The organism is Streptomyces sp. NBC_00285, from assembly GCF_036174265.1.
Classification (GTDB): Bacteria; Actinomycetota; Actinomycetes; order Streptomycetales; family Streptomycetaceae; genus Streptomyces.
In genome coordinates this window covers 3,083,772-3,141,442 of sequence record NZ_CP108055.1, presented here as the reverse complement: position 1 = coordinate 3,141,442, position 57,671 = coordinate 3,083,772, and the positions used below count along the sequence as shown (strand labels likewise).

Annotated in this window: 45 protein-coding genes (2 of these 45 cut by a window edge); 20 read left to right on the top strand and 25 right to left on the bottom strand. The window is 69.8% G+C overall.

Translation table 11 applies throughout. From position 1 onward, the window contains the following. Positions 1-304, bottom strand: the beginning of a protein-coding gene (locus tag OHT57_RS14450; protein WP_443053446.1) for an RNA-guided endonuclease InsQ/TnpB family protein. The gene continues 929 nt to the left of window position 1, outside the view; the window shows 304 of its 1,233 coding nt (coding positions 1-304); its start codon is at positions 302-304; its stop codon lies beyond the left edge, outside the window. Positions 305-587: 283 nt separating this feature from the next. On the opposite strand from OHT57_RS14450, the gene OHT57_RS14445 reads away from it, so the two are divergent. Then, a complete protein-coding gene (locus OHT57_RS14445) occupies positions 588-767 on the top strand; it encodes a hypothetical protein (RefSeq protein WP_328746790.1) in 180 nt (59 codons plus the stop codon). Here the strand turns inward: OHT57_RS14445 and OHT57_RS14440 are convergent. Next, entirely contained in the window at positions 757-1,557 is an 801-nt protein-coding gene (locus OHT57_RS14440; protein ID WP_328746789.1) for a site-2 protease family protein, read from the bottom strand. The two genes, OHT57_RS14445 and OHT57_RS14440, sit on opposite strands and share 11 nt — an antisense overlap. Positions 1,558-2,103: 546 nt before the next feature. On the opposite strand from OHT57_RS14440, the gene OHT57_RS14435 reads away from it, so the two are divergent. Further along, entirely contained in the window at positions 2,104-5,436 is a 3,333-nt protein-coding gene (locus OHT57_RS14435) for an AfsR/SARP family transcriptional regulator (RefSeq protein WP_328746788.1), read from the top strand. A 19-nt stretch (positions 5,437-5,455) separates the two neighbouring features. On the opposite strand, the gene OHT57_RS14430 is transcribed toward OHT57_RS14435, so the two are convergent. The 6 genes from OHT57_RS14430 to OHT57_RS14405 form a co-directional block, all read right to left on the bottom strand. After that, positions 5,456-6,283: an ABC transporter permease gene (locus tag OHT57_RS14430; protein WP_328746787.1), complete on the bottom strand. Its 828-nt coding sequence runs from the start codon at positions 6,281-6,283 to the stop codon at positions 5,456-5,458. Further along, positions 6,280-7,305, bottom strand: coding sequence for an ATP-binding cassette domain-containing protein (locus OHT57_RS14425; RefSeq protein WP_328746786.1), 1,026 nt, complete (start codon positions 7,303-7,305; stop codon positions 6,280-6,282). The genes OHT57_RS14430 and OHT57_RS14425 overlap by 4 nt, the downstream gene beginning before the upstream one ends. A gap of 130 nt (positions 7,306-7,435) precedes the next feature. Continuing rightward, a complete protein-coding gene (locus OHT57_RS14420; RefSeq protein WP_328746785.1) occupies positions 7,436-8,656 on the bottom strand; it encodes an MFS transporter in 1,221 nt (406 codons plus the stop codon). A 104-nt stretch (positions 8,657-8,760) separates the two neighbouring features. Continuing rightward, positions 8,761-9,810 (bottom strand): endonuclease/exonuclease/phosphatase family protein, encoded by a 1,050-nt coding sequence (locus tag OHT57_RS14415; protein ID WP_328746784.1) that lies wholly within the window; start codon positions 9,808-9,810, stop codon positions 8,761-8,763. Between the two features lie 249 nt (positions 9,811-10,059). After that, the gene (locus tag OHT57_RS14410) at positions 10,060-10,692 is read right to left on the bottom strand and encodes a TetR/AcrR family transcriptional regulator (RefSeq protein ID WP_328746782.1); all 633 of its coding nucleotides are present in this window, start codon (positions 10,690-10,692) and stop codon (positions 10,060-10,062) included. Positions 10,693-10,803: 111 nt separating this feature from the next. Then, positions 10,804-12,390, bottom strand: coding sequence for an MFS transporter (locus OHT57_RS14405; RefSeq protein WP_328746781.1), 1,587 nt, complete (start codon positions 12,388-12,390; stop codon positions 10,804-10,806). A gap of 182 nt (positions 12,391-12,572) precedes the next feature. On the opposite strand from OHT57_RS14405, the gene panB reads away from it, so the two are divergent. Next, positions 12,573-13,439, top strand: a complete 867-nt coding sequence (gene panB / locus OHT57_RS14400; RefSeq protein WP_328746780.1) for a 3-methyl-2-oxobutanoate hydroxymethyltransferase — start codon at positions 12,573-12,575, stop codon at positions 13,437-13,439. A 224-nt stretch (positions 13,440-13,663) separates the two neighbouring features. Here the strand turns inward: panB and OHT57_RS14395 are convergent, their stop codons facing one another. Next, on the bottom strand, positions 13,664-15,700 hold the full coding sequence (locus OHT57_RS14395) for an NAD(+) synthase (RefSeq protein WP_328746779.1): 2,037 nt from the start codon (positions 15,698-15,700) through the stop codon (positions 13,664-13,666). Between the two features lie 162 nt (positions 15,701-15,862). Here OHT57_RS14395 and OHT57_RS14390 point away from each other — a divergent pair, with 162 nt between their 5' ends. Continuing rightward, positions 15,863-16,273 (top strand): hypothetical protein, encoded by a 411-nt coding sequence (locus tag OHT57_RS14390; RefSeq protein ID WP_328746778.1) that lies wholly within the window; start codon positions 15,863-15,865, stop codon positions 16,271-16,273. A gap of 402 nt (positions 16,274-16,675) precedes the next feature. On the opposite strand, the gene OHT57_RS14385 is transcribed toward OHT57_RS14390, so the two are convergent. The 4 genes from OHT57_RS14385 to OHT57_RS14370 form a co-directional block, all read right to left on the bottom strand. Continuing rightward, a complete protein-coding gene (locus OHT57_RS14385; protein ID WP_328746777.1) occupies positions 16,676-17,092 on the bottom strand; it encodes a hypothetical protein in 417 nt (138 codons plus the stop codon). Between the two features lie 212 nt (positions 17,093-17,304). Beyond that, positions 17,305-18,462: a hypothetical protein gene (locus OHT57_RS14380; RefSeq protein ID WP_328746776.1), complete on the bottom strand. Its 1,158-nt coding sequence runs from the start codon at positions 18,460-18,462 to the stop codon at positions 17,305-17,307. Positions 18,463-18,542: 80 nt separating this feature from the next. After that, on the bottom strand, positions 18,543-19,253 hold the full coding sequence (locus OHT57_RS14375; RefSeq protein WP_328746775.1) for an ABC transporter ATP-binding protein: 711 nt from the start codon (positions 19,251-19,253) through the stop codon (positions 18,543-18,545). A gap of 116 nt (positions 19,254-19,369) precedes the next feature. After that, positions 19,370-20,041: a hypothetical protein gene (locus tag OHT57_RS14370; protein WP_328746774.1), complete on the bottom strand. Its 672-nt coding sequence runs from the start codon at positions 20,039-20,041 to the stop codon at positions 19,370-19,372. Between the two features lie 329 nt (positions 20,042-20,370). Between OHT57_RS14370 and OHT57_RS14365 the strand changes: the two genes are divergently transcribed. Beyond that, complete coding sequence (locus OHT57_RS14365; protein WP_328753194.1) at positions 20,371-20,916, top strand: helix-turn-helix domain-containing protein; 546 nt, start codon at positions 20,371-20,373, stop codon at positions 20,914-20,916. 242 nt (positions 20,917-21,158) lie between these two features. Here OHT57_RS14365 and OHT57_RS14360 read toward each other — a convergent pair whose 3' ends face one another. The 3 genes from OHT57_RS14360 to OHT57_RS14350 all read right to left on the bottom strand — a co-directional run bounded on the left by OHT57_RS14360 (position 21,159) and on the right by OHT57_RS14350 (position 24,558). After that, complete coding sequence (locus tag OHT57_RS14360) at positions 21,159-23,105, bottom strand: S53 family peptidase (protein ID WP_328746773.1); 1,947 nt, start codon at positions 23,103-23,105, stop codon at positions 21,159-21,161. Between the two features lie 173 nt (positions 23,106-23,278). Then, positions 23,279-23,896, bottom strand: a complete 618-nt coding sequence (locus tag OHT57_RS14355; protein WP_328746772.1) for a DUF305 domain-containing protein — start codon at positions 23,894-23,896, stop codon at positions 23,279-23,281. Then, the gene (locus tag OHT57_RS14350; RefSeq protein ID WP_328746771.1) at positions 23,893-24,558 is read right to left on the bottom strand and encodes a DUF3105 domain-containing protein; all 666 of its coding nucleotides are present in this window, start codon (positions 24,556-24,558) and stop codon (positions 23,893-23,895) included. The genes OHT57_RS14355 and OHT57_RS14350 overlap by 4 nt, the downstream gene beginning before the upstream one ends. Before the next feature lie 340 nt (positions 24,559-24,898). On the opposite strand from OHT57_RS14350, the gene glnA reads away from it, so the two are divergent. Then, positions 24,899-26,260 (top strand): type I glutamate--ammonia ligase, encoded by a 1,362-nt coding sequence (gene glnA / locus OHT57_RS14345; RefSeq protein ID WP_328746770.1) that lies wholly within the window; start codon positions 24,899-24,901, stop codon positions 26,258-26,260. Between the two features lie 54 nt (positions 26,261-26,314). Here the strand turns inward: glnA and OHT57_RS14340 are convergent, their stop codons facing one another. Then, positions 26,315-26,749, bottom strand: a complete 435-nt coding sequence (locus tag OHT57_RS14340) for a VOC family protein (protein ID WP_328746769.1) — start codon at positions 26,747-26,749, stop codon at positions 26,315-26,317. A gap of 485 nt (positions 26,750-27,234) precedes the next feature. Between OHT57_RS14340 and OHT57_RS14335 the strand changes: the two genes are divergently transcribed. Further along, the gene (locus OHT57_RS14335) at positions 27,235-30,222 is read left to right on the top strand and encodes a bifunctional [glutamine synthetase] adenylyltransferase/[glutamine synthetase]-adenylyl-L-tyrosine phosphorylase (RefSeq protein WP_328746768.1); all 2,988 of its coding nucleotides are present in this window, start codon (positions 27,235-27,237) and stop codon (positions 30,220-30,222) included. Between the two features lie 61 nt (positions 30,223-30,283). On the opposite strand, the gene OHT57_RS14330 is transcribed toward OHT57_RS14335, so the two are convergent. Both OHT57_RS14330 and OHT57_RS14325 read right to left on the bottom strand, forming a co-directional pair. Next, positions 30,284-31,147: a phosphatase PAP2 family protein gene (locus OHT57_RS14330; protein ID WP_328746767.1), complete on the bottom strand. Its 864-nt coding sequence runs from the start codon at positions 31,145-31,147 to the stop codon at positions 30,284-30,286. A 131-nt stretch (positions 31,148-31,278) separates the two neighbouring features. Beyond that, positions 31,279-32,313, bottom strand: coding sequence for a LacI family DNA-binding transcriptional regulator (locus OHT57_RS14325; RefSeq protein WP_328746766.1), 1,035 nt, complete (start codon positions 32,311-32,313; stop codon positions 31,279-31,281). Between the two features lie 373 nt (positions 32,314-32,686). Between OHT57_RS14325 and OHT57_RS14320 the strand changes: the two genes are divergently transcribed. The 9 genes from OHT57_RS14320 (at position 32,687) to OHT57_RS14280 (ending at position 47,709) form a co-directional block, all read left to right on the top strand. Next, positions 32,687-33,955: an extracellular solute-binding protein gene (locus tag OHT57_RS14320; RefSeq protein ID WP_328746765.1), complete on the top strand. Its 1,269-nt coding sequence runs from the start codon at positions 32,687-32,689 to the stop codon at positions 33,953-33,955. A gap of 125 nt (positions 33,956-34,080) precedes the next feature. Continuing rightward, a complete protein-coding gene (locus OHT57_RS14315) occupies positions 34,081-35,085 on the top strand; it encodes a carbohydrate ABC transporter permease (protein WP_328746764.1) in 1,005 nt (334 codons plus the stop codon). Between the two features lie 13 nt (positions 35,086-35,098). After that, on the top strand, positions 35,099-36,004 hold the full coding sequence (locus tag OHT57_RS14310) for a sugar ABC transporter permease (RefSeq protein ID WP_328746763.1): 906 nt from the start codon (positions 35,099-35,101) through the stop codon (positions 36,002-36,004). A gap of 188 nt (positions 36,005-36,192) precedes the next feature. Beyond that, on the top strand, positions 36,193-37,854 hold the full coding sequence (locus OHT57_RS14305) for a glycoside hydrolase family 13 protein (protein WP_328746762.1): 1,662 nt from the start codon (positions 36,193-36,195) through the stop codon (positions 37,852-37,854). Positions 37,855-37,983: 129 nt separating this feature from the next. Beyond that, on the top strand, positions 37,984-38,550 hold the full coding sequence (locus tag OHT57_RS14300; protein WP_328746761.1) for a dihydrofolate reductase family protein: 567 nt from the start codon (positions 37,984-37,986) through the stop codon (positions 38,548-38,550). Between the two features lie 152 nt (positions 38,551-38,702). Next, on the top strand, positions 38,703-40,082 hold the full coding sequence (locus OHT57_RS14295) for an alpha-amylase (protein WP_328746760.1): 1,380 nt from the start codon (positions 38,703-38,705) through the stop codon (positions 40,080-40,082). Between the two features lie 143 nt (positions 40,083-40,225). After that, complete coding sequence (gene pulA, locus OHT57_RS14290) at positions 40,226-45,628, top strand: pullulanase-type alpha-1,6-glucosidase (RefSeq protein WP_328746759.1); 5,403 nt, start codon at positions 40,226-40,228, stop codon at positions 45,626-45,628. Between the two features lie 73 nt (positions 45,629-45,701). Further along, positions 45,702-47,321: a SpoIIE family protein phosphatase gene (locus OHT57_RS14285; protein ID WP_328746758.1), complete on the top strand. Its 1,620-nt coding sequence runs from the start codon at positions 45,702-45,704 to the stop codon at positions 47,319-47,321. Between the two features lie 28 nt (positions 47,322-47,349). Beyond that, the gene (locus tag OHT57_RS14280) at positions 47,350-47,709 is read left to right on the top strand and encodes a 5-carboxymethyl-2-hydroxymuconate Delta-isomerase (RefSeq protein WP_328746757.1); all 360 of its coding nucleotides are present in this window, start codon (positions 47,350-47,352) and stop codon (positions 47,707-47,709) included. A gap of 5 nt (positions 47,710-47,714) precedes the next feature. Here the strand turns inward: OHT57_RS14280 and OHT57_RS14275 are convergent, their stop codons facing one another. The 3 genes from OHT57_RS14275 to OHT57_RS14265 all read right to left on the bottom strand — a co-directional run bounded on the left by OHT57_RS14275 (position 47,715) and on the right by OHT57_RS14265 (position 50,970). Further along, on the bottom strand, positions 47,715-48,404 hold the full coding sequence (locus OHT57_RS14275) for a TetR/AcrR family transcriptional regulator (RefSeq protein ID WP_328746756.1): 690 nt from the start codon (positions 48,402-48,404) through the stop codon (positions 47,715-47,717). Positions 48,405-48,494: 90 nt separating this feature from the next. After that, a complete protein-coding gene (locus OHT57_RS14270; protein ID WP_328746755.1) occupies positions 48,495-50,420 on the bottom strand; it encodes a hypothetical protein in 1,926 nt (641 codons plus the stop codon). A gap of 49 nt (positions 50,421-50,469) precedes the next feature. Next, complete coding sequence (locus tag OHT57_RS14265; RefSeq protein ID WP_328746753.1) at positions 50,470-50,970, bottom strand: tetratricopeptide repeat protein; 501 nt, start codon at positions 50,968-50,970, stop codon at positions 50,470-50,472. A gap of 126 nt (positions 50,971-51,096) precedes the next feature. Between OHT57_RS14265 and OHT57_RS14260 the strand changes: the two genes are divergently transcribed. Next, the gene (locus tag OHT57_RS14260) at positions 51,097-51,516 is read left to right on the top strand and encodes a hypothetical protein (protein WP_328746752.1); all 420 of its coding nucleotides are present in this window, start codon (positions 51,097-51,099) and stop codon (positions 51,514-51,516) included. An 81-nt stretch (positions 51,517-51,597) separates the two neighbouring features. Here the strand turns inward: OHT57_RS14260 and OHT57_RS14255 are convergent, their stop codons facing one another. The 3 genes from OHT57_RS14255 to OHT57_RS14245 all read right to left on the bottom strand — a co-directional run bounded on the left by OHT57_RS14255 (position 51,598) and on the right by OHT57_RS14245 (position 55,276). Beyond that, positions 51,598-53,184 carry a DUF1996 domain-containing protein gene (locus OHT57_RS14255; protein ID WP_328746751.1) on the bottom strand — a complete coding sequence of 529 codons (1,587 nt, stop codon included), beginning with the start codon at positions 53,182-53,184 and terminating at the stop codon, positions 51,598-51,600. A gap of 182 nt (positions 53,185-53,366) precedes the next feature. Then, positions 53,367-54,020, bottom strand: a complete 654-nt coding sequence (locus tag OHT57_RS14250; RefSeq protein WP_328746750.1) for a response regulator transcription factor — start codon at positions 54,018-54,020, stop codon at positions 53,367-53,369. Then, complete coding sequence (locus OHT57_RS14245; protein ID WP_328746749.1) at positions 54,011-55,276, bottom strand: sensor histidine kinase; 1,266 nt, start codon at positions 55,274-55,276, stop codon at positions 54,011-54,013. The genes OHT57_RS14250 and OHT57_RS14245 overlap by 10 nt, the downstream gene beginning before the upstream one ends. Positions 55,277-55,596: 320 nt before the next feature. On the opposite strand from OHT57_RS14245, the gene glnII reads away from it, so the two are divergent. The 3 genes from glnII to OHT57_RS14230 all read left to right on the top strand — a co-directional run. Further along, entirely contained in the window at positions 55,597-56,625 is a 1,029-nt protein-coding gene (gene glnII, locus OHT57_RS14240; RefSeq protein WP_328746748.1) for a glutamine synthetase, read from the top strand. A gap of 371 nt (positions 56,626-56,996) precedes the next feature. Next, positions 56,997-57,572, top strand: coding sequence for a winged helix-turn-helix domain-containing protein (locus OHT57_RS14235; RefSeq protein ID WP_328746747.1), 576 nt, complete (start codon positions 56,997-56,999; stop codon positions 57,570-57,572). Between the two features lie 61 nt (positions 57,573-57,633). Then, positions 57,634-57,671 carry the 5' end (the start) of an SDR family oxidoreductase gene (locus OHT57_RS14230; protein WP_328746746.1) on the top strand. The gene runs 988 nt beyond the window's last position, so only the first 38 of its 1,026 coding nucleotides appear in the window; its start codon is at positions 57,634-57,636; the stop codon falls past the right edge of the window.

Sequence of the window (57,671 nt, the reverse complement as noted above, 5' to 3'; positions counted from 1 at the left end):
CGAAGTCGCGGATGATCTGCTGCTGAGGAACCGACGAGCCCTCCCGCAGCCACGCAGTGCGGGAGCGGGCCTCGGTCAGCATTTTGTCGAGTTGCGCGGGACCGCACGTCCGCTTGCCCTCGCCCTCGGGCCGGTGCTGGTTCCAAGCGTGCTCGGCCCTGGACTTGGCGACACACTCGTTCCACACCCACCGGCACCGGCTCCACTCGGCTTCCAGGGCCGTGCGGGCGGTGGACGATACCCGCAGACGGAACGTCCACCGGGCATGCGCGGCAGCCTGTGCGACCGCCCCCACTCCCGCCACGCCCCTCACCCCCTCCACACCCCCGGACCGGAAGGCCGCAGCCTGCCGACGTCTTGTGAGGAGACCGTATGTGCGACAACCGCACGCCCATCCCCTGATCGCACAATGAACACTCCAACCAGCGACTACCGGCACACGCGTTCGCACTCCCCGCTCCGCAACACCGGGATGCCATTCCTCCCCGGCGTAAACACCGGGGCATCCTGACAAGAAGAGAGGTGAGCCGATGGGGGACACTGGTCGCCGTAACGCAGCAGTGTCCCCCTGACAGGAGCCCGTGGAAATGCCCCGCCTCGCCCTCTACGCCCTCACCGTCTGCCTCCTCGCCGTCGCCGCGGCGGTCGTGTCCTTCGTCCAGGGCAGCTGGCTGGGCATCGTGTGGGTGCTGCTGGCGGGGCTGTCGTCCAACATGTGCTGGTACTACGCGAAGCGCGAGAAGATCCGCCGGTCGGTCACTGGCTGACCTGGCAGAACTGGCTCGTGTCCTCCCAGAACCGGTACAGGTTCTGACCGCAGTACGAGTCGAGGTCGCTGATCCCGAGGCTCTTGAGGATCGCGTCGATGATGTCGAAGAAGGCGCTGTTGACCGACGGCACCCACAGCAGCGCGAACACGAACAGCAGGCCGAACGGCGCGAAGGGCTCCACCTGGCGCTTGATGCCGTACGACAGCCAGGGCTCGATGACGCCGTAGCCGTCCAGGCCCGGCACCGGCAGGAAGTTCAGGAGCGCGGCCGAGACCTGGAGCAGCGCGAGGAACGCCAGGGCGTACCGGAAGTCGCGCGGTACGCCGTCGAGGGCGTCCAGCCAGAACGGGGCCGTGCACACGACGGCGAACAGGACGTTGGTCAGCGGGCCCGCCGCCGAGATCAGACTGTGCCGCCAGCGGCCCTGGATCCGGTTGCGTTCGATGAAGACCGCACCGCCGGGCAGACCGATGCCGCCCATGATCACGAAGATGACGGGGAGCACGATGCTGAGCAGGGCGTGGGTGTACTTCAGCGGGTTGAGGGTCAGGTAGCCCTTGGAACCGACTGTGATGTCGCCGCTGTGCAGGGCGGTACGCGCATGTGCGTACTCGTGCAGACACAGCGAGACGATCCATGCGGCCGTCACGAACAGGAAGACGGCGACACCCGGCTTCTCGGCGAAGCCGCTCCACGTGGCCCAGCCCGTCACCGCCGTCACGGCGACGATCCCGAGGAAGACGGGGCTGATCCGCCGTTCGCTGTGGCGGGTGGTGGCGGTGGTCATGGGGCTCCCTGGACTGGACATGCGCGCGGTGGGACTGCCCGACGGTACCGGGCACAGGTGAGAACGTCTCGCGGTGGGGCGGGGGTTCCGTGTGGACCGGGGGTGTTGGGTGCGGGTTCGGGTGCGGGTTGGTGGGGGCGGGCGTTTTTTGCGCAGTTCCCCGCGCCCCTATTACGCCTGAGGGTGCGTTGTGGGTCGGGGCCGGGGTGGGGGGTGTCCGTCCTCGGTCCGGCGGCTCGGCCTCTTGAGAAGTGCTCTGCAACGGACGCCGGCCGCTGCGGGCGGACACCCCCCACCCCGTCCCCTTCACGCCGTACGCGTCTGCACGCGCGTCCACCGTCCCCACCCAGGGGCGCGGGGAACTGCGCGACCAGCCACAACGCACCCGCAGCCGCCCGATCCCCGAACCCGGCACCCCCCTGGGCGCCCGGCCCGAGCCCAGCGCGGCTGTCCGCGGGGAACTGCGCGACCGGCCACGACGGGCCCGCAGCCGCCCGACACCCCGCTCCCTAAACCCCGTGACCGGCCCCGTCCTCACCAGAGACAATGGATCCCGTGCGCTATCGCATCCTCGGCACCACGCAGGCACTCCGTTCCGACGGCACGTCCGTCCCGGTCGGCGGGGCGCGGCTGCGTGCGCTGCTGACCGTTCTCGCGCTGCGGCCCGGCCGTACCGTCCCGGTGAGCGTTCTGGTGGGCGAGGTGTGGGACGGCGACCCGCCCGCCGACGCGACGGGCGCGGTGCAGGCGCTGGTGGGGCGGCTCAGGCGGGCGCTCGGGGCGGAGTCGGTGGCCTCGGTGGAGGGCGGGTACCGGCTGACCGCGATGCCGGACGACATCGACCTGCACCGCTTCCAGCGGCTGGCCGGTGACGGCACGCGGGCGCTGGCCGACGGCGACGCGGCGAAGGCGGCCGTGGCCCTGGACGACGCCCTCGCCCTGTGGCGCGGCCCGGCGCTCGCGGACCTGCCCGACCGTACGGCCGAGGCGGCCCGCGCCGAGGCCCTTCGCCTGGACGCCCTCCGGGCCCGGCACTCCGCCGCGCTCGCCCTCGGCCACGCCGACCGGGCCCTGCCCGAACTCACCGCCCTGTGCGACACCCACCCCCTGGACGAGCCTCTGCAGTCCCTGCGCCTGCGCGCCCTGCGCGACACGGGCCGTACCGCGGAGGCACTGGCGGCGTACGAGTCCGTACGGCAGTTGCTCGCGGACCGGCTCGGCGCGGACCCGGGGCCGGAACTGCGTTCCCTGCATGGGGAGTTGCTGCGCGCCCCGGCAGCCGCCCTCGCGGCCGACCCGGACGCCGGACCGCCCGCCTCCTCGTCGAGCCCGGGCACCCGCACCCCCTCCACATCCATCGCCCCCGCACCCCCCGGCAACCTCCGCGCCCGGCTGACCTCCTTCGTCGGCCGGGAAGCCGACATCGAGGCGATCCGGGGTGACCTCGCGACCGCGCGGCTCGTCACCCTGCTCGGGCCGGGCGGGGCCGGGAAGACCCGGTTGTCGCAGGAGGCCGCCGAGACCCTGGGGCACGCGGTGCAGGACGGGGTGTGGCTCGCCGAACTCGCCCCCGTCGACGACCCGGACGCGGTGCCGGAGGCGGTGCTCACCGCCGTCGGTGCCCGCGAGACCGTGCTGTACGGCGCCGGTGCCGAGGCGATGCGTGCCGCCGGGAGCGACCGGCACGACGACCCCGTGGAGCGGCTCGCCGAGCACTGCGGCAGGCGCCGCATGCTGCTGATCCTCGACAACTGCGAGCACGTCGTCGAGGCGGCCGCCCGTCTCGCCGAGACACTCCTGGAGCGCTGTCCGGGGCTGACGGTGCTGGCCACCAGCCGTGAACCCCTCGGTGTGCCGGGGGAGTTGCTGCGCCCCGTGGAGCCGCTGCCGGAGCCGGTCGCGCTACGGCTGTTCGCGGACCGGGGCACCGCGGCCCGGCCGGGGTTCCGCGTCGACGACGACGCCGAGGCGTGCGCCGAGATCTGCCGCCGTCTCGACGGCCTGCCGCTCGGCATCGAGCTCGCCGCCGCCCGGCTGCGGATGTTGACGCCACGTCAGATCGCCGACCGTCTCGACGACCGCTTCCGCCTGCTCACCTCCGGCAGCCGTACGGTGCTGCCCCGGCAGCAGACGCTGCGGGCCGTCGTCGACTGGTCGTGGGACCTGCTCGACGAGGAGGAGCGGGACGTGTTGCGACGCCTGTCCGTCTTCGCCGGCGGCTGCGACCTGGAGGCCGCCGAGGCCGTGTGCGGCCCCGCCGCCCTGGAGTCGCTGGGCTCGCTCGTCGACAAGTCCCTTGTCGTGGCGGCCCCTTCGGGCGACGGCGAGATGCGCTACCGGCTCCTGGAGACCGTCGCCGAGTATGCGGGGGAGCGCCTCGACGAGACGGCCGGCCTGCGCGCCGACGCGGAGCGCGCGCATCTGACGTACTACCGCGAACTCGCCCGCACCACCGACCCGTTGCTGCGCGGGCACCGCCAACTCGCCGCCATCGGACGCCTGGAGCGCGAGTACGAGAACCTGCGCACCGCCCTGCGCCGGGCCGTCGCCGACCGCGACGAGCAGGAAGGGCTGTGTCTGATCCTGTCGCTGGCCTGGTACTGGCAGATGCGCGACCTGCGTATCGAGGCCCGCAACTGGTCCCGGGAGGTCCAGACTCTCGGCCCCGACCCCTTCACCGAGCCCGTCCGCCCCGCCGTACCGGTGTGGGAGCGCTGCACGGACACCCCGCCGCCGTGGTCCGGCGAGGTTCTGGAGGAGGCCCGGCGCGGCGCCCATCTCGTCCATCTTGCCTGTATGGACACCGAGTTGGACGCCTGGCAGAACCAGCACGCGCAGTCGAAGCTGCGTGCCATCGCCGCCACCTACCAGCCCGGCATGGCGCAGACCTGCCGGATGCCGGGCTCCCTGTGGTTCTTCGCGATCATGCTCACCGGGGACATGGACCGGCTGCGGGACGTCATCAGGGCGACCGTCGACACCTGCCGGGCCACTCCGGGCTACGAGTGGGAGCTCGCCGCCGCCCTGCAGTGGCGGGCGAACCTGCTCGCCAACCGCTCCGACTGGGCGGGCGACGCCATCCAGGACGCCGAGGAGGCGCTGGACATCTATGAGCGCCTCGGCGACCTGTGGGGCACCGCCGAGGCGTTCTCCGCGCGCGCCGAGGCCCATGAGCGCAAGGGCGAGTGGCACGCGGCCGCCGCCGACTACGGGACGGCGATCGAGCGGGCCGAACAGCTCGGCGCCCGCGCCCAGAGGTCCGTGCTCAACGCCCGGCTGGGCAGCGCGCTGCTGGAGACCGGGGAGGCCGAGCGCGGCGAACGTCTGCTGCGCGAGGTGATCGCCGACCAGGACGGTGCCCGCAACGAGGCGATGCCCGCCGCCCGGATGTTCCTCGCCGGGCGGCTCGGCCTGACCGGCCGCATCCCTGAGGCACGCGAGCAACTGAAGCTTCTGCGCGAGCAGTTCGGCATCGCCCACTTCGTCATCTTCGACGCGTTCATCCTCGGCTCGGAGGCCTGGCTGGAGGCGGTGGACGGCTGCTACGAGGAGTGCCTGACGCTGGCCCGCCGGGCTCTGGAGAAGTCCGAGGACCCGCTGGCCCTGACCATCGCCCCCCATATGCGCACCATGTACCTGCACACCGCCGCTCTCGCCCTCGCCGGGGCGGAGGGCGGCGCCCGGGCCGGCGACGGCGCCCGCTGTCTCAGGGCGGGGGACGTGCTGCTGCCGGCCGGCCATGTCCCGACGACCATCGAGCGCTCCGTGCGAGGCAGTGCCGAGCAGGAGCTGCGCGCGGTACTCGGTGACGCCGCCTACGAGTCGGCGTACGCGGAGGGCGACGGACTCTCCCCGCAGGAGGCCGCCGCCCTGGTGTGACGCGCACCGAACCCGAAGGTCAGCTCTTCGTACGGAACTTGTGGATCGCGTACGGTGCCGCGACCGCAGTGATGGCCGCCGACCAGCCGAGCGTCACCCACAGGTCGTGGGCGACCGGGCCGCCCACCATCAGCCCGCGGGCCGCGTCGGCGAGGGTGGACAGCGGGTTGTAGTCGGTGAAGTGCTCGAGCCAGCCCGGCATGGAGTTCGTCGGCGCGAAGATCGACGAGCCGAACTGCAGCGGGAACAGCACCAGGAAGCCCATGGCCTGCACGGACTGCGCGTTCTTCAGGACCACGCCCAGGGTGAGGAACACCCACATGATCGACGAGGCGAACACGGTGGCCAGACCGACCGCCGCGAACAGCCCGCCCCAGTGGTTGATGTGGAAGCCGACCAGGACGGCGACGATCATGAGCACGGTGGTCGCGAACAGCATCCGCAGCAGTTCTACGGAGATCTTCGCGAACAGCACCGAGCCGCGGCCGATCGGCAGGGACCGGAAGCGGTCCATGACACCGGAGTTGAAGTCCTGGCTGAAGCCGGTGCCGACGCCCTGCGAGAGCGTCATGCTCATCATCGCGATCATGCCGGGGATGACGTACTGCACGTATCCGCTCTGTCCGCCGCCCAGGGCCTGCCCGATGGAGCCGCCGAAGACGTACACGAACAGCAAGGTGAAGACGACCGGCATCAGCAGCGCGTCGAACATCGACTCGGGGTCCTGCCGGATCCACAGCAGGTTGCGGCGGACGAGAGCGCCGGTGTGACGCAGATGGCTGCGCAGCGGGATCCGGGCGTCGGTGTCGATCGTGGTGGCGGTGGCGGTGGCGGTTGCGGCGCTCATACGGCGACCTCCTCGCGGTTGTCGGCGGGCAGGGTGTCCTGCGGGGCGCTGGCGCGGTGGCCGGTGAGGGACAGGAACACCTCGTCCAGGCTGGGCAGTTCGGTGCTGATGGAGGAGAGGGTGATGCCGCGCGCGGTGACGGCGCCGACCACGGCGGTCAGCTGCTCGTCGCTGAGGATCGGGACGACGACGGTGCCGCTGTCGGCGTCCACGGCGCTGGTGGCGAGCCCGGTGATGCCGAGTTCGTCGATCCACCCGGCGAGCGGCCGCAGCTGCAGCGGGTCGACGGGCCGCACCCGCAGCGAGCGCCCGCCGACCTTCGCCTTGAGCTCCTCGATGGCTCCGTCGGCGATGACCTTGCCGTGGTCCACGACGGTCAGTTCGGAGGCGAGCTGCTCGGCCTCCTCCATGTACTGGGTGGTCAGCAGGACGGTGACGCCGTCCCCGACCATCCGTTTGACCTCGTCCCACACCTCGAGGCGGGTGCGGGGGTCCAGGCCGGTGGTGGGCTCGTCCAGGAAGAGCACCTGGGGTCGGCCGATCATGGATGCGGCGAGGTCGAGCCGGCGCCGCATACCGCCGGAGTAGGTACTCGCCGGCCGCTTCGCCGCGTCCGTCAGGGAGAACCGCTCCAGCAGCTCGTCGGCCCGGGTGCGGGCCTCCTTGCGGGGCAGGTCGAGCAGCCGCCCGATCATGTAGAGGTTCTCCCAGCCCGGCAGCTTCTCGTCCACCGAGGCGTACTGCCCGGTGAGTCCGATCACCCGCCGCAGCTGCCGGGGCTGCCGTACGACGTCGTATCCGGCGACGGTCGCCGCCCCGGAGTCGGGGGCGAGGAGGGTGGACAGAATCCGTACGAGGGTGGTCTTGCCGGCGCCGTTCGGCCCGAGCACACCCCGTACGGTGCCCTCGCGCACATCCAGGTCGACGCCGTCCAGCGCCTTGGTCTCGCCGTAGTGCTTGACCAGCCCCCGTACGGACACGGCGGCGTTTCCGCCCTTGGGGTTCTTGTCGATTCGCGTCATACCGAGGACGGTGCCAGCCCCCGCCGACAAACCACCGACAGGTCGCCTACAGGGACCTACAGGCCGCCGACACGCCCGGCAGAGCGAAGGGGCGCCCGGGTTGCCGGGCGCCCCTTCGTCGTACGACCGCTCAGTGGTGCACGGCCTCCGCGTGCTCCGGCAGATGGGCCGCGACCAGGCGCTCCCGGCCGGTGGACACGGCTCCGCGGCGGCGGTCCACGGTCGTGGCCACGCCCGCCACCCCGAGGCCGAGCACGGCCAGTGCAGCGCCGGTCAGGGCGGGGGACGTCACGCCGAGGCCCGCGGCCAGGGCGAGGCCGCCGATCCAGGCGCCGCCGGCGTTGGCCAGGTTGAAGGCGGCCTGGTTGGCGGAGGAGGCCAGCGACGGGGCGGCCGACGCCTTCTCCATGACCATGAGCTGGAGCGGGGAGCCGGTGATGAAGGCCGCGGTGCCCAGGAGGACGACCGCCACCGCCGCGCTCCACGGCGCGGACATCAGCAGCGGAAACAGGGCGAGGACCACGACCAGCGAGGTCAGACCGCCGAACAGGGTGCCCCGCAGCGAGTGGTCGGCCAGCCGTCCGCCCAGCAGGTTGCCCGCCGTCGCGCCCACGCCGAACAGGGCGAGGAGCAGCGTCACACTGGAGCCGGCGTATCCGGCGGAGTCCGTGAGCATCGGCGTGATGTAGCTGTACGCGGCGAACAGCGCGCCGAAACCGGCGACCGTCGTGCCGAGCGCCAGCCAGACCGGGAGGGACTTCAGGGCGGCCAGTTCACCGCGCAGGCCCACCCGGGGCGCGTGCGCGTGGTCGTGCGGGATCAGCAGGGCCAGCGACGCTATCGCCGCCAGGCCGATCGCGCTGACGCCGAGGAAGGTCGCCCGCCAGCCCAGGTGCTGGCCCATGAGGGTGGCGACGGGCACGCCCGCGATGTTGGCGAGGGTCAGGCCGAGGAACATCAGGGACACCGAGCGGGCCTTGCGTTCCGGCGCCACCATGCCGGTGGCGACGACCGCGCCGACACCGAAGAAGGCGCCGTGCGGCAGTCCGCTGACGAACCGCGCGGCCAGCAGCCAGCCTTCGCCGGGGGCGAAGGCGGAGGCCGCGTTGCCGGCCACGAACAGTCCCATCAGAGAGATGAGGACCGTGCGGCGGGACATGCGGGCGGTGACCGCGGCGAGCAGCGGGGCGCCGATCACCACGCCCAGTGCGTACGCGGAGACCAGGTGACCGGCGGTGGGGATCGAGATGTTCAGGTCGTCGGCGACATCGGGCAGCAGGCCCATCATCACGAATTCGGTGGTGCCGAGACCAAAAGCGCCGACGGCCAGTGCGAGCAGGGCCAAGGGCATAGAAGAGCCGAGCCTTTCAGGGGAGAGCGGAGTTCCGTACCAGTTTATGTTCAAGTACGGAACAAATGCTCCCCGGCCCCCTATTCCAACGGGGTCCCGGCAGGTTACGAGGACGTGGCGATGTTCACACGCGCGGCCACCGGCAGATGGTCGCTGCCCGTCTGCGGCAGCGTCCACGAGCTCACCGGCTCCACGCCCTGCACCATGATCTGGTCGATCCGCGCCATCGGGAACGACGCCGGCCAGCTGAACCCGAAGCCGCTGCCCGCCGCGCCCTGTGTGGAGCGCATCTGCGAGGTGACGGCGTTGAGCGCGCGGTCGTTCATCGTGCCGTTGAGATCGCCCAGCAGGATCTTCCTGGGGAGCTTCTCGTCCGCGATGGCCTCACCGAGCGCGTTGGCGCTCTTGTCACGCTGCCGGGCCGTGAACCCGGCCGCCAGTTTCACCCGTACGGACGGCATGTGCGCGACGTACACCGCGATCCGCCCCTCCGGAGTGGTCACGGTGGCGCGCATCGCCCGGGTCCAGCCCAGCTTGATGTCGACGGCCTGCACACCGGTCATCGGGTACTTGCTCCACAGCCCGACGGTGCCCTCGACCGCGTGGTACTTGTACGTCGCCGCCAGCGTCTTCTCGTACACCGGTACGGCCGCCGTGGTCAGCTCCTCCAGGGCCACCACGTCCGCACCGGAGGCGGCCACGTCCCGGGCGGTGCCGGTCGGGTCGGGGTTGTCGGCGTTGACGTTGTGCGTGGCCACCGTGAGATCGCCGCCGGTGGCGGACTTGTCGGAGAGCAGCCCGCCGAAGACGTTCAGCCACACGACCGCCGGCAGCAGTACCGCGATCAGGGCGGTGGCGGACCTGCGGACGAAGCCGAGCACGAGCAGCACCGGGACGAACACGCCCAGCCAGGGCAGGAAGGTCTCGGTGAGGCTGCCGAGGTTGCCGACCGCGTTGGGGATCTGCGCGTGCAGCAGCATCACCAGGGCGATCACCACCGCGAGCGCGGCCAGGACGATCCCGCGGCGCCAGATCCGCCGGTCGCCGCGCCAGCCGGAGACCGTACGGCCGAGCCGGCGCCGGAACCGGTCTCTGCGGCGCTCGGGCCCCGAGCCGCTGTCCGCCGTCTCCCTCACGTACGCCTGCTGCGCCATACCGTCGCCTCACTACCTGCCGTGCACACCGTTCACCCCGTTGCCGTGGGGTGTCAGACACCCCATAAGACCCTAGGGGATGATCGGCTTTCATCTCGTCGTCCCATGACGACCGTACGGGGGCGATGACGTACAAGTCGGCTTCCCGAGTTCCGTGTTCCCGATGGGAAAGCGCCCTCTGTGACGAAACGCGCACACTCGGGCTGCCGGGCGAGGAACCGGCACAGGGGCCGCGCACCGACTCCGGGGCTAGGAACTGACGGGGCGTAGCCCTTCGAGCACGGTGTCGACGATCTGCTCCGAGAGGCCCTCCGGCAGGTCGGCCTCGGGCTGCATGATGGTGCGGAACAGCATGGGGCCGAAGAACATGTCGTTGATCAGCTCGACGTCGACGTCCGTGCGGAGTTCGCCGTTGTCCTGACCGCGCCGCAGGATCTCGGCCTGGAGTTCACGGCGGGGCGCGACGACGATCGCGTGGTACGCGGCCCAGATCTTCGGGCTGCTCTTCATCTGGGCGTGGACGTTGTGCAGCAGGGCGGAGGAGCGCCTCAACAGCCCGCGCCGGCGCAGCTGTTCGAGGAGGGCCACGAGGTCGTCGCGCATGGAGGTGCCGGGGAGGTCGATGTCCGGCGGCTCGGCCGCGCGCAGGACGTCGACGAAGAGCTCCTCCTTGCCGCTCCACCGGCGGTAGATGGCGGCCTTGCCGACGCCGGCGGTACGGGCGATCCGCTCGATGGACAGATCCGACAGCGGCAGGCCGTCCTCCAGGAGCCCGACCACTCCTTCGAGGATGGCCCGCTCCACCGCCTCGCTCCGGGGGCGGCCTCTGACCGACCCGGCCGGCACGTCGGAACTCGGCGGAACACCGGCGGGGCTGCTCACGTCACTCCCGTCCTCTCGCTTCTGTGGGCTGAGGTGATTCTCCCCCGCGTACGATCCCGCCGACGCCTCGCACGCCCGCGGCCCCCCGGCCCTGGCCCCCCGGCCCCCGCGTCACTCCGTGACGGTCACCAACTCCTGCTCGTCCGAACCCTTCTGAGGACCCGCCGGCCGGCCGGGCAGGAACAGCCACACGACGAGGGCGCCGACCAGTGCCACGCCCGCTCCGCACAGCGCGGTGACGTGCATCGCGTGCAGGAAGGCGTCGTTGGCCGAACCGACCAGGGCGTCGCCGCGCGGGCCGAGCTTCTCGGCGACGCCGAGCGTGGCCTCGATGGACTCGCCCGCGGTGTGCCGTACACCGGCCGGAACCACTCCGAGCTTGTCCTCGATGCCGTTGCGGTAGGCCGTGGAGAGCACCGAGCCGAGCACGGCGATACCGAGCGCGCCGCCGACCTGGCGGAAGGTGTTGCTGAGTGCGGACGCGGAACCCGCCTTCTCGCGCGGCAGGGCCTGCATGATGACGACGCTGGTCGGCGTCATGATGTGCGCCATGCCGGTGCCCATGAGGAAGAAGATCACCTCCAGGAGCCAGATCGGCGTGTCCGCCTCCAGCGCGGCGAACGCCATCAGCATCGCGGCGATCAGCAGCATTCCGCCCGTGGTCGTCGCCCTGTTGCCGAAGCGGTCGACGACCAGCCGCGCCCGGGGTGCGAAGACCAGCTGTGCCACGGCCAGCGGCAGCATCAGCAGACCGGTCTGCAGCGGCGAGTAGCCCCGCACGCTCTGGGTGTAGAAGACCGAGAAGAAGGTCACACCCATCAGCGCGAAGAAGACCAGACCGATGGCGCCGATCGCGGCCGAGAAGACCTTGTTCTTGAAGTACGTGACGTCGATCGACGGATGGTCGCTGCGCTTCTCGAACACCACGAAGGCGACGAGCACGGCGACACCCGCGCCGATGGTGGCCAGGACGGTCGCGTCCGTGAAGTCGGCGAGCTGGCCGCCCTTGATGATGCCGTAGACGAGCAGGACCAGGCCGATGACGGACAGCACGACACCGATGGGGTCGATACGGCCGGGGCTGGGGTCGCGGGAGTCGGGCACCAGCCACAGCATCAGGCCGAGGGCGAGCACCACGATCGGCACGTTGATGAGGAAGACGGAGCCCCACCAGAAGTGGTCGAGGAGCACACCGCCGGTGATCGGCCCGATGGCGATGGCGAGTCCGACGCCGCCCGCCCAGATGCCGATGGCCTTGGGCTGCTCGTCACGCTCGAAGACGTTCATCAGGACGGCGAGGGTGGCGGGCATCACGAACGCGGCACCGAGACCCATCAGCGCGCGGAAGGTGATCAGCTCTCCCGGCGAACCGGAGGAGGCCGCGAGCGCGGAGCCGACGCCGAACACGACCAGGCCGCCGAGCAGGACCTTCTTGCGGCCGAGCCGGTCGCCGAGCAGGCCCGCGGTGAACAGGAGACCGGCGAAGACCAGGGTGTAGGCGTTGATCGCCCATTCCAGTTCGCTCTGGGTGGCGCCGAGGCCGGTAGGAGCCGGGGTCGAGATCGTCTTGATGGCGACGTTCAGGATCGAGTTGTCGAGCACCACGATCAGCAGGCTCAGCATCAGCACGCCGAGGATCGCCCAGCGGCGCCGGTGCACCGCTTCCGGTATGCGGGAATCAGGGACTGCGGTAGTCATGAGGGCGAGCGTAGCCCTATTACGATACGGAACCGTCTCGTATCGTAAATCCTTTACCGAGACCTTACGTGCCTGAACGGTCACACCGACCCCCTCTGGCCCTCCCTGGCACGAGGTGCCACCATGGAGGTGATCCGGGGACGCCGTGAGGGTGCCTCGAGATGACGTAAGGAGCCGTTGCAATGACGCAGCTTTCGGCTGTCCACAGCAAGCCTTCCGACGGCAGCAAGGCGCTGTACGGAGGGAAGGGCACCCGCCGCATCACTGTTCGGGACATCGCCCTCGCCAAGGAACGCGGCGAGAAGTGGCCCATGCTCACCGCATACGACGCGATGACCGCGTCCGTCTTCGACGAGGCCGGCATCCCGGTCATGCTCGTCGGCGACTCGGCGGGCAACTGCCATCTCGGCTACGAGACCACCGTGCCCGTCACGATGGACCAGATGACCATGCTGTCGGCCGCCGTCGTACGGGGCACCTCGCGCGCCCTGATCGTCGGCGACCTGCCCTTCGGCTCCTACCAGGAGGGCCCGGTGCAGGCGCTGCGCTCGGCGACCCGGCTGGTCAAGGAGGCGGGCGTCGGGGCCGTGAAGCTTGAAGGCGGCGAGCGCTCGCACGAACAGATCCGGCTGCTGGTCGAGTCCGGCATCCCGGTCATGGCCCACATCGGCCTGACCCCCCAGTCCGTCAACTCCATGGGCTACCGCGTCCAGGGCCGTGGCGAGGAGGCGGCCCAGCAACTGCTGCGCGACGCCAAGGCCGTCCAGGACGCGGGCGCGTTCGCGGTGGTCCTGGAGCTGGTCCCGGCGGAGCTCGCGGCCGAGGTCACCCGGGTCCTGCACATCCCGACCGTCGGGATCGGTGCCGGTCCTGAGACCGACGCGCAGGTCCTCGTCTGGACCGACATGCTCGGCCTGACCGACGGCCGGGTCCCGAAGTTCGTCAAGCAGTACGCCAACCTGCGCGAGGTCATGACCGGCGCGGTGAAGGCCTTCGCGGAGGACGTCGTCGGCGGCACGTTCCCGCTGGACGAGCACTCCGTCCACTAGGGCCCGACGGCCCGTCTGAGCCATAGCGGCACCATGCGCCCCGCCGATCTTCCCCCGTCGGCGGGGCGCCCCGTTTTCCAGGTCAGGAACCGGCCTACTGCCCGTGTGTCGTCGTCGGCGACCGGGATGCGGATCGCCCAGGAGACCTTCGACGTGGAGATGACCGGGAGGAGCGAGGGGCGGGGGAGCGCGCCGATACCTCCCGGGGGCGTGCCCCCCACCGACTAGTCGAAGCGGCTGAGGTCCCGCAGCCAGGCCTTCGCCGAACCGTCCGACGGTGCCCGCCAGTCACCGCGCGGCGACAGCGACCCGCCCGCCGAGACCTTCGGCCCGTTCGGCATGGCCGAGCGCTTGAACTGCGCGAACGCGAAGAAGCGTTTGCAGAACACCTCCAGCCACCGCCGGATCTCCGGCAGGTCGTACGCCCCGCGCTTGGCCTCGGGGAAGCCCGGGGGCCAGGCACCGGCATCGGCGTCGTGCCAGGCGTGCCAGGCCAGGAAGGCGATCTTCGACGGCCGGAAGCCGTACCGCAGCACATGGAAGAGCGTGAAGTCGTGCAGCGCGTACGGGCCGATCTTGGACTCGGTGGACTGCATCTCCTCGCCCGGCACGAGCTCCGGGCTGATCTCGGTGCCGAGGATCGCGGCGAGGATCTCACCGGTCTCCTCCTCGAACTGGCCGCTGCCGATGACCCAGCGGATCAGATGCTGGATGAACGTCTTCGGCACGCCCGAGTTGACGTTGTAGTGGCTCATCTGGTCGCCCACGCCGTACGTGGACCAGCCGAGCGCCAGTTCGGAGAGGTCACCGGTGCCGAGCACGATGCCGCCGCGCTGGTTGGCGAGCCGGAACAGGTAGTCGGTTCGCAGCCCGGCCTGGACGTTCTCGAAGGTGACGTCGTACACCGGCTCGCCGGCGGCGAACGGGTGGTCCATCTCCTTGAGCATCAGCCGCGCGGTCGGTGTGATGTCCAGCTCGGCCGCGGTGACGCCGAGGGCAGCCATCAGCTTGTGGGCGTTGTCCTTGGTGTGGTCGCTGGTGGCGAAGCCGGGCAGCGTCCAGGCCAGGATGTCGCTCCGCGGACGCCCTGCGCGGTCCATCGCACGGGCGGCGACGATCAGCGCGTGCGTGGAGTCGAGGCCGCCGGACACCCCGATGACCACCTTCGGGCCGCCGATCGCCGCGAGCCGCTGCTGCAGTCCGGCGACCTGGATGTTGTAGGCCTCGTAGCAGTCCTGGGCGAGCCGGTCGGCGTCGGCGGGCACGAACGGGAAACGCTCCAGACGGCGCCTGAGGCCCAGGTCGCCCGAAGGCGGGTCGAGTTCGAACGACACCGTACGGAAGTCACCGGTCCGCGCCCGGTGGGTACGCCGGTTCTCGTCGAACGTGCCCATCCGCATCCGCTCCTGCCGCAGCAGGTCCAGGTCCACGTCGGCCACCGCGTACTCGTCGCCCTGCGGGAACCGCTCGGTCTCGGCCAGCAGGACGCCGTTCTCGTGGATCATGGCCTGTCCGTCCCAGGACAGGTCGGTGGTGGACTCTCCCAGACCGGCCGCCGCGTAGACGTACGCGGCGAGACAGCGGGAGGACGCCGAGCGGCACAGCAGCTTGCGGTCCTCGGCCCGTCCGACCGTGATCGGGCTGCCGGACAGGTTGACCAGGACGGTGGCACCGGCGAGGGCGGCCTCCGCGCTGGGCGGCACCGGCACCCACATGTCCTCGCAGATCTCCGTGTGCAGCACGAGACCGGGGACGTCGGCCGCCTCGAACAGCAGATCCACGCCGAACGGTACGGTCTCGCCGCCGACCCGGATCGAGCCGCCGCGTTCGTCGGCGCCGTCGCCGATCTGCCGACGCTCGTAGAACTCGCGGTAGTTGGGCGGGTACGACTTCGGTACGACACCGAGGACCCGGCCGCGGTGCACGATCACCGCGCAGTTGTAGACCCGGTTGCGATGGCGCAGCGGGGCCCCGACGACCAGCACCGGGAGCAGGTCGGCCGAGCCGGCGACCACATCCCCGAGGGCCGTCTCGGCCTCGTCGAGCAGCGCGTCCTGGAGCAGCAGGTCCTCGATGGAGTAGCCGCACAGTCCCAGCTCCGGGAAGACGGCGACGGCGACCCCTTCCGCAGCGCACCGGCGCGCGTGGCGCAGTACCGCTTCGGCGTTGGCGGGCGGGTCCGCGATGACGGTGTGACCCGTACACGCGGCGACGCGTGCGAACCCGTGCTGATAGATCGACCAGAAGTTCAAGGCAGGCACACGATCAGTGTAATCGTCAGAGCGACGCGATGGGGTGGAGGGGGGTGTGGGTCGCTTCACGCGGGGCCGGGCGGCCGTCCGAGGTCATCACTGGCTGACGGTCGGGCAATGATCTTCCGATGCCCATTGCTGAATTGTCATGAACTTGCCTTGAATGAATCCATGAATCATGACGATACGGGCCGGACGGCCGGCAGGTCCGGATGGGGCTGGTTCCTGGCCTGGCTTCTCGTGGGGGCGTGTGCCGGCATCGGCCTGGCCGCGATCCTGACGGTGGGCGCGGTCTTCGTCGCACTCGCCGCGGCGGCCGCCGTGTTCCTGCTCCGCAAGGGGCCTCGAAACGCTGTCGTGGGAGCCGTCTCGGGGGTGGCCCTGCCGGTCTTCTACCTCGCCTACCTGAACCGGGGCGGTCCGGGGGACGTGTGCCACGCGGTGTCGGGCGGGCAGACCTGCACCGAGGAGTACACCCCGGTCCCGTTCCTCGTCGTCGGGGCACTCCTGCTGGTCGTCGGTGTCGTGATCCACCTGATGGCCGGCCGCGGTGGGGGAGACGACCACGTGCCGGGCAAGTAGAGCGCGCCCGCGCTGCCGGCGAATCCGGCACAGACGGACGGGCCCGTCCCCGGAGGGTTTCGCCTCCGGGGCTGGGCCCGTGCGTGTAACGCCGGTTTGAGCTTGTTTCCTGCGAGGAACCCCGGGTGTTGACGCCTGGAGGAATCGCGTCCTGGTTCAGGCGGCGCGGAGCGCCGCAGCGCCGTGACGTCTGCTCGGCCGCGGAGCGGCCGGGTCTCTCGTCCGGTCAAGGCGCCGACCCACGACCATGCGTGTCATTCGTTCAGATCCACTTCGAACGTGCAGTGGCCTGTCGTCCGGGTGTGTACGTTCGGTGATTGTGATGCTGGTGGTGCAGGTCAAGCTGCTGCCGACGCTCGAGCAGGCGGCGGCACTCGAGGCAACCCTGCACGCCTGCAGGCGTCAGGCACCCGCGACCGGGAGCCCGGTCAGTGGTCGAGTGTCCCACTGCGTGTAGCACGCGAGGGCCAGCACCGCGAAACCACCGGTGATGAGGGTGGCCGTCATCGAGCCCGAGGGCTGCAAGAGGATCGCCCAGGGGCGTGCGCCCCGGTTGTCGGCGGCGCCTGCCAGCAGGTTGGGCAGGGCTACGACAAAGACGGTGAGCCAGGCGGCACGAGTGCCCACGCCGACCGAAGTGAGAACCGCCACTGCAGTCAGCAGCACGGCGTTGCGCAGCATGACGCCGTGCCACGCGGGGGCAGCGAGCGGCAGCATGGCGGCCGTGGCGGCTACGACGCACATCAGAACGGTCGTGTACCAGATCGCCCGGGCGCCGCACAGACGCCATCGGGGGGCCCGGGCTTCCAGGCTGGGCATCGGATTATCCATGAGGAGCCCGATCGCGAGCGCGGCTACCGCGGGCGCCAACGGGGCCAAGGGCTGCCGCGCCGCCATCGCCAGGGTGGGCACGCTGCCTGGGGTGACCACTGCGGCCAGCAGGATTGCAAGACCCGCGGCGAGCAAAGCTGTTGGCGGGCAGCGCGCCGCTGCGAAACCCAGGGCGGGCTTCACGGCGCCCGGTGTCGGTTTCACCTGGTCACCCCGTTCGGGTAGTCGGGAGCCGCCGGGTCACAGGCCCATGCCTGGGTGTAGGCGTCCTGGACCCAGGCCCGCTGCGCAGCGGTGTCCAGCGCTCGCAGTTGCTGCACCGGTTGCGGGGGATAGCGGCCGGGTGCGTCCGTGCCGAACTCCCGCAGGAACCAGCCGTACAGGACGGCCTGCCGCTCCACCTGTCCGCTTGTCGGATGGGCGCAGCCAGTCTGGATGGTGGCGGCCATGACCAGAGCGGCCGGGGGTACGTGCGTGCGCCCGTTGACTGCGTCGACGGAGATGACGCCGTCGTGAGGGTCCGGGATCCTGACGGATTCGCCCGCTGCGATGACGTAGGTCGTCGGTGGCTCGATCCCCAGTGCCCGCATACGTCGTACGACTGGAGCCAGACCGCTGGCAACCCGGGCGTACAGCGGCTCGAAACCGTCGCCGGCGCACACGGTCAGTCCATTGGCCTGGCGTGCGCAGTCATCAGCTGCGACGGCCGGTTTCCAGTACGAGCGGCCGGAGGCTGCCGCGGGCACCGCGGTGCACAGGGAGAGGACCAGCCCCGCTACTAGCAGGCCTCGCCGAAGGGCGGTGGACAGCAGCTGGCCGAGGACGACGACGAGCACGCCTGCATAGACGGCTGCCTGCAAGGTGTAGCTCGACGTCACAGGCCGCCAGCCCAGGAGGCTGCTCGCGGAGGTGAACCACATGATGCGCTGGGCCTCGGCGCCGGACAGTACGACGGCGACCAGGGCGAGGGTCAGCAAGGGCGCCGCGAACACCCAGCGCGTGTACCAGCCGACCAGGGCACCCAGAGCGCAGAACCCCCAGACGGCGATGTACTGGACCGCGATGATCAGCGGTTCGACCGGGCCGATGGCATGGGAGACGAAAGCGGCGGTGAGGTGGACCGCCAGGAAGAGGGTGTGCAGCAGGGTCCACCAGGTCGCGGCTCCGGCCCATACGGCGAAGACGTTGGCGCTGCCGCGTGAGGGGCCAGTGTGGAACGCGTCCAGTCGACGGCGCGTGAGCCATGCCTCCCATGCCGTGACCCCGGCGACCACGGCTCCGCCGAATACCAGCCACTCGCCCGCGAGTGTCGTCGCCCACGGCCACTCGAAGCGGAACCGCGGGCTGGGGTCGCTCATCCGCAGAAGTGCCTCGATCACTGCGGGAACCGCCAGGAAGAAGGGCGCATAGGAAGTGCGTGTCCAGATCCGCCACAGTGTCACAGCGGATCACCCCCGCGAGGGCCGGTGAGTTGCAGGAATGCCTGCTGCAGGGATCCTGAGCCGCCGCCGGCCCGCGTGGACAGCTCCGACACCGGGCCGGTGAAGAGTGCTGTGCCCTCGCTCAGGACTACGAGATTGCCGCCCATGGCCTCGGCGTCCTCCAGGAGGTGGGTGCTGACCACGACGGTCGTCGTCCGTGCCAACTCCGGCAGTAGTAGGCGTAGTTCGGCCCGTTGGTGCGGATCGAGTCCGGCCGTCGGCTCGTCCAGGAGCAGCAGTGAGGGGTTGTGGACCAGAGCCTGCGCGATACCGGCGCGGCGCAGCATGCCGCCGGAGAGCGAGCGCATGCGGTCGCTGGCGCAGTCGTCGAGGCCGACGCGTTCCAGCGCTCGCCGGACGCTGCTGCTTCTGACCGCGCGTGGTACGCGATGCAGCCAGGCGAAGTGCGCGACGAAGTCCGCCACAGTGAACCGGGGTGGGAAGCCGAAGGACTGTGGCAGATATCCGACGCTGTCCGACGGAGCACTGATGGCGCCCTGCTGCGGGCGGAGTTCCCCGAGGATCAACCGGAACAGGGTTGTCTTTCCGGCGCCGTTGACACCCGCGATGAAGTTCATACCGGGTGTGAGTACCGCACTGACACCGTGGAGGACCGGGCGTCTGCGGTAACTGAAGTGGACATCGGTGAGGGTGACGTCTGGTTGCATGGCTGCCGATCCGCTGAAAAGGTGGGGGATCGATGCGCGGGGCGGGTCACAGTCGCCCCGCGCATCCTCGGATCAGTTCATCGCCCGGTACGTCGCTGACCGGTGCGAGGAACCGATCAGTTGTAGTGCGAGCCCCGGATGATCGTGGCCGTGCACTTGTCCTTGTGCCACTTCACGTCGATGCAGCCCTTGAAAGCGCCGCGGCCGCTGTTGTAGGTGGGGTGGACCTCGTCCCACTGATACCAGTACTGCCAGGTGCTGTTCGCATTCTCCCGGCCAGTCTCGCTGTTGTCCGTGTGGTACCAAGCCGTCGTGCAGCTCGCGCTCGACATCGACGTGGGGTAGCAGCTCTGCGTGTTGCCGTACCAGTCGGCTCGGCCGTACACGCCGCGTTCCTGGTCGGGATCCCCGCCTGGCTCCATGAGGTGGATGAGAGCCTCGATCCGGGTGCCGCGGTTCAGGTCCTCGACCACGCCGCGGAAGTGACCGCCCCACCGGACGGTGTCGCCGTACCCGGTGGCGGAGTGGTCCGGCCAGCTGCCTCCGGGCATGGTGGACGCCGCTGCGGCGTTGCTTACGATCCCGGTGGTGTTGTCGGGCGTGTTGGTGAAGATCGAGTGACTGAGGGCTGGGGAGTCGGTTTCCTGCTCGGTGAAGTCGGCGTCGAAGGTGGCGTCGACAGGGTCGGAGTCGTCCGCGAAGGCGAGGACAGTGGGGCCGGCGACGAGGGTGGCGACGGTCGCGACCCCCAGAGCGGCCATGCGGAGCGATGCAGAAGTGCGTCTCACACTTTTTCCTTCGTCAAGGCGCCCGCAGGTCATGCGGGCGCGAGGGATGTAGTGCTGATGCCTGCAGGCATTTGATCTCGCCCGTAGATCTTCCACTTCCGGATATTGAATCCACAAGAGCCGCATAGGTAATTGATGAAGATCTGAGATCAGAAGCAAAGCGTCCGGTAAAAAATGGAAGTGATAATGTAAAGCGCGCTCTTTGGGTACTCAGGTTGAACTCGTAGAGCCTGTGGGATCGTGACGATTCGTGATCCCTGTGGTGCGACCGGATCATGAGGTAAGCGCAGCGGGGCGGGTGTACGCCCTCCGGGCAGGAGAAGCGGGAGCTGCTGAGGTTGGAGGCGGCCGAGCGGTTCGAGCGCGGTGATGAGGTCAAGGTGATCGCGAAGGACCTGCGGGTCACGGAGCGCACGGTGTGGCGGTGGCGCAAGGTCTGGCGCAAAGGCGTGATCACGGCGCTGGAGTCGAAGGGGCCGGTGTCGCGGGAGCGGCTGTCGGTCCGGGAGTGGGACCGGCTGGAGGCCGAACTGGAGCGGGGGCCGTTGGCCTACGGCTTCAGTGATGACCAGCGGTGGACGCTGGGCCGGATCAAGACGCTGATCGGCAGGCTGTTCCACAGGGGCTACACGATGCTGGAGCGGATGCTTTGCGGGCAATTCGCGGATGCCCGTGCTCTACTGAATATCTATGGAGACCAGTGTCAGGGGGTGGGACCTTGTTACGTCAATGGCCAGGGTCCTGGGGAGCGCAACTCAAACGCCTCGCGCGGAAATGGGGTCTGGCCCCTTCCGGGGCAGGCTCAGCGAAACGGGAGGAAGGGGCTCCCGAAAACCAAGAGGATGCCATGTCATCGGGTGCGTGGGACGTTGTGACGAGGCGCTGTCTGCAATGCGGCAGTACGGAGACGACAAGTCCGGTCTGTGGGCTCTGCGGTGCTCCGTTGCCGCGTTGAAGTGCGTACACAGCACCGGATGGGAGAAAACCGGAAGAAAGCGTCAGGCGTGCCCGGCAGGCACCTTCTGGAAGCTGCCGGAATCCCGGTGCGACCGTGCAGGGAAACGCGTTGCGCCCGCCTCCCGGGAGGGGAGACGGGCGCAACGCCACGGTATGGCTTTCAGTGGCGCTTGTACGAGTCCACGTAGCCGTTCGAGGGCGAGCCCACGCCGGTGACGTCGTCGTAGCCCTTCACCGCGGACAGCGAGCTGTCCTTGCCGAGGGAACGGACCGAGGTGGCCAGGCCGTCCGTCGCGTCGGAGCCGTTCAGGAAGTCGATGCGCGCCACGGCGAGACCGGACCCCGTGGGGTTGTCGGTGACGTCGTGGAACACCTTCGAGCCGTACTTGGCGTAGATCGACGGGTTCGCGAACCCGATCGCCTTACCGCCCTGCGCCTGCTGCGCCAGCGCCTGCACGGCCGCGATCACAGGCGAGGCCAGCGAGGTGCCGCCGATGCGGTACTGGCTGTACTGCTGCGACCCGTCCGGGAAGGTCTGCGTCTGCCCGACCAGGAAACCGGTGTTCGGGTCGGCGATCGCGGAGATGTCCGGGACGACGCGGTTGCCGGCGGCGTTGTTGGCCGTGGCGAGCGCCTTCGGGACGACACCCTTCTGGTAGAAGGGCTCGGCGACCGTCTTGCTGGTGCCGCCGCCCGCACCCGAGGTGAACGCGCCGGGGAAGTTCGTCCAGCTCTTGCCGTCCGTGGACAGCGTGGCCTTCTCGGTGCCCCAGCCGGTCTCCCACAGGTACTTGTCGCCCTTGCCGACGGCCAGCGAGGTACCGCCGACCGCCGTCACCCACGCCGAGTTGGCCGGGGTGTCGACCTGCTTCACCTTGGTGTTGGCGACCTCGTCGCCGTTGTCACCGGAGGAGAAGTAGAAGCCGATGCCCTCGACCGCGCCCAGCTGGAACACCTGGTCGTAGGCGGCCGCGAGGTCCGGCGTCTGGTTGGCCTCGATGTCGCCCCACGAGTTGGAGACGATGTCGGCCAGGTGGTTGTCGACGACCTTGCCGAGCGAGTCGAGCAGATCGTCGTCCATGCAGGAGGCGGCGCCCACGTACGTGACGTCCGCGTCCGGCGCGACCGCGTGCACGGCCTCGACGTCGAGGGTTTCCTCGCCGTACCAGCCGGCCGCATCGCATTCCTTGACGCCGGTGTGCGTGTAGTCCTTGGGCAGCACCTGGTGCAGCTGGGTGGTTTTCCAGGCCGCGTCACCGTTCTTCTTCGCGTAGGTGGCCGCGTCGAAGGCGATGGTCGGGGACGCGTACGCGTCGGTGATGGCGACCCGCACCCCCTTGCCCGTGTACTTGCCGGCGCCGTACGCGGCACGCAGCTGCTTGCCCGTGTAGCCCTGGATCGCGTACGGGATCTTCGTGCCGTAGGCCGAGGGCAGCGTGGTCGCGGTCTTCGAGCCGTAGTACGAGGAGAACGGTCCGGAGTTCTTGAACACGGCGTCCGGCGGCGGCAGCTGGTCCTTGGAGCTCGCCTTGTGCGGCGCGTTGTCCAGGCCGGTCACCGTCAGCACGGCGCCGTCGAGGGCGGCCGGCGCGGAGGCGGTCTTCACCGGGGCGCGGTAGGTCTTGGCGCCCTTGGTGTAGTTGTGCAGCTGGGTCCCGAAGGCCTTCTCGACGGCGGCCACGTCACCGCTGACGGCGACGTAGTGCTGCGTGACGCCCGTGACCTTCAGGCCCGCAGACGTCAGCCAGGACTTCACCGCGGCGACCTGTGCCTTGGTCGCGCCGAAGCGTGCCTGGGTCTGCGCGGCGGTCAGGTACTTGCCGTACGACGCCGAGGCCGGGTCGGCCACGGCCTTCGCGTAGGCGGCGAGGCCGGCGGCGTCCTTGCCGGCGAGGTAGACCCGGGCGGAAACCTTGGCGCTGTCCGAGGTGGCGCCCTTGTCGGCCTTGGCCGTGGCCCACGCGGGCTTGGTGCCGGCCAGCGTGTCGCGGTTCGGGCTGTCCGCGGCGTGGGCCGCGGGTATGCCCAGCGCCAGCGCGCTCGCGAGCATCGGCAGTGTCGCTGCCAGGCTCACTCCGGCGCGCACCGTGGCGCGATTGGATCTCATGGAACCCCCTGTGCGGTTCGTCGCGAGTGATCACTCGACGGTCTCGTCACTCTTTCGATGAACCGTTCATGCCAGGGGAATGCGAGTGTCAAGACGAGCCCAATTAACCTAATGACAAAGCCATTTGAGGGTTAAGTCGCCGCGAATACCGAGGGTTATCCCTGTACAGCCCTCTAGGAACGCGCTTTCGCCCCCCGCTCCTTCAGCATCCCCGCCATCAGGTCGATCTCCGACTGCTGCGCGTCGACCATCCCCTGCGCGAGCCGCTTCTCCACCGTGACCGTGCACTTCTCGACACAGCCCTTCGCCATGTGGATGCCGCCCTTGTGGTGCTCCGTCATCAACTGCAGATAGAAGATCTCCGCCTGCTTGCCGTTGAGGGTGCCCAGCTTCTTCATCTCGCTGTTCGTCGCCATGCCAGGCATCAGCGAACCCTCCCCGGCGGAGGGCATGTCACCCATGCCCATCCACGTCATCGGCGGATCCGCGGACACCTTCGGCAACTGCCACAGATCCAGCCAGCCCAGCAGCATGCCGCGCTGGTTGGCCTGGGTCTGCGCGATGTCGTAGGCGAGACGGCGAACCTCGACGTCCTTGGTGCGGTCACGCACGATGTACGACATCTCGACGGCCTGCTGATGGTGCACGGCCATGTCGCGCGCGAAGCCGGCGTCCGCCGACGCGGCGGCCGGGGTGTCGCCCGAGCCGCCGTCCTCGGCCACGGCATAGGTGATCGCGCCGCCCGCGACGAGTACGCCCGCCACGGCCACGGCGACTGCCGCGGACCTCACTGCGACAGACCGCTCGTGCACGCCGCGCCCGGCTCGGGCGTCTGCTGGCCCTGCACGAACTTCTCGAAGAACTTGTCGACGTTCGGGTCGTCGGCCCCCGTCACCGTCCGCTGGTGACCCCACGCCGACAGCATGATCGGGTCCTTCTGCTTGTCGTCGGGACTCATCAGCGTGTACGGCGTCTTCTTCACCTTCGCCGCGAGCGCCGCGACGTCGGCCTTCGGGGCCTTGCTCGTATACGTCACCCAGACCGCGCCGTGCTCCAGGGAGTGCACGGCGTTCATGTTGTTGAGCGCCTTGGCGTAGACGTCGCCGTTGCAGTTCATCCACACCTGGTTGTGGTCTCCGCCGACCGGGGGCTCCATCGGGTACGTCACGGTCTTGGCGACGTGGGTGCGGCCCAGGGTGCCCTTCCAGGTCTTCACCCCGTCCGAGCCCGTAACGAAGTGCCCCGCCCCCTTGGAGTCGGCCGCGGTGCTCGTGCCGTCGTCCGACTGCGACTGCACCAGCACGACGGCGCCGGTGACCAGGGCGGCCACGACCACCACGCTGGCGGTGACGACGAGGATCCTGTTGCGGCGCTCCCGGGACTGCTCTGCGCGCCGCATCTCCTCTATGCGTGCCTTGCGTGCCGCGGAGGTGCTCTTCTTGGCGGAACCCATGAGGTGTGTCCTTCTGGGGGAAAGGGGCTGGACGGATGGTGACGATCGGTCCGCTGATCGTAGTGGGGCGGGGGTGGCATCTCGTAGGGAGTCCGCAGGAAACCCGTGACGCGCGGTGAGACGCGAACGGCCGGGCATTACGTATGTCAGTCCGAGCAGGCAAGATGGGCGGTGGAGCAGTGCATCCGCCGGACGTGAGGCGTTCATTCCTGGGTCGCTCGGACGATCAAGGTCGGCAACGCGCATGAAATGGTGTTGTGGTGTGATGCTCAGGTGCCCGACCGCCTCCTGCGGGACAGGGAGACAGGCGGCCTGACCAGCAAGGATGGGGAAGCGGAAGATGGACAAGCAGCAGGAGTTCGTGCTCCGGACATTGGAGGAGCGCGACATCCGGTTCGTACGCCTGTGGTTCACGGACGTGCTGGGCTTCCTCAAGTCCGTCGCCGTGGCCCCGGCGGAGCTGGAACAGGCCTTCGACGAGGGCATCGGATTCGACGGCTCCGCGATCGAGGGATTCGCTCGCGTGTACGAGTCCGACATGATCGCCAAGCCGGACCCGTCGACCTTCCAGGTACTGCCCTGGCGCGCCGAGGCCCCCGGAACGGCCCGGATGTTCTGCGACATCCTCATGCCGGACGGCTCCCCGTCCTTCGCGGACCCCCGGTACGTGCTGAAGCGTGCCCTGGCGCGCACCTCGGACCTGGGCTTCACCTTCTACACCCACCCGGAGATCGAGTTCTTCCTGCTGAAGGACCGGCCCCTGGACGGCTCGCGCCCCACCCCGGCCGACAACTCCGGCTACTTCGACCACACCCCCCAGAACATCGGCATGGACTTCCGCCGCCAGGCGATCACCATGCTCGAGTCGATGGGCATCTCGGTCGAGTTCTCCCACCACGAGGGCGCCCCCGGCCAGCAGGAGATCGACCTGCGGTACGCGGACGCGCTCTCGACGGCGGACAACATCATGACGTTCCGCCTGGTCATGAAGCAGGTGGCGCTGGAGCAGGGCGTCCAGGCGACGTTCATGCCGAAGCCGTTCTCGGAGCACCCCGGCTCGGGCATGCACACCCACCTCTCCCTCTTCGAGGGAGACCGGAACGCGTTCTACGAGTCCGGCTCGGAGTACCAGCTCTCCAAGGTCGGCCGCTCCTTCATCGCGGGCCTGCTGAAGCACGCCGCGGAGATCTCCGCGGTCACCAACCAGTGGGTCAACTCCTACAAGCGCATCTGGGGCGGCTCCGAGCGCACCGCCGGCGCCGGCGGTGAGGCCCCCTCCTACATCTGCTGGGGCCACAACAACCGCTCCGCCCTGGTCCGCGTCCCGATGTACAAGCCCGGCAAGACCGGCTCGGCCCGCATCGAGGTCCGCTCCATCGACTCCGGCGCCAACCCGTACCTCGCGTACGCCATGCTCCTGGCCGCCGGCCTCAAGGGCGTCGAGGAGGGCTACGAACTGCCTCCGGGCGCCGAGGACGACGTCTGGGCCCTCTCCGACGCCGAGCGCCGCGCGATGGGCATCGAGCCGCTGCCCCAGAACCTGGGCGAGGCACTGACCCTCATGGAGCGCAGCGACCTGGTGGCCGAGACGCTGGGCGAGCACGTCTTCGACTTCTTCCTGCGCAACAAGAAGTCGGAGTGGGAGGAGTACCGCAGCGAGGTCACCGCGTTCGAGCTGCGGAAGAACCTGCCGGTGCTGTAGGGATTTCTGCCGAAGGGGGCGCGGAGAGTGAAACCGCGCCCCCTTTGGCATTGCCTACTCCGCCGCCTGCTGCGCCAGTACCTGGTGCAGCGGCTCCGTCTCGCGGCGCTTGTACTCCTGGATCGCCCAGCCGTTGCCGTCGGGGTCCTTGAAGTACATGAAGGTGGCGCCGTCCCGCGGGGCGAACTGGACCGGTTCGCTCACGTCCAGGCCGCGGGAGGTCAGCTCCTCGTAGGCCGTCTTCGCGTCCGTGACGCACAGTTGCATGCCGTGGTACGTGCCGGGCTGCGGGGCTCCCGTCGGAATCTGGAGGCCGTCCACCAGGGCGATGGAACAGCCCGATCCGGGCGGGGTCAGCTGACAGATCCGGACGCCCTCCATCACCTCGCCGTCCAGGTCCACGTGGAAGCCGACCTTGTCCCGGTAGAACTCCTTGGCCCGGTCCACGTCCGTGACCGGCAGCAGGATCACTTCGAGGCTCATGTCCATGGCGTGACTCCCTTGTCGACGTCAGTACGGCCGTTCGGCCACAAGCGCCACCGCGTGCGGCCGAACGGCTCCCCTTACCGAAGCCGAAAACCGTCCGCGGCGCCACCGCGTGGACGACGCCGAGTGCCGGCCCGTGACGGAACGGGCCGTCCCGCACCTCGAAGCGCAAGGAACCGCCGTACTCCGCCTCCCGCACCGCGGCCGGCTCGTGCCGCCTCGCTGAGCCGGACACCCGGACCGTTCCTGCCTGCGGACGGGACCTGCTCGGGCCTGGAGAGACGACGAGCCGCTCGGCGAGCGGCCGTGGCCCGTCCGCTTGAGGCGCACTCGCGTCGAGGCGCACTCGCACGACCCGGCCCAGCCCTGCCGCGGCGCACCGCCGGGCCCCGTGCCGGTCGGAAACCATCCGCCCGCGTCCCGGCGCTCATCCCCGGCTCTCCGGTTAGGCTCGATCGATACGACCTTGATCGGACGGGAGGCCGGGGATGACGGCGGCGCCGGGGCGCAGGAGCAGTACCTTCACGCGGCTGCTGCGGCACGGTTTCACCGATCCGTCGGCCGCCGAGCGGCTGTTGGAGAGCGGGGAGCTGAGCGCCGTACGCAACGACCCGGTGCTGCTGGAGGCCCTCGGTGCGACCGCCGACCCCGACCTCGCGCTGCTCGGCCTCGTGCGGCTTCTGGAGGCGCAGCCCGGCCGCGAACTGCTCGACACGGTGATAGCGGCGAAGCCGTTGCGGGACCGGCTGCTCGGGGTGCTCGGCGCGTCCGCCGCGCTGGCCGAGCATCTGGCCCGGCACCCCAGCGACTGGCAGGCCCTCGTCACCTACGAGCCCCGCGATCTGCACCCCGGCGTGGAGGAGTTCGAGCGCGAGCTCGCCGGGGCCACCGACCCCGTCGCCCTGCGCGTCGCCTACCGCCGCTGTCTGCTGTCCATCGCCGCCCGTGACGTGTGCGGCACCACCGACCTCGCCGAGACCGCCGCCGAGCTCGCCGACCTCGCCACCGCGACCCTGCGCGCAGCGCTCGCCATAGCGTGTGCGGCCGCCCCGGACGACGCCGCGCTGTGCCGGCTCGCGGTGGTCGCGATGGGCAAGTGCGGCGGCCATGAGCTGAACTACGTGTCCGACGTCGACGTCATCTTCGTCGCCGAGGTGACCGAGGGCGCCGACGAGGGCAAGGCCCTGCGCGCCGCCACCAAGCTCGCCTCGCACATGATGCGGGTGTGCTCCGAGACCACCGTCGAGGGGTCGATCTGGCCCGTGGACGCCAATCTGCGGCCCGAGGGCCGCAACGGCCCCCTCGTCCGCACCCTGTCCAGCCACCTCGCCTACTACCAGCGCTGGGCCAAGACCTGGGAGTTCCAGGCCCTCCTCAAGGCTCGCCCGGTGGCCGGCGACCTCGACCTCGGCGAGCGGTACATCGCGGCCCTGGAACCCCTCGTCTGGAAGGCCGCCGAGCGCGAGAACTTCGTCGCCGACGTGCAGAAGATGCGGCGCCGGGTCGTCGAGACCATCCCCGTCGGCGAAGTGGACCGGCAGTTGAAGCTCGGTCCCGGCGGCCTGCGGGACGTCGAGTTCGCCGTGCAGCTCCTCCAGCTGGTGCACGGCCGCGAGGACGGTTCGCTGCGCAGCGGCACCACCCTGAACGCGCTCCAGGCGCTCGCCGCCGGCGGTTACGTCGGCCGCGCCGACGCCGCCCAACTCGACACCGCCTACCGCTTCCTGCGCTCCATGGAGCACCGCATCCAGCTGTTCCGGCTGCGCCGTACCCACCTCGTCCCCGAGGACGAGGCCGACCTGCGCCGACTCGGCCGCTCACTCGGCCTGCGCACCGACCCGGTGACCGAGCTGAACCGAGAGTGGAAGCGGCACGCCTCCGTCGTACGACGGCTGCACGAGAAGCTGTTCTACCGGCCGCTGCTGGACGCGGTGGCCCAACTCGGGCCTGGCGAAGCACGGTTGAGCCCGGTGGCGGCCCGCGAACGGCTGGTCGCGCTGGGGTACGCCGATCCGGCCGCCGCGCTGCGCCACCTGGAGGCGCTCGCCTCCGGCGTCACCCGCAAGGCCGCGATCCAGCGAACTCTCCTTCCCGTGCTGCTGGGTTGGTTCGCCGAGTCCGCCGACCCGGACGCCGGACTGCTCAACTTCCGCAAGGTGTCGGACGCGTTGGGCAAGACCCCCTGGTACCTACGGCTGCTCCGGGACGAGGGCGCGGCCGCCGAGAACGTCGCCCGCGTCCTGTCCGCCGGACGTCTCGCCCCCGACCTGCTCATGCGTGCCCCCGAAGCCGTGGCGCTCCTCGGGGACGGCGACGGCGGCGGCCTCGACCCGCGCGGACGGGCCGGTCTCGAACAGGAGATCCTTGCCGCGGTCGGCCGCGCCGACGGAGCCGTACAGGCGGTCACCGCGGCCCGTGGGGTCCGGCGCCGCGAGCTCTTCCGTACGGCCGCCGCGGACATCGTCGGCTCCTACGGCACCGAGACCCAGCCCGCCGAACCGGACCAGGGCGCCCTCGTGGACAGGGTCGGCGACGCGGTGTCCGACCTGACGGCCGCCACCCTCGCCGGCACCCTGCGCGCGGTGGTCCGGGGCGGCTGGGGCGACACCCTGCCGACCCGGTTCGCCGTGATCGGCATGGGCCGCTTCGGCGGCCACGAACTCGGCTACGGCTCCGACGCGGACGTCCTGTTCGTGCACGAGCCGCGCGACGGCGTCGACGAGCGGACGGCCTCCGAGGCCGCCAACAAGGTCGTCTCCGAGATGCGCAGGCTGCTTCAGATCCCGAGCGCCGACCCCCCGCTGCTCATCGACGCCGACCTGCGCCCGGAGGGCAAGTCCGGGCCGCTGGTGCGGACGTTGACGTCGTACGCCGCCTACTACCGCCGCTGGTCGCTGGGATGGGAGTCGCAGGCGCTGCTGCGGGCCGAACCGGTCGCAGGGGACGAGGAGTTGGGCGGTCGCTTCATCGAGCTGATCAACCCCCTGCGCTATCCGGCGGCCGGCCTCGGCGACGACGCGGCCCGTGAGATCCGGCGGCTGAAGGCACGTATGGAGTCCGAGCGGATGCCGCGCGGCGCCGACCCCAAGCTGCACACCAAGCTCGGGCCCGGCGGGCTCTCCGACGTCGAGTGGACTGTTCAGCTCCTCCAGATGCGGCACGGCGCCACCGAGCCGGGCCTGCGCACCACCCGCACCCGCGCGGCGCTCGCCGCGGCGCAGGGCGCCGGGTTCATGTCGGCGGAGCACGCCGCGATTCTCGACGAGGCGTGGGTGCTGGCCACCCGGGTGCGCAACGCCGTGATGCTCGTGCGCGGGCGGGCGGGGGACACCTTCCCGACGGAGGCACGCGAACTCGCCGCGGTGGGGCGGTACCTGGGCTACGGACCGGGGCACGCGGGCGACATGCTGGAGGACTACCGGCGCACGGCGCGGCGGGCCCGGGGCGTGGTGGAGGAGCTGTTCTACGGGGCGTAGCGGGCATTGCTTCTCGGACGTGGCAGGCAGCCCGCTCGGGCGTCGCGCGGTGGGCGTCCGGTCAGGGGCGCGTGGGCAGTGATGATCTGCCCCGGTTCCTCGCCGGTACCGTCCTCGGCAGTGTGTACGGCAGTGCGCCGTACCAGATCACCGTCACCGCGAAGCCGAACGTGAGGCACAGGATGCCGCCCACCGCGTCGAGCAGGAAGTGGTTGGCGGTGGAGACGATGACGAGGAGGGTCGTCGCCGGGTAGAGCAGGCCCAGGACGCGTACCCACGGCACCGACGCCAGCGCGAAGATCGTCAGGCCGCACCACAGGGACCAGCCGATGTGTATGGACGGCATCGCGGCGTACTGGTTGGACATGTGCTTCAGGTCGCCGGAGGCCATCGAGCCCCAGGTCCGGTGGACCGCCACCGTGTCGACGAAGTGGCCGCCGGTCATCAGCCGCGGCGGCGCCAGCGGATACAGGTAGTAGCCGACCAGGGCCACGCCCGTCGTCGCGAACAGCACCGTGCGTGTCGCCGCGTACCGGCCGGGATGGCTGCGGAAGAGCCACACCAGGACGCTCAGCGTCACGATGAAGTGCAGCGTGGCGTAGTAGTAGTTCATCCCGACGACGAGCCAAGTCACCGAGTTCACCGCGTGGTTGACGGACTCCTCGACCGCGATGCCCAGATGGTGCTCGGTCCGCCAGATCCAGTCGGCGTTGCGCAGCGCCTGCGTCCTCTGCTCCGGCACCGCGTTGCGGATCTTCGAGTACGTCCAGTAGCTCACCGCGATCAGCAGGACCTCGAACCAGAGACGCGGCCGGCGCGGCGAGCGCAGTCGACGCAGCGGACCCGGCCGGTCCGGGGCCGTGACGGGGCCCGGAAGGGGCGCGTTCCCACGGTCTTCCAGACTGGTCACGGTCAAGTCACCCATAGAGACAAAGTCTGCCAGAAATGGCCTAACCCACCGATCATCCCCGGGTCGGTTTGTACCCGCATGTCCTGCAGCGGGCGGACCGTCCCGTTCTCCTACCGGTGCAGTGGGCGGACCCCGGTTTCTCCGTCCTACGGACGACCGCGTTCCCCAGGGGCCGAGGCCGTCGAACCCCGCACGACCAGCTCCGGCATGAACACGAACTCGCTGTGCGGCGCGGGCGTCCCGCCGATCTCCTCCAGCAGCGTGCGTACCGCGGCCTGTCCCATCGCCGGCACCGGCTTGCGGATCGTCGTCAGGGGCGGGTCGGTGAAGGCGATCAGGGGGGAGTCGTCGAACCCCACGACCGAGACGTCCCGCGGCACGTCCAGGCCCCGCTGCCGGGCCGCCCGTATAGCGCCCAGCGCCATCATGTCGCTCGCGCACACCACCGCCGTGCAGTCACGGTCGATGAGCGCCGAGGCGGCCGCCTGACCGCCCTCCAGGGTGTAGAGCGAGTGCTGGACGAGGTCCGCCTCGACGGTCGCCGCGGGCAGGCCCAGCAGGTCCTGCATGGTGCGGACGAAGCCCTCGATCTTGCGCTGGACCGGCACGAAGCGCTTCGGCCCCAGTGCCAGGCCGATCTTCGTGTGCCCCAGCGACACCAGGTGTGTCACCGCGAGTGACATCGCCGCGCGGTCGTCGGGGGAGATGAACGGCGCCTGCACCTTCGGCGAGAAGCCGTCCACCAGCACGAACGGCACGCCCTGCGCGCGCAGCTGCTCGTAGCGCTGCATGTCCGCGGTGGTGTCGGCGTGCAGCCCGGAGACGTAGATGATTCCGGCCACGCCCCGGTCGACGAGCATCTCGGTGAGCTCGTCCTCCGTGGAGCCGCCCGGGGTCTGGGTGGCCAGGACCGGTGTGTAGCCCTGCCGGGTCAGCGCCTGGCCGATCACCTGGGCCAGAGCCGGGAAGATCGGGTTCTCCAGTTCCGGGGTGATCAGGCCCACCAGGCCCTCGCTGCGCTGCCGCAGCCGGACCGGACGCTCGTAGCCCAGCACGTCGAGTGCGGCGAGCACGGTCTGGCGGGTGGTGGCGGCGACGCCCGGCTTGCCGTTGAGGACGCGGCTGACGGTCGCTTCGCTCACCCCCGCCTGAGCGGCGATGTCGGCAAGCCGTGTGGTCACGGCACCGGACTGTACCGGCCGTTTCGTCATCGCGGTCCCTCAGTTCTGGTCGGCGCCCCTCGTCCCGCAAGGGGATGATTCCCGCACGAGAGAGTGATGGCAAGAGCTTGCAGAGTCTTGCACGATCCGTGATCGCCCCGCTCAGCACCGCTCAACCTCGTAGAACAAGGGCCTCTCGACGGTCGGGAAGGAGTCACGGCGACGTAATTTCCGCAGTTTCTTGCGGTTTTTTGCTGCAAGCTCTTTCGCAAGACTTGCATCGCTGTTACGTTCCCACTCGCCCGGCGGCCGCAGCGGCGCAGTCGGCAGACGGAGACGGTAGTAAACGGGACGGTCTCCGCAGCACACGGGCTTTCACCCTCAAGGAGAACTCATGCGGCGTGGCATAGCGGCCACCGCGCTGGTGGCGTCTTTCGCCCTCGCGGCGACGGCCTGCGGCGGAAGCGACAGCGGCGACAAAGCCGACGGTCCGGTCACCATCACCTGGTGGGACACCTCCAACGCCACCAACGAGGCGCCGACGTACAAGGCCCTGATCAAGGACTTCGAGGCCGCGAACAAGGGCGTCAAGGTCACGTACGTCAACGTGCCGTTCGACCAGGCGCAGAACAAGTTCGACACCGCCGCCGGTGCCTCCGGCGCCCCCGACGTGCTGCGCTCCGACGTCGGCTGGACCCCCGCCTTCGCCAAGAAGGGCTTCTTCCTGCCCCTCGACGGCACCGAGGCCCTCGCCGACCAGGCCAAGTTCAAGCCGAACCTGATCGAGCAGGCGAAGTACGACGGCAAGACCTACGGCGTGCCGTTCGTCACCGACACCCTCGCCCTGGTCTACAACAAGCAGCTCTTCGCGAAGGCCGGCATCGAGGCCCCCAAGACCTGGGACGACCTGAGGACCGCCGCCGCCACGATCAAGGCGAAGACCGGCGTCGACGGCTACTGGGGTTCCACGGCTGCCTACTACGCCCAGCCGTTCCTCTTCGGTGAGGGCACCGACACCGTCGACGCCTCCGCCAAGAAGATCACCGTCGCCTCGGCCCCCGCCAAGAAGGGCTACGGCACCTGGCTGAGCCTCTTCTCCGGCAAGGGCCTGCACAAGGCCGACACCACCGCGGACGCCTACGCCCACATCCAGGACGCGTTCATCAACGGCAAGGTCGCCGCGATCATCCAGGGCCCGTGGGAGATCACCAACTTCTACAAGGGCTCCGCGTTCACGGACAAGTCCAACCTCGGCATCGCCACCGTCCCGGCCGGTTCCACCGGCAAGGCGGGCGCCCCGACCGGCGGCCACAACCTCTCGGTCTACGCCGGCTCGGACTCCGCCCACCAGAAGGCGGCCGAGAAGTTCGTGGGCTTCATGACCTCCGCGAAGTCCCAGACGCAGATCGCGCTGAAGAACTCCACGCTGCCCACCCGCGACGACGCCTACACCGCCGAGGTCAAGGCCGACCCGGGCATCGCCGGCTACCAGACGGTCCTCGCCTCCGCCCGGCCGCGGCTGGCCCTGCCCGAGTACAGCTCCCTGCTGACCCCGCTCGACACCGAGCTGAACAGCATCGCGGGCGGCAAGGAGTCCCTCGACAAGGGTCTGAGCAACGCCGAGGCCGCCATCGCCAAGCTGGTGCCCGACTTCAGCAAGTGAGCCCGCGTGGCCGCCGGATCTCCCGAGCGCACGGGGGAGGGATCCGGCGGCCACCGGCCTGTGCCCGGCCAGCCGTTTCGCCCAGCCACTTCTCAGAGCCGTAGAACTTCCAGAAGGTGTCGAACATGACAGTCGCCATCGACCGCGCCACCGGCAAACGCCACGGTGACCGCGCGCCACGGCCCGGGCTGGGCCAACGCCTCCGACACGGCTACCAGAAACACTGGTACGCCTACGCCATGATCGCCCCCGTGGCGATCGTCCTCGGCGTCCTCGTCATCTACCCCCTGGTCTACGGCGTCTACCTCACCCTCACCGACGCCAACAGCCTCAACACGGCCCGCACGATCGGCGTCAACCACATCGACGCCACCTACAAGTTCATCGGCCTCGACAACTACGCCGACATCCTGTGGGGCCCGACGGCCTACGACCGCTTCTGGTCGCACTTCATCTGGACGATCGCCTGGACGGCACTGTGTGTCGCCCTGCACTACTGCATCGGGCTCGGCCTCGCGCTGCTGCTCAACCAGAAGCTGCGCGGACGGACCCTGTACCGGCTGATCCTGGTGCTGCCGTGGGCCGTGCCGACCTTCGTCACCGTCTTCGGCTGGCGCTTCATGCTCGCCGACGGCGGTGTCATCAACCTCGCCCTGGACGCACTGCATCTGCCCTCGCCGTCATGGCTGGAGGACACCTTCTGGCAGCGGACCGCCGCGATCATGGTCAACACCTGGTGCGGTGTGCCGTTCATGATGGTCTCGATGCTCGGCGGCCTCCAGTCCATCGACGCCTCCCTGTACGAGGCCGCCGAGATGGACGGCGCGAGCGCCTGGCAGCGCTTCCGGTACGTCACCCTGCCGGGGCTCAGAAGCGTCAGCTCCACCGTCGTACTCCTCGGCATCATCTGGACGTTCAACCAGTTCGCCGTGATCTTCCTGCTGTTCGGCAACACCGCGCCGGACGCGCAGATCCTCGTCACCTGGGCCTACTACCTGGGCTTCGGACAACAACCGCGTGACTTCGCCCAGTCGGCCGCGTACGGCATCCTGCTGCTGGCCGTCCTGATCGTCTTCACCTCCTTCTACCGCCGCTGGCTGAACCGCAATGACCAGCAGCTCGCGATCTGAGGCAGGAGTCCCCATGAGTACGACCGCAGTCGAGACCCCCGCCCAGGCCGGCGAACGGAGCCCCGAGGCCCCGCGCCCGGTGCGCCGCCGCGGCGAGAACAGCCCCGCCGGCTCCCTCGTCTCGCACGGCATCCTGATCGTCGCGAGCCTGATCGCACTGTTCCCGATCGTCTGGCTGGTCTTCCTGTCCCTCGGCCCGGACAAGGACGACTACCTTCACCCGGGCGGCATCTGGAAGAAGATGACGTTCGACAACTACTCGTTCGTCCTTCAGCACACGGCCTTCTTCGACTGGCTGAAGAGCTCGCTGATCGTCTCCCTGGGCACGACCCTGATCGGTGTGCTGATCGCCGCGACCACGGGTTACGCCGTCTCCCGTATGCGCTTTCCGGGCTACCGCAAGTTCATGTGGGTGCTCCTGGTCACGCAGATGTTCCCGGTGGCCGTACTCATGGTGCCGATGTACCAGATGCTGTCGGACCTCCGGCTCATCGACAGCTACCTTGGACTCGTCCTCGTCTACTGCTCGACCGCGGTGCCGTACTGCGCCTGGCTGTTGAAGGGGTACTTCGACACCATCCCGTTCGAGATCGACGAGGCCGGACGCGTCGACGGGCTGACCCCCTTCGGCACGTTCGCGCGGCTGATCCTGCCGCTCGCCAAGCCGGGGCTCGCCGTCGCCGCGTTCTACAGCTTCCTCACGGCGTTCGGCGAGGTCGCGTTCGCTTCGACGTTCATGCTGTCCGACACCAAGTACACGTTCGCGGTGGGGCTGCAGAGCTTCGTGAGCGAGCACGACGCCCAGCGGAACCTGATGGCCGCGACCGCGGTGCTGATCGCCATACCGGTGTCGCTGTTCTTCTACCTCGTGCAGAAGAACCTGGTGACGGGGCTCACGGCGGGCGGCACGAAGGGCTGACGCCGGTTCGACAGCGCCCCTCAGGGGCGCGGGGAACTGCGCGACCAGCCACGACGGCGCCGCACGATACCAATCTGCCTCACCACCCTCAGACCCGAGGCGGCCGCAGTGTCCATCCGACCCCGCTGTCACTGCGGCCGCCTCGCCACTTGACGACCCCCATGCCCCCCTTACGTTTCAAGGACGCCATGAGCCAGCACCACTCCGCCGTCGCCCCGACCCCCTACCCCGCCAAGGCCAAGCGCAGCGACTGGTGGCGGGACGCGGTGATCTACCAGGTCTATCCGCGCAGCTTCGCCGACAGCAACGGTGACGGCATGGGCGACCTGGAGGGCATCCGTTCCCGCCTGCCGTATCTGCGCGACCTCGGCGTGGACGCCGTGTGGCTGAGCCCCTTCTACGCATCCCCGCAGGCCGACGCCGGCTACGACGTCGCCGACTACCGGGCCGTGGACCCCATGTTCGGCAACCTCCTGGACGCCGACGCGCTGATCCGCGACGCCCGCGCGCTGGGTCTCAGGATCATCGTCGACCTGGTGCCCAACCACTCCTCCGACCAGCACGAGTGGTTCAAGCGGGCGGTCGCCGAGGGGCCCGGATCGCCGCTCAGGGACCGCTACCACTTCCGCCCCGGCAAGGGCGAGAACGGTGAACTGCCGCCCAACGACTGGGAGTCGATCTTCGGCGGACCGGCGTGGACGCGGGTCGCGGACGGCGAGTGGTACCTCCACCTCTTCGCCCCGGAGCAGCCCGACTTCAACTGGGACCACCCGGCCGTGGGCGACGAGTTCCGCTCCGTCCTGCGCTTCTGGCTGGACATGGGAGTGGACGGCTTCCGTATCGACGTGGCGCACGGCCTGGTCAAGGCGGCGGGCCTGCCCGACCTCGGCTCCCACGATCAGGTCAAGCTGCTGGGCAACGATGTCATGCCGTTCTTCGACCAGGACGGCGTGCACGAGATCTACCGCCAGTGGCGGCTGATCCTCGACGAGTATTCCGGCGAGCGCATTTTCGTTGCCGAGGCGTGGACCCCGACCATCGAGCGCACGGCGAACTACGTCCGTCCCGACGAGCTCCACCAGGCCTTCAACTTCCAGTACCTGAGCACCGCATGGGACGCCGACGAACTGCGCGGGGTCATCGACCGCACCCTGGAGGCGATGAGGCCGGTGGGCGCCCCGGCCACCTGGGTGCTGTCGAACCACGACGTCACCCGCCACGCCACCCGCTTCGCCAACCCGCCCGGTCTCGGCACCCAGATCCGCACGGCCGGCGACCGGGAACTGGGGCTCAGGAGGGCCCGCGCGGCCACCCTGCTGATGCTCGCCCTGCCCGGCTCGGCGTACGTCTACCAGGGCGAGGAGCTCGGCCTCCCGGACGTCGTCGACCTCGCTGACGAGGTCCGCCAGGACCCGGCGTACTTCCGGGGCGCCGGCCAGGACGGCTTCCGCGACGGCTGCCGGGTCCCGATCCCGTGGACGCGCACGGGATCGTCGTACGGTTTCGGCGAGGGCGGCAGCTGGCTGCCCCAGCCGTCGGCCTGGGGCGAGCTGAGCGTGGAGGCGCAGACCGGCGACCCCGACTCCACCCTGGAGCTGTACCGCTCGGCCCTGGCCGTGCGTCGCGCCCAGCCGGATCTGGGCGCGGGCAACGCCGTGGAGTGGCTGAGGGCGCCCGAGGGTGTTCTCGCCTTCCGGCGCGGCGAGTTCGTCTGCGTCGCGAACACCAGCGGTGAATCGGTGACGACTCCCGCCTACGGCCGGCTGCTCCTCGCGAGCGGGGACGTGGCCGAGGTCGACGAGGACGCGAAGATGCAGGCCGACACGACCGTGTGGTGGACGACGGCCTGAGCACCCACAGGGATCACCGGGCCTCGGGAGGGGCCCGGTGATTTTTTTCGTCCGGCGTGTCGATCGGCGGGAGGCGCGTTCGACGCTTGGGTGAAAGGGCGAACAGCGCCCCGCACCCGAGGAGAGATCATGCAGATCCGCGCCCGTCTGAGCATGAGTGCCGATGGCTATGTGACCACGCCGAGCGGCTGGCCCGCGCTGACCGCCGATCCCGCGTTCGTCCCCGGGCAGAGCCACGGCATCCGGGATTTCCTGGCGGACTGCGAGGCCGCGCTCATGGGCCGTACGACCTTCGAGCCCGCGCTGACCAACAGCCGCTGGCCGTGGCCCGACCTCGACGTGTTCGTGCTCGGTTCGCGCCGCCCGGACGGCACCCCGGACCATGTCACCACCGACAGCGACCCGGTGCGGCTGCTGGAGAAGCTCCGCGCGGCCAACCGGGGCGGCGACGTTCACCTCATCGGCGGCCCGCGCACGATCGGCACCTTCCACGCCCTCGGCGCACTGGACCGCCTCGAACTGGTCGTCCTGCCCCTGCTGTTCGGCGGCGGGACACGGCTGACCCCCGCGCTGAGCCCCGAGACCGGACTGGTCTTCCAGAGCCAGCGTGCCCTGCCCGGAGGGGCTGTGGAGATCGTCTACGCCTGCGAGGGCAGCCGCAGTGACCTTCCGGGCAAGCCCGCCAGTCAGCGCTGAGCCGGGAGCGGGGCAGTCGAGGCGGGCGCGCCAAGACCTGTGAAACTTCTTGCCGCCTCTTTCAAGACTCTTGCTGTAAACATTTCGTGAGCGGTACGTTCTCGCCGACGCCAGGCAAAGACGCCCGGCCGTCACGCAAGGAGAACCCCCACGTGATATCGAGATGGTCCACCACCGCGTCCGCCGCCGCCCTCGCCGCCTCGGTCGCCGTCCTCGCCCCCACCACGGCCCAGGCCGCCCCGCCCGGCACCAAGGACGTCACCGCCGTCCTCTTCGAGTGGAACTTCGCGTCCGTGGCCAGGGAGTGCACCAACACCCTCGGCCCCGCCGGATACGGCTACGTCCAGGTCTCCCCGCCCGCCGAGCACATCCAGGGCTCGCAGTGGTGGACGTCGTACCAGCCGGTCAGCTACAGGATCGCCGGACGGCTCGGGGACGCCACCGCCTTCCAGAACATGGTGAACACCTGCCACGCCGCGGGCGTGAAGGTCGTCGTCGACACCGTCATCAACCACATGTCCGCGGGCAGCGGCACCGGTACCGGCGGCTCGTCGTACTCGAAGTACACCTACCCGGGTCTGTACTCGTCGTACGACATGGACGACTGCACGTCCGCGGTCACCGACTACACCAACCGCGCCAACGTCCAGAACTGCGAACTCGTCAACCTCGCCGACCTGGACACCGGCGAGGAGTACGTCCGCGCCACCATCGCCGGGTACATGAACGGCCTGCTCGGGCGCGGTGTCGACGGGTTCCGCATCGACGCGGCCAAGCACATCCCGGCGACCGACCTCGCGAACATCAAGTCCCGGCTGAGCAACCCGTCGGCGTACTGGAAGCAGGAGGTCATCTACGGCAGCGGAGAGGCCGTCCAGCCCACCGAGTACACGGGCAACGGGGACGTCCAGGAGTTCCGCTACGCCTTCGACCTCAAGCGCGTCTTCAACAACGAGAACCTCGCCTACCTGAAGAACTACGGCGAGGGCTGGGGTTACCTGAACAACTCGGTCGCCGCCGTCTTCGTGGACAACCACGACACCGAGCGCAACGGCTCCACGCTCAGCTACAAGGACGGCGCGAACTACACCCTCGCCAACGTCTTCATGCTGGCCCACCCGTACGGCGCCCCGGACATCAACTCCGGCTACGAGTGGTCCGACAAGGACGCGGGACCACCCAACGGCGGTTCGGTCACCGCCTGTTGGCAGGACGGCTGGAAGTGCCAGCACGCCTGGCCGGAGATCCTGCGCATGGTCGCCTTCCGCAACGCGACCCGCGGCCAGTCACTCACCGACTGGTGGGACAACGGCGGTGACGCGATCGCCTTCGGGCGGGGCGCCAAGGGGTACGTCGCCATCAACCACGAGTCGGGCAGCCTGAGTCGGACATACCAGACGTCGCTGGCGGCGGGCACCTACTGCAACGTGCAGAACAACACGAGTGTGACGGTGGACTCCAGCGGCCGGTTCACGGCCACCCTCGGCTCCAATACGGCGCTGGCGATCTACGCCGGCAAGTCGAGCTGCTGAGCGTCACACCCGCGACGGTCCGGGGCTGCCGGGGCTGCAATTTCTTTCCGGATGTTTCAGGACTCTTGCTGTAAGCCTTACGGCGGCGATACGGTCGCGCGGGGTCGGACCCACAGAGCCGTCATCGCAAGGAGTCCACGTCAGTGATACCCAGATGGCCGGTGCCGTCGAGGCGCCGCACCGCGCATGCCGGACGGGTCGCCGCGGTCACCGTGATCGCGCTGGCCGCAGCGCTCGTCCAGCCGCTGTCCGCCCGGGCGGACACCCCGCCCCCGCCGCCCTCCGACGCGAAGCTCGCCGCGGAACCGGCCCGGCACGACGACACCCGTGAGCAGTTCTACTTCGTCCTCCCGGACCGCTTCGCCAACGGAGACACGTCGAACGACCGGGGCGGGCTCACCGGTTCACGGCTGAGCACCGGCTACGACCCCACCGACAAGGGCTTCTACCAGGGCGGCGACCTCAAGGGCCTCACCAAGAAGCTCGACTACATCAAGGACCTCGGCACCACCTCCATCTGGATGGCCCCGATCTTCAAGAACCGGCCCGTACAGGGGACGGGGAGCAACGCCTCGGCCGGCTACCACGGCTACTGGATCACCGACTTCACCCAGGTCGACCCACACTTCGGCACCAACAAGGACCTTCAGACCCTGATCGCCAAGGCGCACGCCAAGGGCATGAAGGTTTTCTTCGACGTCATCACCAACCACACGGCCGACCTCGTCGACTACGAGGAGAAGTCCTACAGCTACCTCTCCAAGGGCGCCTTCCCGTACCTCACGAAAGACGGTGAGCCGTTCGACGACGCGGACCACGCGGCCGCAGGCAGGACGTTCCCGAGCGTCGACGCCGACTCCTTCCCGCGCACCCCGACGGTCACCAGCAGCGCCAAGGTCCCGTCCTGGCTCAACGACCCCACGATGTACCACAACCGCGGCGACTCGACCTACGCCGGTGAGTCCACGACCTACGGCGACTTCTCCGGCCTCGACGACCTGTGGACCGAGCGTCCCGAGGTCGTCAGCGGCATGGAGAGGATCTATCAGCGCTGGGTCAGGGACTTCGACATCGACGGCTTCCGGATCGACACCGTGAAGCACGTGAACATGGAGTTCTGGACCCAGTGGGCCACGGCCCTCGACGCCTACGCCGCCAAGCAGGGCCGCAAGAACTTCTTCATGTTCGGCGAGGTCTACTCCGCCGACACGGCGATCACGTCGCCGTACGTCACCCAGGGCCGCCTCGACGCCACGCTCGACTTCCCCTTCCAGGAGGCCGCCCGGCAGTACGCCTCCCAGGGCGGCAGCGCGCAGTCCCTCTCCAAGGTCTTCGGCGACGACTACAAGTACACGACCGACAAGGCCAACGCCTACGAACAGGTCACCTTCCTCGGCAACCACGACATGGGCCGCATCGGGTACTTCCTGAACCAGGACGACCCGAAGGCCACCGACGCCGAACTCCTCGCCAAGGACAGGCTCGCCAACGAGCTGATGTTCCTCAGCCGCGGCAACCCCGTCGTCTACTACGGCGACGAGCAGGGCTTCACCGGCTCCGGCGGCGACAAGGACGCCCGCCAGACGATGTTCGCGTCGAGGACTGCCGACTACCTCGACGACGACGAGATCGGCACCGACCGCACCCACGCGAGCGACGCCTACGACCGCAGCGCGCCGCTGTACCGGCAGATCAGCGCGCTGTCCAAGCTCCGCAGGGCCAACCCGGCGCTGACGGACGGCGTCCAGGAGGAGCGGTACGCGGCGGACGGGGCCGGGGTCTACGCCTTCTCCCGCACCGACGCCAGGACCGGCCAGGAGTACGTCGTTGCCTTCAACAACGCTGCCGAGGCCCGGTCGGCGACCTTCGCGACCGGTTCGGCGGGCATGAAGTTCCTTGGCGTGTACGGCACTTCGGCCGGCGTGACCTCCGGCGCGGACAAGAAGATCACGGTCACCGTCCCGGCCGGTTCCGCGATCGTCCTCAAAGCGGCCGGCTGGCTCGCCGAGCCCGCCACCAGGCCGACGATCACGATCGAGGCCCCGGCCGCCGGAGCCACCGGCACCGTCGAACTCGCCGCCGACGTGCACGGGGGACAGCTCAACCGGGTCGTCTTCGCCGCCCAGGTCGGAAACGGAAAGTGGCGGACGCTCGGCTCCGCCGACCACGCCCCCTTCAAGGTCACCCAGACCATCGGCAAGGACGTTCCGGCCGGAACAGCCCTGCGCTACAAGGCGGTTGTGATCGACTCGGCCGGCCGGACCGCCGGTGCGACCGCTGAGAGCGGCACCGGCACCCCGCCCGCCGAGGAGACCCCCACCGCCTCCTCCCGCGACTACGCGGTCGTCCACTACAAGCGCACCGACGGCGACTACACCGACTGGGGCCTGTACGCGTGGGGCGACCTCGCCGACGGTGAGTCCACCACCTGGCCCGCCGGCCATCCCTTCGTCGGCCGGGACGCGTACGGCGCCTTCGCCTACGTCAAGCTGAAGCCGGGTGCCTCCAACGTCGGCTTCCTCGTCGTCGACAAGGACGGCAACAAGGACGTCTCCGCCGACCGCACGATCGACGTGACCCGGACCGGTGAGGTCTGGATCGAGCAGGGCAAGGACGCCGTACACACCGAAAGGCCCGACTACCCGGCGCAGGACACGTCCAAGGCGGTCATCCACTACCACCGTGCCGACGGGGAGTACGACGGCTGGGGTCTGCACGTCTGGACGGGTGCCGCGAACCCCACCGACTGGTCGAAGCCACTGGAGCCGGTGCGGACCGACGCCTATGGAGCGGTGTACGAGGTTCCGCTCAACGACGGCGCCACCAGCCTCAGTTACATCCTCCACAAGGGTGACGAGAAGGACCTGCCCACCGACCGGTCCCTGGACCTCACGGCGGACGGCCACGAGGTGTGGCTGCTGAACGCCCAGGAGAAGTACCTGCTCCCGCAGCCCGCCGGGTCCGCCGCCGCGCTCGACCTCACCACTGCCAAGGCAATCTGGATCGACCGGAACACGGTCGCCTGGAACGGCTCCGAGGCCGCCGCCTCCACCCAGCTGCTGTACTCCCACGACGGCTCGATCACCGTGGACGGCGGTGCGCTGACCAGCGACGACGAGAGGTGGCTGCGACTGACCAGGACCGCCCTCACCGACGCGCAGAAGGCCAAGTTCCCGCATCTGAAGGACTACACGGCCTGGTCTGTCGACCCCCGCGACCGCGACCGGGTGCGTCAGGCCCTGAGCGGCCAGCTCGTGGCCTCCCAACGAGCCGCGAACGGAGCGGTGCTGACCGCGACCGGCGTGCAGATCGGCGGTGTGCTCGACGATCTGTACCCCGCCGCCACGAAGGCCGAGTTGGGTCCCGTCTTCCACAAAGGCCGCCCCACGCTGTCCGTCTGGGCCCCCACCGCACAGTCGGTCCGGCTGGAGATCGACGGAGCCCTCGTCGGGATGAAACGGAACAGCACCACCGGCGTCTGGTCCGTCACCGGCCCGGCGTCCTGGAAGGGCAATGCCTATCGGTACGCCGTGAAGGTCTGGGCGCCCAGTGTCCGCAAGGTCGTCACCAACAAGGTCACCGACCCCTACTCGGTGGCCCTCACCACCGACTCCGGGCGCAGCCTCGTCGTCGACCTGGACGACACATCCCTGGCCCCGGCCGCCTGGTCGACGTACCGGAAGCCCGCGGCCGTACCGCTGAGGGACGCCGAGATCCAGGAGCTGCACATCCGGGACTTCTCGACAGCGGACAGGACCGTGCCCGCAGCGGACCAGGGCACCTACCTCGCCTTCACCGACAAGGACAGCGACGGCTCCAGGCACCTGCGTGAGCTCGCGAGGGCGGGCACGTCGTACGTGCACCTGCTGCCCGCCTTCGACATCGCGACCATCCCCGAACGCCGCCAGGACCAGACGAGTCCCGACTGCGACCTCGCCTCCTACCCGGCCGACTCCGACGCACAGCAGGCGTGCGTCGCGAAGGCCGCCGCGAAGGACGCCTACAACTGGGGCTACGACCCGTACCACTACACGGTCCCCGAGGGCTCGTACGCCACCGACCCGGACGGCACCGGCCGCACGGTCGAGTTCCGGAAGATGGTCAAGTCCCTCAACGAGGACGGCCTGCGGGTCGTCATGGACGTCGTCTACAACCACACCGCGGCGAGCGGACAGGCCCCCACGAGCGTCCTCGACCGGATCGTCCCCGGCTACTACCAGCGGCTCCTCGCCGACGGCTCGGTGGCCACCAGCACATGCTGTGCGAACACCGCGACCGAGAACGCCATGATGGGTAAACTGGTCGTCGACTCGATCGTCACCTGGGCCAGGGAGTACAAGGTCGACGGCTTCCGCTTCGACCTCATGGGCCACCACCCCAAGGCCAACATCCTGGCCGTCAGGAAGGCCCTCGACGCGCTGACCCTCACAAAGGACGGCGTCGACGGCAGGAAGATCATCCTCTACGGCGAGGGCTGGAACTTCGGCGAGGTCGCCGACGACGCCCGCTTCGTGCAGGCCACGCAGAAGAACATGGCCGGCACGGGCATCGCGACCTTCTCCGACCGCGCCCGTGACGCCGTACGCGGCGGCGGCCCCTTCGACGAGGACCCCGGCGTCCAGGGCTTCGCGTCCGGGCTGTACACCGACCCCAACACCTCGACGGCGAACGGGACTTCACCGGAGCAGAAGGCGCGCCTGCTGCACTACCAGGACCTGATCAAGGTCGGGCTCTCCGGCAACCTCGCCCGGTACCGCTTCACCGACACCGACGGCAAGGAGGTCACCGGCGCCCAGGTCGACTACAACGGACAGCCCGCGGGCTACGCGGACGCCCCCGGTGACGCCCTCGCCTACGCCGACGCGCACGACAACGAGTCCCTGTTCGACGCGCTGACGTACAAGCTGCCCGCCGGCACCGGCGCCGACGACCGGGCCCGGATGCAGGTCCTCGTCATGGCCACGGCCGCCCTCTCACAGGGCCCGGCGCTCTCCCAGGCGGGCACCGACCTGCTGCGCTCCAAGTCACTGGACCGCAACTCCTTCGACAGCGGCGACTGGTTCAACGCCGTCCACTGGAACTGCGAGGACGGCAACGGCTACGGCCGCGGACTGCCCATGGCCGCCGACAACGCGACCAAGTGGCCGTACGCGAAGCCCCTGTTGGGCTCGGTGAAGGTCGGCTGCCGGCAGATCGAGGGGGCCTCGGGCGCCTACCGGGACCTGCTGAGGATCCGTACGACGGAGAAGGCGTTCTCGCTCGCCACAGCCGACCGGGTGCAGTCGCAGCTGTCCTTCCCGCTGTCAGGGAAGGACGAGACACCCGGAGTGATCACGATGGAACTGGGCGATCTCGTCGTCGTGTTCAACGCGACGCCGAACGCCCGCACCCAGCGTGTCGACGCCCTTGCCGGACGCACATACCGGCTGCATCCCGTACAGACGGCAGGGGCGGATCCTACCGTCAAGGGGGCGTCCTACGAGAAGAAATCGGGGACCTTCGCCGTTCCGGGGAGAACCGTGGCCGTTTTCCTTCGTCATCCCTAGCCGAACGCATTACCTTGGTGGAGCAGACCCCGAACCCCGGTCTGCTCCACCGGTGTTGCCCGAGGGGTGACAGATGGAAGCCAAAGGCAAGCTGACAGGCACGACCGTGCTGGTCGTGGACGACGTGGAGGCCAGCCGGTACGCCATGGGCACCGTGCTGAGCCGCGCCGGTCACCGGGTCGTCCCGGTCGCCACCGGCGGCGAGGCCCTCGCCGAACTCGACGTACGACTGCGCAAGGGCACCCTTCCGGACGTGGCCCTCGTCGACGTGGGCCTGCCGGACATGAGCGGCTTCGAACTGTGCCGCCTGTTCAAGGAGCGGCCGCACACGGCCGGGATGCCCGTCGTGCACTTCTCGGCCGCCGCCGTGCCCCCGGCCGTGCACTGTGCGGGCATGGACACGGGCGTCGAGGCCTATCTGAAGGTGCCCGCCGAGCCGCTGGAGATCGAGGCGGTGGTCCGCTCCGCCATACGCAACGCACAACTGCGGGCCGGTGACCGGGCGTTGGTGCGACGGCTCACCCTGCTGTCGGAGACGATCGTCACCATCCAGTCGGCCCGCACTCTCCAGGAGCTCTCCGACGCGGCCGCCGAGGGTGTCTCGCGGCTCACCGGCACCCCCGCCGCCGTCTTCGTCCTCGACCAGGACGATCAGCTCTACCGCGGCCTGTCCCGGGACCGCATCGCCGTGGCTCTGCCGGACGAGAACGCCGGCCGGGCCGTGGCGACCCTGCTGCGCCGCCTCACCCGGGGACAGGCCGGAGTGCAGCTCACCACCGTGCCCGCGCCGCTGTGGCCCGCAGGGTTCTTCCGGCCAGGCGTCGAGCACGACGCCCGACTCGCGGTCGTCGCCACCGAGGACGGCAGGACACCGGTGTGCCTGGCCGCGCCCGCGCGCGGGATGCGCCGGATGGGACTGGAGGGCGAGACCCTGCTCGCCCAGCTGGCCCAGGCCACCGCGCTCGCCGCCCAGCCGCTGCTCATGTACAAGGTCGAGCGGCATGTCGCCCTCACCCTCCAGCACAGCTTCCTGCCCCAGCCGCACCGGCTGCCCGAGCTGCCGGGCCTCGACGTCGTGGTCCGCTACGTCCCCGCCTCCCGGCAGACCGAGATCGGCGGTGACTTCTACGCCGCGCTCCGCGTGGACGAGGGTGTACTCACCGCGGTCGGCGACGTCGTCGGGCACTCGCTGGACGCGGCGACCGTCATGGTCGAGCTCCGGCACGCGCTGCGCGCCTACGCCGTCGACGAGAGCGACCCGGCCGTCCTCGCCGAGCGCCTGGACCGGACGCTCCAGCGCTACCACCCCGACACCACGGCCACCGTCTGTCTGGCCCTGATCGACCCGGAGACCGGCCGCACCCGGATCGCCAACGCCGGCCACATCCCGCCACTGATCGTCCGCGACACCGGCACCGCCGACTACGCCAAGGCGGCCGGACCGCTGCTCGGTGTGGGTCTGCACCATCCGCCGGCCACCGAGATGTACCTCGAACCGACCGACCGGCTCCTGATGGTCACCGACGGCCTCATCGAGACCCGCGGCACCGACCTCTCGGCCTCGCTGGAACACCTGCGCGCGGCCGCCGCCGGTGCCCTTCCCGGCCTGGACGCCCTGTGCGACACCCTGCTGGACACCTTCGGCCACGACCGTGAGGACGACATCGCCATGCTGGCGCTGCGGCTACGCTGACCTGTGCCGTCGTAGAACAGGAGTGCCCATGCCGCAGATCACCGTCGACCACTCACGCTTCGTCCCGCTCGACCGGGAGGCCTTCGCGCGGGACCTGCACAGCGCCCTCGTCGAGATCGCGGCCGCCAAGCCGGAGGCCTGCAAGACGCAGTTCCGGGTGAGCGAGGTCACCGCGTTCGGGTACGAGGACCCGGGGGAGTACGGACACGCCGTCGTGCACGTCACGCTGGGCCTGCTCGCCGGGCGCACCGAGGCGACCAAGGCCAGGCTCACCGAGGCTGTCCTGGAACTGCTGAAGAAGCACGTGGAGGACGACGGCTCAGCGGTCCTGCACGCCTCGGCAGAGGTCCGGGACCTGGACGCCTCATACCGGAAGTTCGAGCGCTAGTCCGCTCAGGAAGCCAGCGAGATCAGCCGGGCGGCGAGGTCGGTGAACGGGCCGTCGTTCGGCTCGTCCTTCAGCATGTGACGCAGCAGCGCGGTCATCTCCTCGTCGAAGGCCGCGCTCACGGCGGCCAGCGCCGCGAAGTCGTGCACGAGCTTCAACTCCAGCTCGGCGCGCGGGATACGGCGGCCGTCCAGCCAGATCAGAGCCGTCGACTCGACGAGCGAGATCCAGGACCGGACGACCAGTTCCAGTCGCGCGGGCGGATCGTCCACGCGCAGATGCGAAAGGATCTGGTCGTACGCGATCTGCCGGACGGAGTCGACGAGGACGTTGGTCGCCGAGGAACCCACCGCGGGGCCGCCTCGCATCAACGCCGAGAAGCCGGGCCCGTGTTGGTCGACGAAGTCGAAGAACCGGCGCATCACCCGCAGCAGCCGCCCACCCAGCGACCCCTCGTGCGGCTCCTCGAACCGGCTCGCCAGATCCTCCGCCGCCCGCTTCAACGCGGCTTCGTACAGGCTGAGTTTGCCGGGGAAGTAGTGGTAGACCAACGGCCGTGAGATACCGGCCGCCGACGCTATCTCGTCGATGGAGACCTCGTCGGGCGAACGACGGGCGAACAGTTCGAGGGCGACGCCGATCAACTGCTGACGCCGTTCCTCGACTCCCATTCTTCGACGGACCCCGGTAGTCATGCGAACACCTTACCGATCGAAAAAGGCCCGGAACGGCCCGGTCCGGCCAGCGGTGTTCACATGTCCGGCACGAGTCGGCACGTTTTGCTCCTACCGGAGCCCACTGACCGACCGCCCGTTCCGCAGAGTCCCCTTCAGCTCGGCCTGGGCTCCCTGCTTCACCCGCGCGGCCAGCAGATGACCGTCAGCCGTCGCCCGGACCCCGCCCGTGGCGCTGATCGACGACGTCCCCCGGCTGCCCGCCGCCAGCAGGTACCAGGACCCCGCCCCCGACTTCCACAGCACCCCGGCCAGCACCTGCGGATCCTTCGCCCCGCACGACGGCACGTTCTGCGCCTTCGCCGCGACCGCCCCGTACGTCCCGCCCGGCGTGTGGAACTGGGCCAGCACCAGCTCCCCGCCGCCCTGCCAGGTCTCGGCCCGGGTGCACACCCAGTCCGCCGTACCGCTCGCGTCGGGCAGCTGCTGGGCCGCGTACGCCCAGGTGTTCACACTGCGCACGCCCGCGGAACGCATCGCGCCGAGCGAGCAGGCGTACGGCGCCCAGGCACGCAGCGCCCCCGCTCCGGAGGTGTCCTTCACGGACCCGGGACGGCCGGTGGTGAGGCGGGCCGGCACCAGCTCACCGAGGTCGGTGAAGAGCCGGGTGCCGGAGGCGTCCGTCAGCTGGAGCACGTTCCAGGAGGTGCAGGCGCCGCTCTGCGCGGGGCCGGCCATCGGTGCGGTCGCGCCGCCGGACAGCGTGAGGTCCATGGCGCCGGCGCCCGGCTTCAGCAGGTCCCGCTCGGCGGCCCCGGTCACCCAAGGCGCCGTCAGATAGCGGACGTTGCCGTCGGACCGGCCCAGGACGACCGCGCCCGCCCCGGCCCGGTCCGCGCCGTCGACCCGCGCGAAGTCGAGGGCGGCGCCCTTGGTGCTGTCCCTCAACTCGGCATAGCGGACGATGCGCAGACCGTCGTAGAGGATCACCACGCGCGCGTTGTCGACGGTCCCGGCGTACAGGAGCTGCGGCGGGCCGGACGGGCCGCCCGACGGGGTGCCGGGCGTCGCGGAGACCTGGACGGTCTCGCCGGGACGGGCCCAGACGGCGAGGGCGCGGCGCAGCAGGGCCGAGTCGCCGCTGAGGTCGCCGCGCGCGGGCCACACCGAGAAGTCGGTGCGGGCCGAGGACTCCCACGCGCCGGCCGGGACCTTGAGCAGCAGGGCCGGGTCCAGGGCCGCCTGAGCGGCCGGGTTCTGCGCGTAGGCGGGCGCGGCGGCGCCGTCGGGGCCCCAGCCGTCGCCCGGCATGCCGAGCAGTGCCCCGCACACGGCGACGGCCGCGGCGGCGGCGAGCGCGGCCTTCATGTGCTGCCGGCGCCGCATCAGGTCGGTGGGCCGGGCCTGCAGCGAGCAGGGGTCGAACTCGGGGGAGTTCAGCAGGGCGTACTGCGCGGTGACCTCGTCGGCCTCGTCGAGCGCCGTGTCCACGTCCGCGACGCCCGCCGCCGTCAGGACCTGCCGTACGTCGCCGTCGGGGAGCTTCTCCAGGCCGCGCAGCACATAGGCGGCGCGGGCCGGACCGGAGAGCGCCGACAGGCTCTGGTCCAGGGCGAGTTCGTCGGCGCCCCCGGAGCGCGGGAAGAGCCGCAGGCCCCACACGTGGGGGAGCAGCGGCGGCAGCTGGGAGCGCTTGGGCCACGCCGTGCGCCTCCGTGGCAGGCCCGCCTCCAGCGCCGTACGCACCACCTGGTGGCGGACGAAGGCGTAGCCGGGGTCGCCCTCGCGGCCGGCCGACTGGGACGGGATCACGGGCGCTGCGGCCCGGCCCCGGGGCAGGGCACGCTGGGTGAGGGCGTGCGCGGTCAGGACCCGCCGGTTGCGGCCCAGGCCCGGCGGCAGCACCAGATAGGCGAGCCGGACCAGCCGTGGGTAGTGCTCGACGAGCGCGGCCTCGGCCTGTTCGACGTCGACGACGGGGTCGGAGGCGGAGCCTGAGGCGGGTGCGGGGCGCGGGGCGACATCCTGTGACTGCACGTTCAGCAGAACGAGCGAATCGTCGGATGGTCACCGCCACCCGGGTGGATCAGCCCTCGGGGTCGACCAAGGCGCGCGCGTAGTTCGCCATCGACCGCTGGTAACGCGGCAGATGGGGTGCGAGCGCGCCGAGGACCAGCGACAGCCCCTCGCGATCGCGGCCGAGGCTGGACAGACACAGGGCGAGAGTGGCCCGTACGGCGTCGTCCAACTCGTCGGACGGCCCGTCCAGTTCGGGCGTGAGCAGCTTGACGCCCTCCTGCGCCTGCCCGATGTTCCGCAGGGAACTCGACAGTTGGATCTTGGCCCGTCGCCCCTTGTAACCCCTCAGACCCTTCGCGAGCGCCTCCCGGTACAGCGGGGCCGCACTGTCCGAGTGCCCCGTCGAGTCCCAGGCGCAGGCCCGCTCGAAGGGGCCGTCCGGACTGCCGTCCGGCAGCTCGGCCACGAGCGCGTCGATCACGGCCCGGAAATCGGCCGCCCGCTCCTCCGGGAAGTCGTCGAAGGTGTCCCACGCGGCGGTCACTCGCTTTTCCCAGTCCTCGTTCACCGGCACACTTTCGCACAGCCGTACCCTCGGTGACACCCGGATTTGAGCGTCCCGCGCCTCACAGCCGTATGGGAGGAGACGGGCCCCCGCCGGGGTCCGTCGACGTGACCGTGACCGGAGGAACAGATGAGGTTGACCCGACCGATACTCGCGCTGACCGGCGCGGCCGCCGTGCTGGCGCTGGCGGGCTGCGGAACCGGCGGTGACGCGAAGGTCGCAGCGGTGCCCTCCGCGGCCACCGGCAGCCTGGAGCACCTGGCCGCCGAGGTGAAGTGCACGCCCACCATCCAGATCGACGCCGACGAACTGCGCCAGGCCGTGTGCAAGAAGGCGGCGAAGTCCCCCGGCAAGTTCATCCTCGCCACCTTCGCCACCGACCGCGGCCAGCGCGAGTGGATCAACGGGGCCAAGGACTACGGCGGTCACTACCTCGTCGGCCGCAAGTGGGTGGCGGTGGGCGAGACCACCAAGACGGTGACGACGCTGCGCGCCACGCTCGGCGGGGACATCGAGGAGGGCACGGACCACTCGGCGCACACCGGATAGCACCGGATCCGTCCGGACGCGGACATAAGGAAGCCGGCGGTGGGAATCCCACCGCCGGCTTCCTTATGGGCTAGCCCTGGATCACTGGCACTTCTTGCCGGTGTTGATGCAGTTGACCATCTGGTTCATCGTGTTCTGGGAGAAGAAGTTGATGAAGTCGTTGTGGTCGGTCACCGGCTTGTGCAGGTTCTCCGGGAAGCTGTCCACCGCGTACGGGTTGACGACCGTGCCGTTCTGCAGCTTCGGGGCCGGGACGTTGTAGACGAGCCGGACCTGGAGCTGCGGGATCGCCTTGAAGCCGTTGGCGCAGGTGCCGTCGGCCTGGACGAAGGACACGTGGGTGCGGTGGTTGGCGCTGTCGGCGTTCTGACCGTCCCAGCAGCTCTGGAAGTCGGTCGTGCGCACCACCTGGCTGCCCTGGGGGCAGATCGGGTACTTGTCGTGCAGCTGCACCTTGTTCTCGAAGCCGGTGCAGGACCAGTTCACGTTGGCGTTGGCGTTGCCGTTGACGAAGGCCTTGGCGTCACCGGTGATGATGCGAAGGGCGTTCGGCATCGCGACGACGTTGCCCTTCTTGTTGCCGACGAACTTGATCTGCGCCTGGGAGGCCTGCAGGATCTTGCCGACGTTGCCTTCCTTGCCACCGCCGTCGGCGTTCTGGTCGAAGTCCTGCGTGCCGTTCTGCAGACGCAGCACCGGCCAGAAGTACGACGACTTGTCGCCCTGGTTCTGGCAGCTGGTCTGAGCAGCCTCCAGCTCCTGGTCGCTCGCGAACGCGTCGTTGCTCTGGTTGCCGACGTAGTCGTGCAGGTGGTGGGCACCGTTGGCGACACCGGGAGCCACGATCACGTTGTCCGTGTTGTGGTTCTTGTTCGCGTTGGTGCCGCACTTGGTGGTGAAGGAACCTCGCGAGCCCGAGTTGCCGTTCGCGGGGAGGCCGTTCGCACCCACACCGAGCTGGGCGTTGGCCTGGACCTTGGTGATGTCCACGAAGTCGGCCGCGACCGGGCCGTTGCCGCCCTGACCGCCGTTGCCCTGCTGCTGGCCGCCGGCCTGCTGGCCACCGTTCTGCTGCTGGCCACCGTTGTTCTGCTGACCGCCCTGCTGCTGGCCGCCGGCCTGCTGGCCACCGTTCTGCTGCTGGCCGCCGTTGTTCTGCTGACCGCCCGCGTTACCGGCGTTGGTCTGCGCGTTCTGCGTGGTGCAGGCCGCCAACTGGCTGAGCGAGGTGTTGAACTGGCCACCGACACGCTGGACGTCGATGCGGATCCGGTCGATCGTGGCCGCCCGCTTCTCCTTCAGGGGGCCGACGATGGCGTTCTGGACGAAGCCGGCGTCGCCGGCCTGGGCCTGGCGCGTCGAGGCGAGCCGGGCGTAGGCCTCGGTGATCTGCTTGTCCAGATTCGCCAGCTCGGTGGCCACGCCGTTGCGGGCCGCCTGTGGCACATTCGTCAGCTTCTGCCCGACATCGGGGCAGGAGATGGTCGCCACCTGCGCGGCGGCGGCCTTGGTCTGATTCTGGGACCAGCTGTTGCTGTTGTTGGACTCATGCGCCGAGGCGTAGAAGTTCGCCCAGATCAGCCCGCCCCCACCGAGCGCTAGGGCCGCCGAGGCGGCTATGGCCTTGCTGGCCATCGACGACCGGCGTTTACGTGTGTTGCGTCCCATGGAACTCCTCTGACTTCCTTTTCCGGGCCATCGAGGCGCCCGACAGGAGTGAAGCGGCTCCCTCCCTTACGCACGTGGTCCCAAGGGTGTTCAGCCGCCACACAAACAAATCAGAGGTTTGCCGGGCTCCTGGGTGGCAACAGTCCTGTGAGCAGCAGGAGTTACAGAGAATGAGGAACCGGTCACCGATCCCGGTCGAGAAACGCGAGCACCGCCAGAACGCGGCGATTGTCATCGTCCGACACCTCAAGACCCAGTTTGGCGAAGATGTTGGCGGTGTGCTTGGCGATCGCCCGTTCCGTGACGACGAGCTTGCCGGCGATCGCCGCGTTGGTCCGCCCCTGCGCCATGAGTTCCAGTACCTCCCGCTCTCGGGGCGTGATCCGGCTGAGCGGCTGGTCCCCGGCCGTCCGGCGGGCCAGCAACTGCTGGATCACCTGCGGGTCCATCGCCGTACCGCCCGCCGCCACCCGCCGTACCGCCTCCACGAACTGCTCCGCGTCGAAGACCCGGTCCTTGAGCAGGTACCCCACCCCACCGGTGCCGTCGGCGAGCAACTCGCGCGCGTACAACTGCTCCACGTGCTGCGAGAGCACCAGCACCGGCAGCCCGGGCCTGTCCCGGCGGGCGGTCAGCGCGCACTGGAGCCCCTCGTCGGTGTGCGTCGGCGGCAGCCGTACGTCGACCACGGCGACGTCCGGCTCCAGCTCGGCCAGCGCGCGGGCCAGCTCGGGCCCGCTCTCGACGGCCGCGGCGATCTCGAAGCCGTGGGCCTCCAGGAGCCGGACGAGCCCGTCGCGCAGCAGGAAGAGGTCTTCGGCCAGGACTACGCGCAAGGGATCTCCAGGGTGACCATGGTGGGACCGCCCGCGGGTGAGCTGACGGCCAGGACGCCGTCGAATGTACCCAGTCGGCGCTCCACCCCGGCCAGCCCCGAACCGGCCGCGATCAGCGCGCCGCCCCGGCCGTTGTCGGTGACGGAGATCCGCAGCATTCCCTCTGTGTGATGCAGGTCGACCCAGATCCGGTCCGCGCCGGAGTGCTTGACGGCGTTGGTGAGGACCTCGCTGACGGCGAAGTAGGCGGCCGACTCCACGGGCGCTTCGGTCCGGCCGTCGAGCTCCACCGTCACCTCGGTGGCCACCGGAAGCCGGAGTGCCAACGCCCGTACGGCGTCGCCCAGTCCGCGCTCGGCCAGCACCGGCGGGTGGATGCCGCGCACCAGGTCGCGCAGTTCGGTGAGCGCGTCCACGGAGGACTGACGGGCCTGCGCGAGCAGCCGCTTGGCCTGCGCGGGGTCCTTGTCGAGGAGCATCTCGATGGTGCCGAGGTCCATGCCCATGGCGACCAGCCGGGCCTGTGCCCCGTCGTGCAGATCCCGTTCGATGCGGCGCAGTTCGGCCGCGGAGGTGTCCACGGCGTCCCGCCGGGTCTCGGTCAACACCTTCACCCGCTCGGCCAGTTCGGCCTGGCTCGGGGCGAGGACGGCCCGGGTGAGCGCGAAGTGGACGTGCAGCAGGCGGGCGGTGAAGAAGTGGGCGAGGACGAGGAGGACGACGGCCAGGGCGCCGGCGGTCAGCGCGGAGGACTGGTCGTCGACGCGCACGAAGCCGTACCACCAGCCGCCCGTCTCCGACAGCGGCCGCCACAGCCCGGCCGCGACCGCGAAACCCTCCAGCGGGTAGAAGAGCAGCGCCGCGGGCAGCAGTGCCGTCACGAAGCCCGCCGTCATGTCCACCTGCAGCCACCGCAGGTCCCGCCAGGTCGCCGGATCCTGGAGCAGCGCGTACGTCCTCCTCCAGGGGTTGGCGCCCTCGGGCACCGGCCGGTACGCGGACGGGATCCGCACCCCACCCCACTCGGCGGCGAGGACCCGCCGCCAGTCCGCGAAGGCCCGCACGCCCCTCAGCACCCAGGGGGTCGTGAACACCCCGATCCCGACCGGCACGAGCACGATGGACACCACGCTGAGCGTGAAACCGAGCACCGCCCCCGGCAGCGACACCAGCGCCAGCGCCAGCCCCCGCACGGCCGCGAGTCCCATGCCCCGCGCCCTCGTACCCCTGCCGGCGTTCCGCGTCTCGATGGTCATGCGGCCAGTCTGGTCGAGCGGGAGACGGCGGTCACTGGGCCTGGCCGCCCGATCCGGAGGTGGTGCCAGGTACACCCTTTGCATACGAGGCGCACCGGCCGCCGGCGCTGTGTCTCCGTATCGACTTTCCCGGCCGCCGCCGATGCTCACACGGTGAATCGCGCCACAGCACCACCAGGTAACACGGGGTTCACATTCGAGCAATGACCGGGAAATCGCCTGTTGACAGGCTCGCGGGCGTACGAGAGGCGGCGATTCAGTGCCGCAGCGCCGCTGCACCCGCAAGTGCGCCCAGACATACCCCCGAAGGATGTGGCCCCGTGAGCTTCAAGGCTGAGTACATCTGGATCGACGGCACCGAGCCGACGGCCAAGCTGCGTTCGAAGACCAAGATCCTGGCCGACGACGCCAAGGGTGCTGAGCTGGGGATCTGGGGCTTCGACGGGTCCTCCACGAACCAGGCCGAGGGGCACTCCTCGGACCGTGTCCTCAAGCCGGTCTTCACCTGTCCCGACCCGATCCGCGGCGGCGACGACATCCTCGTCCTGTGCGAGGTCCTCAACATCGACATGACGCCGCACGAGTCCAACACCCGTGCCGCGCTGACCGAGGTCGAGGCCAAGTTCGCCTCCCAGGAGCCGATCTTCGGCATCGAGCAGGAGTACACGTTCTTCCAGGACGGCTACCCGCTCGGCTTCCCCAAGGGCGGCTTCCCGGCCCCGCAGGGCGGCTACTACTGCGGTGTCGGCGCGGACGAGATCTTCGGCCGTGACGTCGTCGAGGCGCACCTGGACAACTGCCTGAAGGCCGGCCTCGCGATCTCCGGCATCAACGCCGAGGTCATGCCCGGCCAGTGGGAGTTCCAGGTCGGCCCGGTCTCCCCGCTGGAGGTCTCCGACCACCTGTGGGTGGCCCGCTGGCTGCTCTACCGCACCGCCGAGGACTTCGGCGTCTCCGCCACCCTCGACCCCAAGCCGGTCAAGGGCGACTGGAACGGCGCCGGCGCGCACACCAACTTCTCCACCAGGGCGATGCGCGAGGGCTACGACGCCATCATCACCGCGTGCGAGTCGCTCGGTGAGGGCTCCAAGCCGCTCGACCACGTCAAGCACTACGGCGCCGGCATCGACGACCGTCTGACGGGTCTGCACGAGACCGCCCCGTGGAACGAGTACTCCTACGGCGTCTCCAACCGTGGCGCCTCGGTGCGTATCCCGTGGCAGGTCGAGAAGGACGGCAAGGGCTACATCGAGGACCGCCGCCCCAACGCCAACGTCGACCCGTACCTGGTGACGCGTCTGATCGTCGACACCTGCTGCTCCGCGCTGGAGAAGGCCGGCCAGGTCTGATCCCCGCCGCTGCTTCACGAGGGGCGCCCACCGGTTGCGGTGGGCGCCCCTCCGCATTTCCGAATGCCTGGTGGGGTGAGCCGTATCACGCCGATTTCACGCCAAGGAAGTGTCCAGGCAGTGAGAGGAGACTCCTGCTGCGGGCCGGTGTCTGCTTCAATGAGCTCATGGCCAGCTTCCAGAAGTACACCGCGACGGGTCGCCATGACCTCGAGCCCTTCTGGCCCTCCCGTCAGCACCACGACTTCGACCGGGTGTGTTGCCGCGCGATGAACGCGCCGGCCCTCTAACGCCGTACACCCGGCCTTCGGCCAGCGCGCAGTCGACGTACGTCTCCTGACGACCTTCTCGCGCGAAAGAGCTGACCTCTCATGGCGAACACTCGTTCTCTCTCCACCGCCCCCCTCACCGCCCCGTCCGAGAGCGGCGCACGGCACCGGCTCCGGGCCGTCGGCCCGGACGACGTCCTGAACGTCGCGGACTTCCTCCCACCGGGCGCCACCTGGCTGCCCGCCCCCCAGCACACCCTGCCCGCACTGCCGGGCCGGCCCCCGATGATCGGCTACCTGGTACTCGTCCCGGCCGACCAGCGCCCCGCCTTCCTCCCCGAACCGCCGCAGCCGCTGCCGGCACCGCGGGGCGAGGACACCCTGGCCCCGCTCGTCCGCATCGACACCGTGCAGCGCACCGCCGCGGTGAACGGCACCGAACTCGACCTCACCTACCTGGAGTTCGAGCTCCTCGCCCACCTGGTCCAGCACCCGCACCGGGTGCACACCCGCGACCAGCTGGTCACCACGGTCTGGGGGTACGGCCACGTCGGTGACGGCCGGACCGTCGACGTCCACATCGCCCGGCTGCGCCGCAAGCTGGGCGCGGACTTCCGGGGCGCGATCCAGACCGTGCGCCGGGTCGGCTACAAGTACACCCCGCCGACCGGCGGCTGACCCGTCTGCCGACGGCAGATTCCCGTTCCGTTCCGCGGCCCCACGGGGCACAGTCACCGGTATGAGACTTCTCCTGCTGGGTGGCACCGAGTTCGTCGG

Excerpts from the sequence above, each read along its gene's own strand:
- OHT57_RS14445 (WP_328746790.1), top strand. The coding sequence starts at position 588 with ATGCCCCGCCTCGCCCTCTACGCCCTCACCGTCTGCCTCCTCGCCGTC.
- OHT57_RS14440 (WP_328746789.1), bottom strand. The coding sequence starts at position 1,557 with ATGACCACCGCCACCACCCGCCACAGCGAACGGCGGATCAGCCCCGTC.
- OHT57_RS14435 (WP_328746788.1), top strand. The coding sequence starts at position 2,104 with ATGGATCCCGTGCGCTATCGCATCCTCGGCACCACGCAGGCACTCCGT.
- OHT57_RS14430 (WP_328746787.1), bottom strand. The coding sequence starts at position 6,283 with ATGAGCGCCGCAACCGCCACCGCCACCGCCACCACGATCGACACCGAC.
- OHT57_RS14425 (WP_328746786.1), bottom strand. The coding sequence starts at position 7,305 with ATGACGCGAATCGACAAGAACCCCAAGGGCGGAAACGCCGCCGTGTCC.
- OHT57_RS14420 (WP_328746785.1), bottom strand. The coding sequence starts at position 8,656 with ATGCCCTTGGCCCTGCTCGCACTGGCCGTCGGCGCTTTTGGTCTCGGC.
- OHT57_RS14415 (WP_328746784.1), bottom strand. The coding sequence starts at position 9,810 with ATGGCGCAGCAGGCGTACGTGAGGGAGACGGCGGACAGCGGCTCGGGG.
- OHT57_RS14405 (WP_328746781.1), bottom strand. The coding sequence starts at position 12,390 with ATGACTACCGCAGTCCCTGATTCCCGCATACCGGAAGCGGTGCACCGG.
- panB (WP_328746780.1), top strand. The coding sequence starts at position 12,573 with ATGACGCAGCTTTCGGCTGTCCACAGCAAGCCTTCCGACGGCAGCAAG.
- OHT57_RS14390 (WP_328746778.1), top strand. The coding sequence starts at position 15,863 with ATGAATCATGACGATACGGGCCGGACGGCCGGCAGGTCCGGATGGGGC.
- OHT57_RS14385 (WP_328746777.1), bottom strand. The coding sequence starts at position 17,092 with ATGCCCAGCCTGGAAGCCCGGGCCCCCCGATGGCGTCTGTGCGGCGCC.
- OHT57_RS14380 (WP_328746776.1), bottom strand. The coding sequence starts at position 18,462 with ATGAGCGACCCCAGCCCGCGGTTCCGCTTCGAGTGGCCGTGGGCGACG.
- OHT57_RS14375 (WP_328746775.1), bottom strand. The coding sequence starts at position 19,253 with ATGCAACCAGACGTCACCCTCACCGATGTCCACTTCAGTTACCGCAGA.
- OHT57_RS14360 (WP_328746773.1), bottom strand. The coding sequence starts at position 23,105 with ATGAGATCCAATCGCGCCACGGTGCGCGCCGGAGTGAGCCTGGCAGCG.
- OHT57_RS14350 (WP_328746771.1), bottom strand. The coding sequence starts at position 24,558 with ATGGGTTCCGCCAAGAAGAGCACCTCCGCGGCACGCAAGGCACGCATA.
- glnA (WP_328746770.1), top strand. The coding sequence starts at position 24,899 with ATGGACAAGCAGCAGGAGTTCGTGCTCCGGACATTGGAGGAGCGCGAC.
- OHT57_RS14340 (WP_328746769.1), bottom strand. The coding sequence starts at position 26,749 with ATGGACATGAGCCTCGAAGTGATCCTGCTGCCGGTCACGGACGTGGAC.
- OHT57_RS14335 (WP_328746768.1), top strand. The coding sequence starts at position 27,235 with ATGACGGCGGCGCCGGGGCGCAGGAGCAGTACCTTCACGCGGCTGCTG.
- OHT57_RS14330 (WP_328746767.1), bottom strand. The coding sequence starts at position 31,147 with ATGGGTGACTTGACCGTGACCAGTCTGGAAGACCGTGGGAACGCGCCC.
- OHT57_RS14320 (WP_328746765.1), top strand. The coding sequence starts at position 32,687 with ATGCGGCGTGGCATAGCGGCCACCGCGCTGGTGGCGTCTTTCGCCCTC.
- OHT57_RS14315 (WP_328746764.1), top strand. The coding sequence starts at position 34,081 with ATGACAGTCGCCATCGACCGCGCCACCGGCAAACGCCACGGTGACCGC.
- OHT57_RS14310 (WP_328746763.1), top strand. The coding sequence starts at position 35,099 with ATGAGTACGACCGCAGTCGAGACCCCCGCCCAGGCCGGCGAACGGAGC.
- OHT57_RS14305 (WP_328746762.1), top strand. The coding sequence starts at position 36,193 with ATGAGCCAGCACCACTCCGCCGTCGCCCCGACCCCCTACCCCGCCAAG.
- OHT57_RS14300 (WP_328746761.1), top strand. The coding sequence starts at position 37,984 with ATGCAGATCCGCGCCCGTCTGAGCATGAGTGCCGATGGCTATGTGACC.
- OHT57_RS14285 (WP_328746758.1), top strand. The coding sequence starts at position 45,702 with ATGGAAGCCAAAGGCAAGCTGACAGGCACGACCGTGCTGGTCGTGGAC.
- OHT57_RS14280 (WP_328746757.1), top strand. The coding sequence starts at position 47,350 with ATGCCGCAGATCACCGTCGACCACTCACGCTTCGTCCCGCTCGACCGG.
- OHT57_RS14275 (WP_328746756.1), bottom strand. The coding sequence starts at position 48,404 with ATGACTACCGGGGTCCGTCGAAGAATGGGAGTCGAGGAACGGCGTCAG.
- OHT57_RS14260 (WP_328746752.1), top strand. The coding sequence starts at position 51,097 with ATGAGGTTGACCCGACCGATACTCGCGCTGACCGGCGCGGCCGCCGTG.
- OHT57_RS14255 (WP_328746751.1), bottom strand. The coding sequence starts at position 53,184 with ATGGGACGCAACACACGTAAACGCCGGTCGTCGATGGCCAGCAAGGCC.
- OHT57_RS14245 (WP_328746749.1), bottom strand. The coding sequence starts at position 55,276 with ATGACCATCGAGACGCGGAACGCCGGCAGGGGTACGAGGGCGCGGGGC.
- OHT57_RS14235 (WP_328746747.1), top strand. The coding sequence starts at position 56,997 with ATGGCGAACACTCGTTCTCTCTCCACCGCCCCCCTCACCGCCCCGTCC.